Annotated in this window: 53 protein-coding genes (1 of these 53 only partly in view); 32 read left to right on the top strand and 21 right to left on the bottom strand. The window is 72.1% G+C overall.

The window, feature by feature from the left end:
- The 4 genes from ACYF6T_RS35195 to ACYF6T_RS35210 all read right to left on the bottom strand — a co-directional run.
- A partial coding sequence (locus ACYF6T_RS35195; RefSeq protein WP_461701646.1) for an alkaline phosphatase D family protein occupies nt 1–691 on the bottom strand: 691 nt, incomplete at its 3' end.
- A gap of 79 nt (nt 692–770) precedes the next feature.
- Complete coding sequence (locus ACYF6T_RS35200; RefSeq protein ID WP_461701647.1) at nt 771–1,613, bottom strand: thioredoxin domain-containing protein; 843 nt, start codon at nt 1,611–1,613, stop codon at nt 771–773.
- A 93-nt stretch (nt 1,614–1,706) separates the two neighbouring features.
- Nucleotides 1,707–2,399: a hypothetical protein gene (locus tag ACYF6T_RS35205; RefSeq protein ID WP_461701649.1), complete on the bottom strand. Its 693-nt coding sequence runs from the start codon at nt 2,397–2,399 to the stop codon at nt 1,707–1,709.
- A 67-nt stretch (nt 2,400–2,466) separates the two neighbouring features.
- On the bottom strand, nt 2,467–3,816 hold the full coding sequence (locus tag ACYF6T_RS35210) for a DUF2252 domain-containing protein (protein WP_461701651.1): 1,350 nt from the start codon (nt 3,814–3,816) through the stop codon (nt 2,467–2,469).
- 205 nt (nt 3,817–4,021) lie between these two features.
- On the opposite strand from ACYF6T_RS35210, the gene dnaE reads away from it, so the two are divergent.
- Entirely contained in the window at nt 4,022–7,561 is a 3,540-nt protein-coding gene (dnaE, locus tag ACYF6T_RS35215) for a DNA polymerase III subunit alpha (RefSeq protein WP_461701653.1), read from the top strand.
- Between the two features lie 94 nt (nt 7,562–7,655).
- Here the strand turns inward: dnaE and ACYF6T_RS35220 are convergent, their stop codons facing one another.
- On the bottom strand, nt 7,656–7,820 hold the full coding sequence (locus ACYF6T_RS35220) for a hypothetical protein (RefSeq protein WP_461701654.1): 165 nt from the start codon (nt 7,818–7,820) through the stop codon (nt 7,656–7,658).
- 236 nt (nt 7,821–8,056) lie between these two features.
- Here ACYF6T_RS35220 and ACYF6T_RS35225 point away from each other — a divergent pair, with 236 nt between their 5' ends.
- From ACYF6T_RS35225 to ACYF6T_RS35240, 4 genes are all read left to right on the top strand, one after another.
- Nucleotides 8,057–9,268, top strand: a complete 1,212-nt coding sequence (locus ACYF6T_RS35225) for an NYN domain-containing protein (protein WP_461701656.1) — start codon at nt 8,057–8,059, stop codon at nt 9,266–9,268.
- 122 nt (nt 9,269–9,390) lie between these two features.
- Nucleotides 9,391–10,365, top strand: a complete 975-nt coding sequence (locus tag ACYF6T_RS35230) for an ABC transporter ATP-binding protein (RefSeq protein ID WP_461701721.1) — start codon at nt 9,391–9,393, stop codon at nt 10,363–10,365.
- 64 nt (nt 10,366–10,429) lie between these two features.
- A complete protein-coding gene (locus ACYF6T_RS35235) occupies nt 10,430–11,251 on the top strand; it encodes an ABC transporter permease (protein WP_461701657.1) in 822 nt (273 codons plus the stop codon).
- 34 nt (nt 11,252–11,285) lie between these two features.
- Nucleotides 11,286–11,975, top strand: coding sequence for an AAA family ATPase (locus ACYF6T_RS35240; protein WP_461701658.1), 690 nt, complete (start codon nt 11,286–11,288; stop codon nt 11,973–11,975).
- Nucleotides 11,976–12,094: 119 nt separating this feature from the next.
- Here ACYF6T_RS35240 and ybaK read toward each other — a convergent pair whose 3' ends face one another.
- From ybaK to ACYF6T_RS35260, 4 genes are all read right to left on the bottom strand, one after another.
- Nucleotides 12,095–12,598: a Cys-tRNA(Pro) deacylase gene (ybaK, locus tag ACYF6T_RS35245; protein ID WP_461701659.1), complete on the bottom strand. Its 504-nt coding sequence runs from the start codon at nt 12,596–12,598 to the stop codon at nt 12,095–12,097.
- Between the two features lie 18 nt (nt 12,599–12,616).
- Nucleotides 12,617–13,357 carry an LON peptidase substrate-binding domain-containing protein gene (locus ACYF6T_RS35250; RefSeq protein WP_461701660.1) on the bottom strand — a complete coding sequence of 247 codons (741 nt, stop codon included), beginning with the start codon at nt 13,355–13,357 and terminating at the stop codon, nt 12,617–12,619.
- A gap of 11 nt (nt 13,358–13,368) precedes the next feature.
- Nucleotides 13,369–14,379, bottom strand: a complete 1,011-nt coding sequence (locus ACYF6T_RS35255) for a hypothetical protein (protein WP_461701661.1) — start codon at nt 14,377–14,379, stop codon at nt 13,369–13,371.
- 153 nt (nt 14,380–14,532) lie between these two features.
- Complete coding sequence (locus ACYF6T_RS35260; protein ID WP_461701662.1) at nt 14,533–16,110, bottom strand: oxidoreductase; 1,578 nt, start codon at nt 16,108–16,110, stop codon at nt 14,533–14,535.
- A gap of 157 nt (nt 16,111–16,267) precedes the next feature.
- Here ACYF6T_RS35260 and hisD point away from each other — a divergent pair, with 157 nt between their 5' ends.
- The 10 genes from hisD to ACYF6T_RS35310 all read left to right on the top strand — a co-directional run bounded on the left by hisD (nt 16,268) and on the right by ACYF6T_RS35310 (nt 24,322).
- Nucleotides 16,268–17,593: a histidinol dehydrogenase gene (gene hisD / locus ACYF6T_RS35265; RefSeq protein ID WP_461701664.1), complete on the top strand. Its 1,326-nt coding sequence runs from the start codon at nt 16,268–16,270 to the stop codon at nt 17,591–17,593.
- Complete coding sequence (locus ACYF6T_RS35270) at nt 17,569–18,696, top strand: histidinol-phosphate transaminase (protein WP_461701665.1); 1,128 nt, start codon at nt 17,569–17,571, stop codon at nt 18,694–18,696. Before hisD ends, ACYF6T_RS35270 begins: the two co-directional genes overlap by 25 nt.
- Nucleotides 18,693–19,286, top strand: a complete 594-nt coding sequence (hisB, locus tag ACYF6T_RS35275; RefSeq protein WP_108013415.1) for an imidazoleglycerol-phosphate dehydratase HisB — start codon at nt 18,693–18,695, stop codon at nt 19,284–19,286. Before ACYF6T_RS35270 ends, hisB begins: the two co-directional genes overlap by 4 nt.
- Nucleotides 19,283–19,447 (top strand): hypothetical protein, encoded by a 165-nt coding sequence (locus tag ACYF6T_RS35280; protein WP_461701667.1) that lies wholly within the window; start codon nt 19,283–19,285, stop codon nt 19,445–19,447. The genes hisB and ACYF6T_RS35280 overlap by 4 nt, the downstream gene beginning before the upstream one ends.
- Nucleotides 19,444–20,088 carry an imidazole glycerol phosphate synthase subunit HisH gene (gene hisH, locus ACYF6T_RS35285; RefSeq protein ID WP_461701668.1) on the top strand — a complete coding sequence of 215 codons (645 nt, stop codon included), beginning with the start codon at nt 19,444–19,446 and terminating at the stop codon, nt 20,086–20,088. The genes ACYF6T_RS35280 and hisH overlap by 4 nt, the downstream gene beginning before the upstream one ends.
- On the top strand, nt 20,085–20,810 hold the full coding sequence (priA, locus tag ACYF6T_RS35290) for a bifunctional 1-(5-phosphoribosyl)-5-((5-phosphoribosylamino)methylideneamino)imidazole-4-carboxamide isomerase/phosphoribosylanthranilate isomerase PriA (protein ID WP_461701669.1): 726 nt from the start codon (nt 20,085–20,087) through the stop codon (nt 20,808–20,810). The genes hisH and priA overlap by 4 nt, the downstream gene beginning before the upstream one ends.
- Nucleotides 20,807–21,208, top strand: coding sequence for a RidA family protein (locus ACYF6T_RS35295; protein ID WP_461701670.1), 402 nt, complete (start codon nt 20,807–20,809; stop codon nt 21,206–21,208). The genes priA and ACYF6T_RS35295 overlap by 4 nt, the downstream gene beginning before the upstream one ends.
- Nucleotides 21,205–21,960 (top strand): imidazole glycerol phosphate synthase subunit HisF, encoded by a 756-nt coding sequence (gene hisF, locus ACYF6T_RS35300; RefSeq protein WP_461701671.1) that lies wholly within the window; start codon nt 21,205–21,207, stop codon nt 21,958–21,960. Before ACYF6T_RS35295 ends, hisF begins: the two co-directional genes overlap by 4 nt.
- Nucleotides 21,961–22,033: 73 nt before the next feature.
- Entirely contained in the window at nt 22,034–22,624 is a 591-nt protein-coding gene (locus ACYF6T_RS35305) for an ArsR/SmtB family transcription factor (protein ID WP_461701672.1), read from the top strand.
- Between the two features lie 15 nt (nt 22,625–22,639).
- Nucleotides 22,640–24,322, top strand: coding sequence for an MFS transporter (locus tag ACYF6T_RS35310; RefSeq protein ID WP_461701673.1), 1,683 nt, complete (start codon nt 22,640–22,642; stop codon nt 24,320–24,322).
- A 3-nt stretch (nt 24,323–24,325) separates the two neighbouring features.
- Here the strand turns inward: ACYF6T_RS35310 and ACYF6T_RS35315 are convergent, their stop codons facing one another.
- Entirely contained in the window at nt 24,326–24,724 is a 399-nt protein-coding gene (locus ACYF6T_RS35315; protein ID WP_461701674.1) for a VOC family protein, read from the bottom strand.
- Between the two features lie 8 nt (nt 24,725–24,732).
- On the bottom strand, nt 24,733–25,368 hold the full coding sequence (locus ACYF6T_RS35320; protein ID WP_461701675.1) for a TIGR03085 family metal-binding protein: 636 nt from the start codon (nt 25,366–25,368) through the stop codon (nt 24,733–24,735).
- A gap of 83 nt (nt 25,369–25,451) precedes the next feature.
- Between ACYF6T_RS35320 and hisI the strand changes: the two genes are divergently transcribed.
- On the top strand, nt 25,452–25,847 hold the full coding sequence (hisI, locus tag ACYF6T_RS35325; protein WP_461701676.1) for a phosphoribosyl-AMP cyclohydrolase: 396 nt from the start codon (nt 25,452–25,454) through the stop codon (nt 25,845–25,847).
- 11 nt (nt 25,848–25,858) lie between these two features.
- Entirely contained in the window at nt 25,859–27,337 is a 1,479-nt protein-coding gene (locus ACYF6T_RS35330; RefSeq protein WP_461701678.1) for an anthranilate synthase component I, read from the top strand.
- Between the two features lie 6 nt (nt 27,338–27,343).
- Here ACYF6T_RS35330 and ACYF6T_RS35335 read toward each other — a convergent pair whose 3' ends face one another.
- Nucleotides 27,344–28,585: a S53 family peptidase gene (locus tag ACYF6T_RS35335; protein ID WP_461701679.1), complete on the bottom strand. Its 1,242-nt coding sequence runs from the start codon at nt 28,583–28,585 to the stop codon at nt 27,344–27,346.
- 228 nt (nt 28,586–28,813) lie between these two features.
- Here ACYF6T_RS35335 and ACYF6T_RS35340 point away from each other — a divergent pair, with 228 nt between their 5' ends.
- From ACYF6T_RS35340 to lgt, 9 genes are all read left to right on the top strand, one after another.
- The gene (locus ACYF6T_RS35340) at nt 28,814–29,452 is read left to right on the top strand and encodes a TIGR02234 family membrane protein (RefSeq protein ID WP_461701681.1); all 639 of its coding nucleotides are present in this window, start codon (nt 28,814–28,816) and stop codon (nt 29,450–29,452) included.
- A gap of 164 nt (nt 29,453–29,616) precedes the next feature.
- Nucleotides 29,617–29,871 (top strand): HGxxPAAW family protein, encoded by a 255-nt coding sequence (locus ACYF6T_RS35345; protein ID WP_461701683.1) that lies wholly within the window; start codon nt 29,617–29,619, stop codon nt 29,869–29,871.
- Between the two features lie 71 nt (nt 29,872–29,942).
- The gene (locus ACYF6T_RS35350) at nt 29,943–30,392 is read left to right on the top strand and encodes a DUF2752 domain-containing protein (RefSeq protein ID WP_461701685.1); all 450 of its coding nucleotides are present in this window, start codon (nt 29,943–29,945) and stop codon (nt 30,390–30,392) included.
- A gap of 155 nt (nt 30,393–30,547) precedes the next feature.
- Complete coding sequence (trpC, locus tag ACYF6T_RS35355; protein ID WP_461701687.1) at nt 30,548–31,357, top strand: indole-3-glycerol phosphate synthase TrpC; 810 nt, start codon at nt 30,548–30,550, stop codon at nt 31,355–31,357.
- A gap of 21 nt (nt 31,358–31,378) precedes the next feature.
- Nucleotides 31,379–31,546, top strand: a complete 168-nt coding sequence (gene trpM, locus ACYF6T_RS35360) for a tryptophan biosynthesis modulator TrpM (RefSeq protein WP_461701688.1) — start codon at nt 31,379–31,381, stop codon at nt 31,544–31,546.
- Between the two features lie 108 nt (nt 31,547–31,654).
- Nucleotides 31,655–32,938 carry a tryptophan synthase subunit beta gene (gene trpB / locus ACYF6T_RS35365; protein WP_461701689.1) on the top strand — a complete coding sequence of 428 codons (1,284 nt, stop codon included), beginning with the start codon at nt 31,655–31,657 and terminating at the stop codon, nt 32,936–32,938.
- On the top strand, nt 32,935–33,768 hold the full coding sequence (gene trpA / locus ACYF6T_RS35370; protein WP_461701690.1) for a tryptophan synthase subunit alpha: 834 nt from the start codon (nt 32,935–32,937) through the stop codon (nt 33,766–33,768). Before trpB ends, trpA begins: the two co-directional genes overlap by 4 nt.
- 110 nt (nt 33,769–33,878) lie before the next feature.
- Entirely contained in the window at nt 33,879–34,655 is a 777-nt protein-coding gene (locus tag ACYF6T_RS35375) for a DsbA family protein (protein WP_461701691.1), read from the top strand.
- Between the two features lie 102 nt (nt 34,656–34,757).
- Complete coding sequence (lgt, locus tag ACYF6T_RS35380; protein ID WP_461701692.1) at nt 34,758–35,717, top strand: prolipoprotein diacylglyceryl transferase; 960 nt, start codon at nt 34,758–34,760, stop codon at nt 35,715–35,717.
- Between the two features lie 33 nt (nt 35,718–35,750).
- Here lgt and ACYF6T_RS35385 read toward each other — a convergent pair whose 3' ends face one another.
- The 6 genes from ACYF6T_RS35385 to ACYF6T_RS35410 are packed head-to-tail and all read right to left on the bottom strand — an operon-like array spanning nt 35,751 to nt 42,710.
- The gene (locus tag ACYF6T_RS35385) at nt 35,751–36,575 is read right to left on the bottom strand and encodes an HpcH/HpaI aldolase/citrate lyase family protein (protein WP_461701693.1); all 825 of its coding nucleotides are present in this window, start codon (nt 36,573–36,575) and stop codon (nt 35,751–35,753) included.
- Nucleotides 36,572–37,762, bottom strand: coding sequence for a CaiB/BaiF CoA transferase family protein (locus tag ACYF6T_RS35390; RefSeq protein WP_461701695.1), 1,191 nt, complete (start codon nt 37,760–37,762; stop codon nt 36,572–36,574). The genes ACYF6T_RS35385 and ACYF6T_RS35390 overlap by 4 nt, the downstream gene beginning before the upstream one ends.
- A complete protein-coding gene (locus tag ACYF6T_RS35395; RefSeq protein WP_461701697.1) occupies nt 37,759–39,120 on the bottom strand; it encodes an ADP-ribosylglycohydrolase family protein in 1,362 nt (453 codons plus the stop codon). Before ACYF6T_RS35395 ends, ACYF6T_RS35390 begins: the two co-directional genes overlap by 4 nt.
- Nucleotides 39,108–40,277 carry an ADP-ribosylglycohydrolase family protein gene (locus ACYF6T_RS35400; protein ID WP_461701698.1) on the bottom strand — a complete coding sequence of 390 codons (1,170 nt, stop codon included), beginning with the start codon at nt 40,275–40,277 and terminating at the stop codon, nt 39,108–39,110. The genes ACYF6T_RS35395 and ACYF6T_RS35400 overlap by 13 nt, the downstream gene beginning before the upstream one ends.
- A 7-nt stretch (nt 40,278–40,284) precedes the next feature.
- Nucleotides 40,285–41,700: an ADP-ribosylglycohydrolase family protein gene (locus tag ACYF6T_RS35405; RefSeq protein ID WP_461701700.1), complete on the bottom strand. Its 1,416-nt coding sequence runs from the start codon at nt 41,698–41,700 to the stop codon at nt 40,285–40,287.
- The gene (locus ACYF6T_RS35410; RefSeq protein ID WP_461701701.1) at nt 41,697–42,710 is read right to left on the bottom strand and encodes an ADP-ribosylglycohydrolase family protein; all 1,014 of its coding nucleotides are present in this window, start codon (nt 42,708–42,710) and stop codon (nt 41,697–41,699) included. The genes ACYF6T_RS35405 and ACYF6T_RS35410 overlap by 4 nt, the downstream gene beginning before the upstream one ends.
- Before the next feature lie 262 nt (nt 42,711–42,972).
- On the opposite strand from ACYF6T_RS35410, the gene ACYF6T_RS35415 reads away from it, so the two are divergent.
- The 3 genes from ACYF6T_RS35415 to ACYF6T_RS35425 all read left to right on the top strand — a co-directional run bounded on the left by ACYF6T_RS35415 (nt 42,973) and on the right by ACYF6T_RS35425 (nt 50,122).
- Entirely contained in the window at nt 42,973–43,704 is a 732-nt protein-coding gene (locus tag ACYF6T_RS35415; RefSeq protein ID WP_461701702.1) for a VIT1/CCC1 transporter family protein, read from the top strand.
- 369 nt (nt 43,705–44,073) lie between these two features.
- A complete protein-coding gene (gene gltB, locus ACYF6T_RS35420) occupies nt 44,074–48,666 on the top strand; it encodes a glutamate synthase large subunit (protein WP_461701703.1) in 4,593 nt (1,530 codons plus the stop codon).
- The gene (locus ACYF6T_RS35425) at nt 48,659–50,122 is read left to right on the top strand and encodes a glutamate synthase subunit beta (protein WP_461701704.1); all 1,464 of its coding nucleotides are present in this window, start codon (nt 48,659–48,661) and stop codon (nt 50,120–50,122) included. The genes gltB and ACYF6T_RS35425 overlap by 8 nt, the downstream gene beginning before the upstream one ends.
- 119 nt (nt 50,123–50,241) lie before the next feature.
- On the opposite strand, the gene ACYF6T_RS35430 is transcribed toward ACYF6T_RS35425, so the two are convergent.
- From ACYF6T_RS35430 to ACYF6T_RS35440, 3 genes are read right to left on the bottom strand one after another with little or no spacing between them, the layout of a single operon-like run.
- Nucleotides 50,242–51,264, bottom strand: coding sequence for a TolB-like translocation protein (locus ACYF6T_RS35430; protein WP_461701705.1), 1,023 nt, complete (start codon nt 51,262–51,264; stop codon nt 50,242–50,244).
- Nucleotides 51,265–51,304: 40 nt separating this feature from the next.
- Nucleotides 51,305–52,597, bottom strand: a complete 1,293-nt coding sequence (locus ACYF6T_RS35435; protein WP_461701707.1) for an MFS transporter — start codon at nt 52,595–52,597, stop codon at nt 51,305–51,307.
- 23 nt (nt 52,598–52,620) lie between these two features.
- Nucleotides 52,621–53,469, bottom strand: a complete 849-nt coding sequence (locus tag ACYF6T_RS35440) for a glycosyltransferase family 2 protein (protein WP_461701708.1) — start codon at nt 53,467–53,469, stop codon at nt 52,621–52,623.
- A 284-nt stretch (nt 53,470–53,753) separates the two neighbouring features.
- On the opposite strand from ACYF6T_RS35440, the gene ACYF6T_RS35445 reads away from it, so the two are divergent.
- The 3 genes in view from ACYF6T_RS35445 to ACYF6T_RS35455 are tightly spaced (at most 24 nt apart) and all read left to right on the top strand, a layout consistent with a single transcriptional unit that may run on beyond the window.
- Nucleotides 53,754–55,193, top strand: a complete 1,440-nt coding sequence (locus ACYF6T_RS35445; protein ID WP_461701709.1) for an exopolysaccharide biosynthesis polyprenyl glycosylphosphotransferase — start codon at nt 53,754–53,756, stop codon at nt 55,191–55,193.
- The gene (locus ACYF6T_RS35450; RefSeq protein ID WP_461701711.1) at nt 55,193–56,260 is read left to right on the top strand and encodes a Gfo/Idh/MocA family protein; all 1,068 of its coding nucleotides are present in this window, start codon (nt 55,193–55,195) and stop codon (nt 56,258–56,260) included. The genes ACYF6T_RS35445 and ACYF6T_RS35450 overlap by 1 nt, the downstream gene beginning before the upstream one ends.
- A 24-nt stretch (nt 56,261–56,284) precedes the next feature.
- A protein-coding gene (locus tag ACYF6T_RS35455) for an SDR family NAD(P)-dependent oxidoreductase (RefSeq protein WP_461701713.1) crosses the window boundary here: on the top strand, nt 56,285–56,403 show its 5' portion. It continues 862 nt past the right edge of the window; only the first 119 of its 981 coding nucleotides appear in the window; it begins with the start codon at nt 56,285–56,287; its stop codon lies off the right edge, out of view.

The following is a 56,403-nucleotide window of genomic DNA, read 5'->3' on the forward strand; positions in this document are numbered from 1 at the left end:
TGCGGTAGTCGGCGAGGGTGATGATCTCGTTCGCGGGTGCGTGCGGGCGCACGACCGTGCCGCGGGCCGCGTACTCGCCGGACTTGTACTCGTAGACGTAGTCGCCGAGGTGCAGCCAGGCGTCCAGGTCGCCGCGGGACGCGAGATGGCGGTACGAGGCGAAGTAGCCGCCCTCCCAGTTGGCGCAGGAGACCACGCCGAAGCGCAGGCCGGTCACGGCCGCGTCCGCCGCCGGCGCGGTGCGGGTACGCGCCACCGGGGAGTCCGTGCCGCCCGCGGTGAAGCGGAACCAGTAGTCGGTCGCCGGCTCCAGGCCGCGTATGTCGGCCTTGACGGTGTGGTCGGAGGCGGCGGTCGCCGTGGTCGAGCCCTTGGCGACGACGGTCGTGAACGCCCTGTCCTTGGCGACGACCCAGCCGACCTCGGTGTCCGGGCCGAGCCCGGAGCCGGGGGTCGCCTCGGCGGTGGGCGTCACCCGGGTCCACAGCAGGATGCCGTCGGGCAGCGGGTCGCCGGAGGCGACGCCGTGCAGGAACTGCGGCGTCTCGGCGGCCGCCCGGGCGGGCAGCGCGGCGGCGAGCGGGCCGGCCAGAACGGCGGTGGCCGCGGCGGCCTTCACGACCGTACGGCGGCGGGGCGAGAGCGGGTCGGCGCTCTCCGCGGGCACGGATGATCTGTGTCGAGTGGTCACGACCGATCAGGTTACTGATCGGTATCAACGGAGCGGGCGAACTCGCGAAAAGTTCGCCCGCTCTTTCGCCGCCGGTCGCTCAGGCCTTCAGGGCCGCGTTCACCACCTGGTTGAACTGGGCAACCGTCATGGGCGGGTTGCCGTTGCTGTCGGCGGTGAGCATCTTGCCGTTCATGACGAAGCTCGGAGTGCCGGTGACGCCGTCCTTGTTGGTGTCGAAGGTCTTCGACATCGCGAGCGCCCAGGCGTCGTACTTGCCGCTCCTCACGTCGGCCTGGAAGGTCTTGTTGTCCTTCAGGGCCGGCACGGTCTGGGCGACCTTGATGAGGTAGTCGTCGCTCTTGAACTTGTCCGTCGACTCGTCCGGGTGCCACTTCTTGGAGTACAGCGCGGTCTTGTACTCCAGGAACGCCTCGTCGCTGACGTTCAGCGCGGCGCCCATGGCGCTCATCGCGTTCTTGGAGCCCTCGCCGCGCGAGCCGATCGTGCCCTTGCCGAGCGAGTCGCCGTCGAGGAACGTGCCGCCGATGTACTGGATCTTGAACTTGCCGTCGTCGATGTCCTTCTTCACGGTCGAACCGACGGTCTGCTCGAACTGGGCGCAGATCGGGCAGCGCGGGTCCTCGTAGACCTTGAGGGTCTTCTTGGCGCTCGCCTTGCCGATCACGACGGTCGTGCCGTTGGTGCCCGTGGTGTGGGCCGGCGCGACGACCTTGTCGTCCTTGACGGACTCCCAGTGGCTGGGCTTGTTCGCCTGGACGACGGCGTAGCCGATGCCGCCGGCCGCGGCGAGCACGGCGACGACCGAACAGGCCACGATGACCTGGCGCTTGACCTTGGCCCGCTTGGCCTGGCGCTCGCGCTCCTGACGCAGCCGCTCACGGGCCGCCATCTTGGCCGCCTGGCTGTTCCGCTTGCTCATGTTGGTGATCTCCATGTGGGACGCGCACAGGGCGTGCGCGGGATACGTGTGGGGGAAGGGGTCGTGCTCGGTGCTGTGTCGCAGGCGCGTGCGTCAGACGGACGCGAGGGAGCACGGCGGTCCCCGCCGTCCCAGGGAGTGCGCGAGCAGCAGGTCGCGGACGGCGGCCGGACGGCGGCCGGGGCGCCGTACGCCGCGCGTCGCCTTGGCCGGGCGGACGGCCACCGCGGCCACCGCCAGCAGCAGCGGCCGGAACGTCGTCGCCGCCACCGCCCGCAGCAGCTGGGCCAGCGCCCGCTCGCCGCGGCGCAGCCAGGTGGCGGCGAGCAGGCCGACGCCGACGTGGGCGGCCAGCAGCAGCCAGGCCGTGGCCGGGTCGGCGTGGGCGAGCAGGACGGTGAGGCGGTCGGTGTCGGTGCCGGTGACCCGGGCCAGGGGCGTGGCGACCTGGGTGCCGGAGCCGCACAGCAGATCCCAGCCGACGGAGCGCAGCGGGCCGGCGACGGGGCCGCCCGCGCGGCCGTAGCAGACGTGCTGGCCGGTGGTGAAGACCGTGTCGGCGGCCAGCTCCAGGGGGATCAGCAGGGCGGCGATGCGCACGAAGCCGCGCTCGCGGCCGGCCAGCGCGTAGGCGACCGCGAACACGGCGGCGGCGACCGCGGCCACCGTGTTCAGCGGCAGCGGGACCCGGGACAGCAGCACGTGCGACGCGGTGCTGAGCGTCACGACGAGTGCCGTGAACAGCGCCGCGCGCAGCGCTCTGAGCCGGGTCCCGGATATGTCCATAGCGTGGAGAGTGTGTCACGTGCTCCGGTAAGGGACCACTAAGAGGTCCCTGTGAGAGGACGGACCGTTAGAGACCCGGAATCCGGCCGTTGCGGAACAGGTCCACGAAGATCTGGTGGTCGGCACGCGCGCGTGCGCCGTAGTCGTGCGCGAAGTCGACCAGGAGCTCCGCGAAGCCCTCCTCGTCGGCCGCGATCGCCGCGTCGATGGCCCGCTCGGTGGAGAACGGCACCAGGGACTCGCCGGAGGTGTCGTCCGCCGCCGCGTGCATGGTGGCCGTGGCCCGGCCCAGGTCGGCGACGACGCCCGCGATCTCCTCCGGGTCGTCGATGTCGCCCCAGTCCAGGTCCACCGCGTACGGCGAGACCTCGGCGACCAGCTGGCCCGCGCCGTCCAGCTCGGTCCAGCCCAGCCACGGGTCGGCGTGCTGCTGCAGGGCGCGCTGGGAGAGGACCGTGCGGTGGCCCTCGTGCTGGAAGTAGTCGCGGATCGCCGGGTCGGTGATGTGCCGGGAGACCGCCGGGGTCTGGGCCTGCTTGATGTAGATCACGACGTCGTTCTCCAGGGCGTCGGTGTGCCCCTCCAGCAGGATGTTGTACGACGGCAGCCCGGCCGAGCCGATGCCGATGCCGCGGCGGCCGACGACGTCCTTGACGCGGTAGGAGTCCGGGCGGGCCAGGGAGGCCTCCGGCAGGGTCTCCAGGTAGCCGTCGAAGGCCGCCAGCACCTTGTAGCGGGTGGCGGCGTCCAGCTCGATGGAGCCGCCGCCGGGCGCGAAGCGGCGCTCGAAGTCGCGGATCTCCGTCATCGACTCCAGCAGTCCGAACCGGGTCAGCGCGCGGGCGTCGCGCAGCGCGTCCAGCAGCGGGCCCTGGGCGGTGTCCAGGGTGAACGGCGGCACCTCGTCGCTCTTGGCGCCGGTGGCCAGCGCGTGGATCCGTTCGCGGTAGGCGCCCGCGTACACCCGCACCAGCTCGGTGATCTGCTCGTCGCTGAGCGCCTTGGCGTACCCGATGAGGGCGATGGAGGCGGAGAAGCGCTTGAGGTCCCAGGTGAAGGGGCCGACGTATGCCTCGTCGAAGTCGTTGACGTTGAAGATCAGCCGGCCGTTGGCGTCCATGTACGTGCCGAAGTTCTCCGCGTGCAGGTCGCCGTGGATCCACACGCGCGAGGTGCGCTCGTCCAGGTACGGGCCGCGGAGTATCCGCCCGCCGTCCCGCCCGGCGTGCTCGGCGTCCAGGTCGTGGTAGAAGAGGCACGCCGTACCCCGGTAGAACGCGAACGCCGAGGCCGCCATCTTCCGGAACTTCACGCGGAACGCGGCCGGGTCGGCGGCCAGGAGCTCGCCGAAGGCGGTGTCGAAGACGGCGAGGATCTCGTCGCCGCGCTGCTCGTCGCTGAGCTGGGGGACCGACATCGCGGGGTGCCTCCTGGTGCAGGTACGTGTACGACAGCGTTTCTGTCGTCTCCAACGGACGAGGGTGCGCGGAAGTGCCCGCGACTCTCGCTGTGAAGGTACGCGGGGGAGCCGCTCCGGTGTCAGTCTCGGGGCATAGACTTCGACGCTGACCCCAAGACTGTCCGCCAGCCCGTCGCCGACTGTTTCCTCTGGAGGCTCCACCGTGTCAAAGCCGCCGTTCACGCACCTGCACGTCCACACCCAGTACTCGCTGCTGGACGGTGCCGCGCGGCTCAAGGACATGTTCAACGCGTGCAACGAGATGGGCATGACCCATATCGCCATGTCCGACCACGGCAACCTCCACGGGGCGTACGACTTCTTCCACTCCGCGAAGAAGGCCGGAATCACCCCGATCATCGGGATCGAGGCGTATGTCGCGCCCGAGTCCCGGCGCAACAAGCGCAAGATCCAGTGGGGCCAGCCGCACCAGAAGAAGGACGACGTCTCCGGTTCCGGCGGTTACACCCACAAGACGATGTGGGCGGTGGACAAGACGGGCCTGCACAACCTCTTCCGCCTCTCCTCGGACGCGTACGCCGAGGGCTGGCTGCAGAAGTGGCCCCGGATGGACAAGGAGACGATCTCCCAGTGGTCCGAGGGGATCGTCGCCTCCACCGGCTGTCCCTCCGGCGAGGTCCAGACCCGGCTCCGGCTCGGCCAGGAGGAGGAAGCCCTCAAGGCGGCCGCCGACTACCAGGACATCTTCGGCAAGGACCGCTACTTCCTGGAGCTGATGGACCACGGCATCGAGATCGAACACCGGGTCCGCCAGGGCCTGCTCGACATCGGCAGGAAGCTCGGCATCCCGCCCCTGGTCACCAACGACTCGCACTACACGTACGCGCACGAGGCCGGCGCCCACGACGCCCTGCTGTGCATCCAGACCGGCAAGAACCTCTCCGACCCCGACCGCTTCAAGTTCGACGGCACCGGCTACTACCTGAAGTCCACGGACGAGATGTACGCCATCGACTCCTCGGACGCCTGGCAGGAGGGCTGCCGCAACACGCTCCTCGTCGCCGAGATGGTCGACACCACCGGCATGTTCGAGAAGCGCGACCTGATGCCCAAGTTCGACATCCCCGAGGGCTACACCGAGGTCACCTGGTTCAAGGAGGAGGTCCGCCGCGGCATGGAGCGCCGCTACCCGGGCGGCATCCCCGAGGACCGCCAGAAGCAGGCCGACTACGAGATGGACGTCATCATCTCGATGGGCTTCCCCGGCTACTTCCTCGTCGTCGCCGACTTCATCATGTGGGCCAAGAACAACGGCATCGCGGTCGGCCCCGGCCGAGGCTCCGCGGCCGGCTCGATCGTCGCCTACGCCATGGGCATCACCGACCTCGACCCCATCCCGCACGGCCTGATCTTCGAGCGGTTCCTCAACCCCGAGCGCATCTCCATGCCCGACGTCGACATCGACTTCGACGAGCGCCGGCGCGTGGAGGTCATCCGGTACGTGACGGAGAAGTACGGCGCCGACAAGGTCGCCATGATCGGCACCTACGGCACCATCAAGGCCAAGAACGCCATCAAGGACTCCGCGCGCGTGCTGGGCTACCCGTACGCGATGGGCGACCGCATCACCAAGGCCATGCCCGCCGACGTCCTCGGCAAGGGCATCCCCCTGTCCGGCATCACCGACCCCAGCCACCCGCGCTACAGCGAGGCCGGCGAGGTCCGCGCGATGTACGAGAACGAACCGGACGTGAAGAAGGTCATCGACACCGCCAAGGGCGTCGAGGGCCTGGTGCGGCAGATGGGCGTGCACGCCGCCGGCGTGATCATGTCCAGCGAGACCATCACCGAGCACGTCCCGGTCTGGGTCAGGCACACCGACGGCGTCACCATCACCCAGTGGGACTACCCGAGCTGCGAGTCGCTCGGCCTGCTGAAGATGGACTTCCTCGGCCTGCGCAACCTGACGATCATGGACGACGCCGTCAAGATGGTGAAGTCCAACAAGGGGATCGACATCGATCTCCTCGCCCTCCCGCTGGACGACCCCAAGACCTTCGAACTGCTCCAGCGCGGCGACACCCTCGGCGTCTTCCAGTTCGACGGCGGACCCATGCGCTCCCTGCTGCGCCTGATGAAGCCGGACAACTTCGAAGACATCTCCGCCGTCTCGGCCCTGTACCGCCCGGGCCCGATGGGCATGAACTCCCACACGAACTACGCGCTGCGCAAGAACAAGCAGCAGGAGATCACGCCGATCCACCCCGAGCTGGAGGAGCCGCTGCGGGAGGTCCTGGACGTCACCTACGGCCTGATCGTCTACCAGGAGCAGGTGCAGAAGGCCGCCCAGATCATCGCCGGCTACTCGCTCGGCGAGGCCGACATCCTGCGCCGCGTGATGGGCAAGAAGAAGCCGGAGGAGCTGGAGAAGAACTTCGTCATCTTCCAGGCCGGCGCCCGCAAGAACGGCTACAGCGACGAGGCCATCCAGGCCCTGTGGGACGTGCTGGTTCCGTTCGCCGGCTACGCCTTCAACAAGGCCCACTCGGCCGCGTACGGCCTGGTCTCGTACTGGACCGCGTACCTGAAGGCGAACCACCCCGCCGAGTACATGGCGGCCCTGCTGACCTCCGTCAAGGACGACAAGGACAAGTCGGCGGTCTACCTCAACGAGTGCCGGCGCATGGGCATCAAGGTGCTCCCGCCGAACGTCAACGAGTCGGTGCACAACTTCGCCGCCCAGGGTGACGACGTGATCCTCTTCGGCCTGGAGGCCGTGCGCAACGTCGGCACCGGCGTCGTCGACTCGATCATCAAGGCGCGCAAGGCGAAGGGGAAGTTCGCCTCCTTCCCCGACTACCTCGACAAGATCGACGCCGCCGCCTGCAACAAGCGGACCACGGAATCGCTGATCAAGGCGGGCGCCTTCGACTCGCTGGGCCACACCCGCAAGGGCCTGACCGCCCAGTACGAGCCGATGATCGACAACGTGGTCGCGGTCAAGCGCAAGGAGGCCGAGGGACAGTTCGACCTCTTCGGCGGCATGGGCGAGGAGACCAGCAGCGAGCCCGGCTTCGGCCTCGACGTGGAGTTCACCACCGAGGAGTGGGACAAGACCTACCTGCTCGCCCAGGAACGCGAGATGCTCGGTCTGTACGTCTCCGACCACCCGCTCTTCGGCCTGGAGCACGTGCTGTCCGACAAGGCCGACGCGGGCATCGCCCAGCTCACCGGCGGCGAGCACGCGGACGGCGCGGTCGTCACCATCGGCGGCATCATCTCCGGCCTGCAGCGCAAGATGACCAAGCAGGGCAACGCCTGGGCGATCGCCACCGTCGAGGACCTCGCCGGCTCCATCGAGTGCATGTTCTTCCCGGCCACCTACCAGCTGGTGTCGACGCAGCTCGTCGAGGACGCGGTCGTGTTCGTCAAGGGCCGCCTCGACAAGCGCGAGGACGTGCCGCGGCTGGTGGCGATGGAGCTCCAGGTGCCGGACCTGTCCAACGCGGGCACCAACGCGCCCGTGATCCTCACCATCCCGGCGGTGAAGGTGACCCCGCCGATGGTCAGCCGCCTCGGCGAGATCCTCACCCACCACAAGGGCGACAGCGAGGTCCGCATCAAGCTCCAGGGCCCGACCAAGACGACGGTCCTGCGCCTGGACCGGCACCGGGTCAAGCCCGACCCGGCGCTCTTCGGCGACCTGAAGGTGCTGCTCGGCCCGTCCTGCCTGGCGGGCTGACGGCCGCACGGCCGACCGTACGACCGAGGGGCGCATCCCGTACGGGGTGCGCCCCTCGGCTGTGCATGGGTCTCGGCAACCCTTAACGCAGAGGTCAGTTGTGACCGAAGCTCTTCTGCCGCCCCTTGCGGGCCATGTCGCCCGGGGTGACCTGCGGGAGGTGCTGCTCGGCCGGCGCCTCCAGCGAGGTCTGCGGGGCCTGCTGGGCCCGCTCGGCCTGCGGCTGCTGCTTACGGTTCTGCTTCTTGTTCTTGGCCATGGTGATCTGCCTCCTGTGGGGGATCTAGGGGCCAGGGCCGGGACCAGATTCACATAAGCTGACAACAGGCGCATGTCGGATCATTACCGTCCGTGACGGGTCTTGTCGGGGAGCGAGGGCACGGGCCGCACTCCGAAACGCCACGCCGAAGATCGAGTTCGGACCGTTAACCCCCGCACAGTCGGGCAGACTCGAAGGAAGCCCGAAGCAAACCTCCCGGGAAGAGGGTGAGTCGCGTGGACCGCTGCATCGTCCTGGTGGACGCCGGGTATCTGCTGGGAGCGGCCGCCAGCCTCCTCGCCGGAGAGCCCTCCCGGTCCCGCATCACCGTCGATCACGCCGCCCTCATCCAGGGCCTGCGCGAGCGCGCCGAGACCGAGACGGAACGGCCGCTGCTGCGCATCTACTGGTTCGACGGCGCCCCCGACCGCGTCCCGCAACCGGAGCACCGCCGGCTGCGCGTGATGCCCCGGGTGACCGTCCGGCTCGGCGCCCTGACCCGCAGCGACGGACGCTGGGCGCAGAAGGGCGTGGACGCCGCGATGCACGCAGAGCTGACCGAGCTGGCCCGCAACCGCGCCTGCTCCGACATCGTCCTGGTCACCGGCGACGGCGACCTGCTGCCGGGCATGATGGCCGCCAAGGAGCACGGCGTCGCCGTGCACCTGTGGGCCGTGCAGGCCGCCGACGGGGACTACAACCAGTCGGAGGACCTGGTCGCCGAGGCGGACGAGCGACGCGTGCTGGACCGTGCCTGGATCACCAAGGCCGTACGCCCCAAGGAGCTCGGCGGGATCTGCGCCCCGCCGCCCGCGCCGCGCCCCGAGATCGCCGCGATCCTCTCCGCGCCGCTGCCGGACTCCGCGCTCACCGCGCCCGAGCGGTCGGCCGGCGAGACCGAGCACGCCCCGGCGGCCGCCGTCTCGGACAACGGCACGCAGGAGCGGGTGCCCGCGCCCAAGGGCGTGCCGACCCCGAAGGACCTGGCCGCGCTGCGCTCCCCCGGCGTCCAGCCCGCCCCGCACCCGGCGACCGCCACCCTGCGCTGGTCCTCCGACAAAGGGTGGGTCGACCGGCCGCCCGCCGAGTCGCCCGAGGCCGCCTCGATGCCCACGCTCGCGCAGCTGACGACCGCGGAGCAGCGGTGGGCCGACCGGGAGGAGGACATCACGGCCGTCGGCGGCGACCCGTACGAGGTCGGGCAGGTGTTCGCCCGGCGGTGGATGGAGCGGCTGGGCGACCAGAGCCATCTGCAGCGGCTGTCGGGGATGTACCCGCGCATCCCGCACCGCATCGACGGCGAACTGCTGCGGTACGCGGCCCGCTTCGGGCTGCTCGCGCACAAGGACGACCAGATCGACGAACACGACCGGTACGCCATCCGGGCGGGCTTCTGGCGGGAGATCGACGTACGGACGGCCGCGGAGCACGCATCCGCAGGTGAGTAGTTCTTTACCGGTGGATGTGCCGTTATGGACCAACCCGGGAGCGGGCAGGCGTTCGCGACCCCGTACCCTCGTCCTTTGTGAGTACGCGCGCGGCACAGGCACTTCGGCACGGCGGGGACGTCGTGTGCGCGGTGCGCGGGCTGACGAAGACGTATCCGGCCGTGCGCGCTCGGCGCGGGGCTCCCGGGACGCCCGCGGTGCGGGCCACCGACGAGGTGCGGCTGGACATCCGGCGCGGTGAGATCTTCGGGCTGCTCGGGCCGAACGGCGCCGGCAAGTCCACCCTCGTACGCCAGCTGACCGGGCTGATGCGGCCCGACGCGGGCAGCGTCGAGATCCTCGGCCACGACATCGTGCGCCACCCGGAGCGGGCCGCGCGGATCCTCGCCTACCTCGGGCAGGAGTCCAGCGCCCTGGACGAGCTGACCGTGTCGCTCGCCGCCGAGACGACCGGGCGGCTGCGCGGCCTGGAGGCGCGGCGGGCGCGGGCCGAGCGGGACGCCGTACTGGAGGAGCTGGGGCTCACGCCGATCGCCGGGCGGCCGCTGAAGAAGCTGTCCGGCGGGCAGCGGCGGCTGGCCTGTTTCGCCGCCGCGCTGGTCGGGGAGCGGCCGCTGCTCGTGCTCGACGAGCCGACCACCGGGATGGACCCCGTGGCCCGGCGCGCCGTGTGGTCCGCGGTGGACCGGCGGCGGGCGGAGCGCGGGACGACGGTGCTGCTGGTCACCCACAACGTCATCGAGGCCGAGACGGTGCTGGACCGGGTCGCCGTTCTGGACCGCGGGCGGGTCATCGCCTGCGACACCCCGGCCGGGCTCAAGGAACAGGTCGCCGGGGAGGTCCGGGTCGAGCTGGTGTGGCGCGAGGCGGCGCCGCTGCACGTGCCCGAGGTCGCCGTGCTGCGCGAGCGGGCCGTGGAGGCGGGACGCCGCTGGACGCTGCGGCTCGCGCCCGAGGAGGCCCGCGCGGCCGTCGCCACCGTCACCGGCGGAGCCGCCTTCGCCGCCCTGGACGACTTCACGCTGGCCACGCCCAGCCTGGAGGACGTCTACCTGGCGCTGGGCGGGGCCGCGCAGCAGGGGTTGGTGAAGGCGTGAGCGGGCGAGCGGTCGTATGCGTATGGGACAGGACGACTGTCGGAGCGAGAAGGAGCAGCTCGACGTGAGTGTCGTATCCGCCGACGTCCTGCCGGGAAGCGCGCTGCCCGCCGGGGAGGGGAGCTCGGCCGCGGCCGAGCTGGGGCCGCGGGCGCGGATGTGGCCGTCGCTGGTCGCGGTCTACCGGGCGCAGCTGTCCAGGGCCCGGGTGGCGCGCATCCCGCTGCTGTTCGTGGCGACCTTCCAGTCGATCGGGATCATGATCCTGATGCGCGGGGTCGTGGACGGCGGCGGCGAGGCCGAGTCCGTCGTGGCCGGCTCCTCCGTGCTGGTCGTCGCCTTCGTCGCGCTGAACCTGCTCGCCCAGTACTTCGGCCAGTTGCGGGCCAGCGGCGGCCTCGACCACTACGCGACGCTGCCGGTGCCGCCGGCCGCCGTGGTGCTGGGGGCGGCGGGGGCGTACGCCTCGTTCACCGTGCCCGGGACCGTGGTGACCGCGGTCTTCGGGTGCGTGCTGTTCGGGCTGCCGCTCGCGCATCTGTGGGTGCTGGCGGCGGTCATCCCGCTCGCCGGCGCCGCCCTGGCCGGCCTCGGCGCCGCGCTCGGCCTGCTCGCCCCGCGGCCGGAGCTCGCGACCCTGCTCGGCCAGCTGGGCATGTCCGCGGCCCTGCTGCTCGGGGTGCTGCCCGCCGACCGGATGCCGGAGATCGTACGGCTGGCCCGCGACCTGCTGCCCTCGACGTACGGCGTCGAGGCCTTCGCCCGCACCTTCGGCACCCGCCCCGACTGGGCCTTCGTCCTCGGCGACCTCGCCGTCTGCGCGGCCGTCGGCGTCGTCTCGCTGGCCGTGGCCACCTGGGCATACCGCAGGGCGGCCGTCCGGTGACGCGCCGCACAGACGCGCCTGGCACGATGTCAGGGTGACCGCACCGTTGACTCCGCCTCCGCCGCCGCATGAACACTCCCCGCACAGCGCGTGGCAGCCCCCTGCCGACGGGCCCCTGGCTCCCGCGCCCCACGAGGTGGGCTACGGCACGTACGGACAGGACGGCCCTGGTATGAAGACCGAACTGCGGGAGGCCGCCGTCGTCACCCTCGCCGTGGCGATCGCCGGTGTGCTGCTCGGGCTGCTGTGGCTGTGGCTGGCGCCGCACGTGCCGCTGGTCGGCGACGTGGTCGACAAGAACTGGGTGGTCTACCTCAAGGACAGCGAGGGCGAGCAGGCGATCGGCGTGGACGGAACGTTCACGCTGCTCGGGCTGGCCTTCGGCGCGGTCAGCGCGGCGGCGGCCTTCCTGTGGCGGCGGCGCGGGGGAGTGCCGCTGGTCGTGGCGCTCGGGCTGGGCGGGCTGCTCGGCTCGCTGCTGGCCTGGCGGCTCGGCGTGTGGCTGGGTCCCGAGCACGACGTGCTCGCCCACGCCAAGGAGGTCGGCAAGAACGTCACCTTCTCCGCCCCGCTCAAGCTCGGCACCAAGGGCGCCCTGCTGGCCTGGCCGCTGGCGGCCCTGGTGGTCCACCTCGGCCTGACGGCCCTGTTCGGCCCCCGTGACCCGGAGCCGTACCAGCAGGGTCCCGCCCAGACGGATCCGTACGGGGCCCCGCCGGCGTGAGGGTCACGCGGGCCGGTGTCCGTGGTTGGAACGGCCCTTCTTGACGCGCCACTTGCGTTTCCGCGTTTTCTTCGACATGTCCCTCGTACTTAACCGAGGACGGGGCCCGCGTCGAGAGGTCACGCACGCCCGATGGGCGCCACGACCGCTTGCGTGAGGGTGGCCAGGTCCTCCGGGGACAGTTCGACCTCCAGGCCGCGGCGGCCCGCCGAGACGCAGATCGTGGCGTGGCCGGAGGCGGAGGCGTCGAGGACCGTGGGGAGCCGCTTGCGCTGCCCCAGCGGGGAGATGCCGCCGCGGACGTAGCCCGTGGTGCGCTCCGCCAGGGCCGGATCGGCCATCGCGGCCCGCTTGCCGCCGACCGCCGCGGCCAGCGCCTTCAGGTCCAGCTGGCCCGCCACGGGCACGACGGCGACCGTGAGGTGCCCGTCGACGTCCGCGACCAGTGTCTTGAACACCCGCTCCGGCGAGACGCCCATCGCCTCGGCCGCCTCCTCGCCGTAGGAGGGGTGGGCGGGATCGTGCTCGTAGGAGTGCACCGTGAACGGCACCCCCGCGGAGGTCAGGGCCACCGTCGCGGGCGTGCCCCCGGACTGCTGCTGCTTCTTGGACTTCTTCGCCATCTGCCTTTCCCGGTGACGTCAGTTGAGGCTGGTCGGGCCGCGGGTCAGCTCCGACGCCGGCAGTGACGGCAGACTACGGATGATGGACGTCTCGGTGCGCAGGAGTTTCAGCTCGTCGCGCAGCCGGGACGCGGTGTCGGGGGCCTGGAGCAGACGCTGCTTGGTGGGGGTGTCCAGCATCATCGCCGCCGCCACCAGGTAGGAGACGACCGACGGCTCGTCCGGCAGGTCGGCCCCCGTCGACAGCGACCGCTCCCGCGCCCCCGCCAGCCGCTTCTGGTACTGCCGGAAGGCCCGCAGCACCCCCTCGGCCAGCGCCCCCGCCTCGTCCCCGGGCTCCTCGGGCAGCTCCTCCAGCTCCGCCGTCAGATACGGCCCCGACGCGTCGACCGACAGCAGCCGCACCCGGACCGTGCCCGTCGCCAGCACCTCGAAGGTGCCGTCGGCCCGCTCCCGCACGGTCGCCGCGTCCGCCACACAGCCGACGGCGTGGAAGGACTTCGCCGGTTCGGTGCCGAAGCCCGCCGCCGGGCCCCGCTCGGGCAGGGCCGTCGGATCGGGCATCCCGGGCGCGCTCGGCGCCACCTCGTGGCCGTCGCGGATCGCGACGACGGCGAAGCGGCGCGGTTCGTCCTCGGGTGTCTTGAGCAGCTCGCGCATCATGGCGCGATAGCGCTCCTCGAAGACGTTCAGAGGCAGCACCAGCCCCGGGAACAACACGGAGTTCAGGGGGAAGAGCGGAAGCCGGACGGTGGTCACGCCGCAAAAGCCTAATGGTCGCCGGAGCGGACGCGTCCGCCGCGCTCCCCGACGGGGTGCGCGCGGACCTCCTCGCGCGTCCTGAGGAACAGCGCCAGCGGGTCGTCCGAGAGGCGTTCCCAGGGGAAGGACGTGGCGTACGGGCCGATCAGGCGCAGCTGCTCGCGGGCGTCCGCCCAGCGTTCCAGGCCGACCAGCACGTACAGCAGCTTGTTGCGGATCTGGGCCGGCCAGGGGTCGGCGGGCGCGAAGCGGGCGGAGAGCGCGATCGCCCGGTCGGCCGCCGCCTCCAGCCGCTCCCGGCCCACCTCCGTACCCGTGCCGTCCATCAGGCAGGCCAGGGCCGCCCGGGCGGGCAGCGCCTGGATCAGCGAGTCCTCCGGGGCGTCCTGGGCGGCCAGGTCGGCGAAGTCGAAGCACTCGCGGTACGAGCCCCGCCAGGACTCGGCCAGGTAGCACAGGGCGGCCACATGGCAGCCGTAGTGCAGCGGGGCGCGGCGCAGGGCCGCCTCCCACAGCTCCTCGAAGTACTTGTGGCCGGCCTGCGAGCCACGGGCGTGGTCCAGCGCGATCCGCCACGGCACCGGGTCGCGGTCCTCCCCGCGGGCGGCGGCCGTGATCAGCGGACTCACCTCGCGCAGCAGCTCCGCCCGGGCCGGCGAGTCCCAGACGCGGTCCACCGCCAGCTGCGCCCCGACGAGCAGGCCGTCCGCGTCGTGCGGGGCCTCGGCGCGCCACGCGTCGAACCACTCGGTGCGCGAGCGCGCGAACGCGGCGAGCCGGCGCGCGTACCGGTCGCGGTTCTCCCAGTCGCGTCCGGTGCGGGTGGCGGCGAGCAGCTCGGCGGCGGGCCCGAACTCGCCGCGCCCCGCCGCGACCAGCGCGGGGGCGAGCCGGTCGTCGGGCACGTCGAGCAGCACCTCGTCGTCGTCGGCGGTCGGCGTGACGACGGGGCGGGGCGGATTCCGGTGCATCCGGGAGGCGCGGATGAACGGGGGCAGCAGAGCCATGGTGCTGACCATTGAAAGACCGCAGGTCAGCCTGGCGCCAGTGGCGCAGGGCAAGTCATGGAAAGTTGTAGGGCGGTAGGTCAAGGGAGGGTAAAAGGTGAGTGTTCAACAAATGTTCGAACGGTGAGGAATGCGTGAGGACCGCCCGGGGGGCGCATCAGTGCGTCAGTTCCGCCTCAGCAGCCGCGTCGCCCCCGCCGCCACCGTCGTCGCCAGCACCCACCCCAGCAACACCAGCACCGCGGCCAGCCACTGCCAGCCCCCGCGCAGCTGCCACACCCCGACCTGGCCCAGGTCGATGACCGGCAGCAGCAGGTCGAGGGCGAACAGCGCCGGGTTCCACGGCGGATGCTGCCCGGGCTGCACCGGCGGATGGCTCGCGTGCGCGAACGCCAGCGACCCCGCCGCCCACAGCACCGCCATCCACACCGCGGCCCGCCCCGGCCGGTATCCGTAGGCCACCGTCCAGTCCTGCGCGTACCCCCACAGCTTCGCCGCCGGCGGCAGCGTCTCGCGGCGCCGGCGCTGCTTGGCCAGCAGCACCTCGCGCGCGTCCTCGTCCTCGCCGCCGGCCCGCAGCACCGAGGCCAGCCGCTCGTACGGCTCCGGGTTGTACTCGGCGGTCGCCGCGGACACCCACTCCAGCCGCTCCTCCAGCGGGAACGGGCCCGTCGGCACCAGGTTCTCGTACTGGAAGCCGCCCATGTGCAGACTGCCCGGGCCCGGCCACGCGCTCGCCCGGTCGACCAGGTTGACCACCCGCGCGCCCGAGAGCACGACCTTGCCGCGCTGCGGCCGCTCCCCGAGGAAGCGCAGTTCGGGCGTCTGCACCCGGCGCAGTGACAGCTCCTGGTCGTCGGTGAAGGCGAACCGGGCCCGCTCGAAGTCGACCGCGTCCCCGAACCGCCCGTCGTCCAGCCGCACCCCGCCCTGGCACTCGAAACGCTGCACCCGCGTCCCGCGCGCCGGTGTCGCACCGCTCGGCGTCACGGCGCCGACGCCCGCCGGGGTCAGGTACAGGGTGCGCTCGACGGTCAGCTGGGGGGCGTTCAGCGCCAGCCGGAAGTACGGGTTGGCGAGCTTCGCGCCGCGCAGGCTCAGCGAGACGCCGATGGTGGCGCTGCGCAGGCTCAGCTCGCCGTGCGACTCCAGCAGCTCGGCCTGGAGGTCCTGGCCCACGGTCAGGCCGTCGGCGGCGATCGAACGGCCGGTGCGGTCGGGGTGGACGACGGCCTGGTTGAGCATCAGGTCCGTGCCGATGTGCGCGTCGGTCAGCCGTACGCCGCCCGGGAACCGGCACCGGGGCAGGTGCAGATCTCCCTCCGTGTGTACGCGGGCCGCCTCCAGACGCGGCACCGAGCAGTCGATCAGCCGGACGGTGGTGAAGTGGGCCTCCGGCAGCAGCACCTCCCGCTCGAAACGGCAGCCGCGCAGCTCGACGTAGGGCACCACCCGGCCGCCGGCGACGTCCAGGCTGCCGCTGATCATCACCCCGCGCAGCTTCAGCGACGAGACCCGGCCGGCCAGCGCGGGCGGGCCGTCCAGCAGCAGCCAGCACACGATGCGCGCCCGCACCGTCCGCTCGGGCCCCCACGGATGCCCGCCGTGCGGATCGTCGACGGTGGCGTCCCCGCTGCTCAGGTCGTACACGCTGCCGTTGCGGAAGGCCTGCCACATGCCGGCCTCGGCGGCGGTCAGATCGTCCGGCAGGTCCCCGGCCCGGATGCCGGCACCCTCGGTCACTGCTCCTCCCCTCCTGGGTTCGCACACCTGTTCATGCCCGCTGCGTCACACCCGAAGCACAGGACGTGAGGAGGATCTTCCGGGTTCCGTGGACATCCCGTATCAGCCACTGGAACGCGCCGACGGCCCCCGACCGGGGTCTGAGAGAATTGGGCACGTGATCTCCCGAATCGATCTGCGCGGCGACGCCCTTCCCGAGGGCCCCGCCCTGCGCGACCTGCTGCCCCGAGCCGACTTCGACGTTCAGGCCGCCCTGGAGAAGGTGCGTCCGATCTGCGAGGCCGTGCATCATCGGGGCGACGCGGCGCTGATCGACTTCGCCGAGAAGTTCGACGGGGTGCGCCTGGAGTCCGTGCGGGTCCCGGCCGAGGCGCTCACCAAGGCCCTCGCCGAGCTGGACCCGGCCGTGCGCGCGGCCCTGGAGGAGTCCATCCGCCGCGCCCGGCTCGTCCACCGCGAGCAGCGCCGTACGACGCACACCACGCAGGTCGTGCCGGGCGGCTCCGTCACCGAGAAGTGGGTGCCGGTGGAGCGCGTCGGGCTGTACGCCCCCGGCGGCCGCTCGGTCTACCCGTCCTCCGTGGTCATGAACGTCGTCCCGGCCCAGGAGGCCGGCGTCGAGTCCATCGCCCTCGCCTCCCCGGCGCAGAAGGAGTTCGGCGGCCTGCCGCACCCCACGATCCTCGCCGCGTGCGCGCTGCTCGGCGTCGACGAGGTGTACGCCGCCGGCGGCGCCACGGCCGTCGCGATGTTCGCGTACGGCACCGAGTCCTGCCCGCCCGCGAACATGGTCACCGGCCCCGGCAACATCTGGGTCGCCGCCGCCAAGCGCTACTTCACCGGCAAGATCGGCATCGACGCCGAGGCGGGCCCGACCGAGATCGCCATCCTGGCGGACGAGACGGCCGACCCGGTGCACGTCGCCTCCGACCTGATCAGCCAGGCCGAGCACGACCCGCTGGCCGCCGCCGTCCTGGTCACCGACTCCCTCGCGCTCGCGGACGCGGTCGAGAAGGAGCTGGAGCCGCAGGTCGCGGCCAGCAAGCACATCGAGGACCGCATCCGCCCGGCGCTCGCCGGCAAGCAGTCCGCGATCGTCCTGGTCGACGGCGTCGACGAGGGCCTCAGGGTCGTCGACGCGTACGGCGCCGAGCACCTGGAGATCCAGACGGCGGACGCCGCCGCCGTGGCCGACCGGGTGCGCAACGCGGGCGCGGTCTTCATCGGCCCCTGGGCCCCGGTCTCGCTCGGCGACTACGCGGCCGGCTCCAACCACGTGCTGCCCACCGGCGGCTGCGCCTGCCACTCCTCGGGCCTGTCCGTGCAGTCCTTCCTGCGCGGCATCCACATCGTCGACTACACCGAGGACGCGCTGGCCGAGGTCGCGCACCACGTGGTCACGCTGGCCGAGGCGGAGGACCTGCCGGCGCACGGCGCGGCGATCAAGGCGCGGTTCGGATGGAAGGTTCCCCAGAGCAAGTGACCGGCATCGACGACCTCCCCGTACGGGACGAGCTGCGCGGCAAGTCCCCTTACGGCGCGCCCCAGTTGGACGTCCCCGTACGGCTGAACACCAACGAGAACCCCTACCCGCTGCCCGAGCCGCTGGTCGAGCGCATCACCGAGCGCGTCCGCGAGGCGGCCCGCCACCTCAACCGCTACCCCGACCGGGACGCCGTGGAGCTGCGCACACGGCTCGCGACGTACCTGACGGACACCTCCGGGTACGAGGTCGGCCTCGCCAACGTCTGGGCGGCCAACGGCTCCAACGAGGTCATCCAGCAACTGCTGCAGACCTTCGGCGGGCCGGGCCGTACGGCCATCGGCTTCGAGCCGTCGTACTCGATGCACGCGCTCATCGCGCGCGGCACCGGCACCGGCTGGATCTCCGGTCCCCGCGACGAGGACTTCACCATCGACCTCGCGGCGGCCGAGAAGGCCATCGCCGAACACCGGCCGGACGTCGTCTTCGTCACCACCCCCAACAACCCCACCGGCAACGCGGTCCCGCCCGAGACGGTCCTCGCGCTGTACGAGGCCGCGCAGGCGGCCAGGCCGTCCATGGTGATCGTGGACGAGGCGTACATCGAGTTCAGCCACGGCGACTCCCTGCTCCCGCTCATCGAGGGCCGGCCGAACCTGGTCGTCTCCCGGACGATGTCCAAGGCGTTCGGGGCCGCGGGGCTGCGCCTCGGCTATCTCGCCGCGCACCCGGCCGTCGTCGACGCCGTCCAGCTCGTACGGCTGCCCTACCACCTCTCCGCGGTCACCCAGGCGACCGCGCTGGCCGCCCTGGAGCACACCGACACGCTGCTGAAGTACGTCGAGCAGCTCAAGTCGGAGCGGGACCGGCTGGTGAGCGAGCTCAGGGCGGCGGGCTACGAGGTCGTCGAGTCCGACGCCAACTTCGTGCAGTTCGGGCGGTTCGAGGACTCCCACACGGCCTGGCGGGCGATCCTCGACCGGGGCGTCCTGGTCCGCGACAACGGCATCCCGGGGTGGCTGCGGGTGTCCGCCGGAACCCCGGAGGAGAACGACGCGTTCCTCGACGCGGTACGTGAACTGAAGAAGGAGCAGAGCGCATGAGCCGCGTAGGACGCGTGGAGCGGGTCACCAAGGAGACGTCGGTGCTCGTCGAGATCGATCTCGACGGCAGCGGCAAGGTCGACGTGTCGACAGGCGTCGGCTTCTACGACCACATGCTCGACCAGCTCGGCCGGCACGGTCTGTTCGACCTCACCGTGAAGACCGAGGGCGACCTGCACATCGACTCCCACCACACCATCGAGGACACCGCCCTCGCCCTCGGCGCCGCCTTCAAGCAGGCCCTCGGCGACAAGGTGGGCATCTACCGCTTCGGGAACTGCACGGTCCCGCTGGACGAGTCCCTCGCCCAGGTCACCGTCGACCTCTCCGGCCGCCCCTACCTCGTGCACACCGAGCCCGAGAACATGGCGCCGATGATCGGCGAGTACGACACCACGATGACCCGGCACATCCTGGAGTCCTTCGTCGCCCAGGCCCGGATCGCGCTGCACGTGCACGTGCCCTACGGCCGCAACGCGCACCACATCGTCGAGTGCCAGTTCAAGGCCCTGGCGCGGGCTCTGCGCTACGCCTCCGAGCGCGACCCGCGCGCGGCCGGCATCCTCCCCTCCACGAAGGGCGCGCTGTGAACGGTCTGTCCACCGTCCTGATCGTCGTCGGCCTCTTCCTGGTCGGCGGCATCATCTCCTTCGTCAAGCAGAAGATGCCCAAGCAGCTCATCGTGCTGCTGTCGATCGGCGCCGCGATGTGCCTGGTCGCCGGGATCATGAGGCTGGAGGTGTGGAATTGAGCACCCCTTCGAAGAAGGTCGTCGTCTTCGACTACGGCTTCGGCAACGTCCGCTCCGCCGAGCGTGCCCTCGCGCGCGCGGGCGCCGACGTCGAGATAACGCGCGACTTCGACCGGGCCATGAACGCCGACGGCCTGCTGGTGCCGGGCGTCGGCGCCTTCGCCGCCTGCATGAAGGGCCTGAAGGAGGCGCGCGGCGACTGGATCATCGACCGGCGGCTGTCCGGCGGGCGTCCGGTGATGGGCATCTGCGTCGGCATGCAGATCCTCTTCGCGCGCGGCATCGAGCACGGCGTGGAGACCGAGGGCCTCGACGAGTGGCCCGGCTCCGTGGAGCCGCTGCAGGCCGAGATCGTGCCGCACATGGGCTGGAACACCGTCGAGGCACCGGCCGGCTCCCAGCTGTTCGCCGGCCTGGACACGGACGCCCGCTTCTACTTCGTGCACTCCTACGCCGTCCACGACTGGTCCCTGGAGACGCACAACCCGACCATGCACGCCCCGAAGGTCACCTGGTCCACGCACGGCAAGCCCTTCGTGGCCGCCGTCGAGAACGGCGCCCTGTGGGCCACGCAGTTCCACCCCGAGAAGTCCGGCGACGCCGGCGCCCAGCTCCTCACCAACTGGATCGGAACACTGTGAGCAAGCTCGAACTCCTCCCCGCCGTCGACGTCCGCGACGGCCAGGCCGTCCGTCTCGTCCACGGCGAGTCCGGCACGGAGACCTCCTACGGCTCCCCGCTGGAGGCCGCCTTCGCCTGGCAGAGCTCGGGCGCCGAGTGGCTGCACCTGGTCGACCTGGACGCCGCGTTCGGCACCGGCGACAACCGCGCGCTGATCGCCGAGGTGACGAAGGCGATGGACATCAAGGTGGAGCTGTCCGGCGGCATCCGCGACGACGACACCCTCGCCGCCGCCCTCGCCACCGGCTGCACCCGGGTGAACCTCGGCACGGCCGCCCTGGAGACCCCCGAGTGGGTCGCCAAGGTCATCGCCGAGCACGGCGACAAGATCGCGGTGGGCCTCGACGTACGCGGCACCACCCTGCGCGGCCGCGGCTGGACCCGCGACGGCGGCGACCTCTACGAGACGCTGGAGCGCCTCAACAAGGAGGGCTGCGCCCGGTACGTGGTGACGGACATCGCCAAGGACGGCACGCTCCAGGGCCCGAACCTGGAGCTCCTGAAGAACGTCTGCGCGGCCACGGACCGCCCGGTCGTGGCCTCGGGCGGCGTGTCCTCGCTCGACGACCTGCGCGCCATCGCCGAACTGGTGCCCCTCGGTGTCGAGGGCTCGATCGTCGGGAAGGCCCTGTACGCGAAGGCGTTCACCCTGGAAGAGGCCTTGGAGGCTGTGTCGTCATGAGCGGTGCCGTACGGCGGGTGCAGAGCGGAAGTCCCTGGGAAGAGTCCTTCGGTTTCGCACGCGCCGTCGCGGCGGGCGACCGGGTGCTGGTGGCGGGCACGACCTCCTTCAAGGGGGATGTGCTGTACGGGGAGGGCGACCCGTACGAGCAGGCCAAGGTGGCCTTCACCACCGCCGTCGAGGCGATCGGCGAGTTCGGGCTCGGCGTCGACTCCGTGATCCGGACACGGATGTACCTGACCCACGCGCGGGACGTGGACGACGTCGGCCGCGCGCACAAGGAGCTCTTCGACGCGGTGCGGCCGGTGTCGACCCTGCTGGTCGTGCAGGGCTTCGTCGACCCGCGCATCCTGGTCGAGGTGGAACTAGAGGCATACAGAGGAGCCGTGGATTCATGACCCTGGCGGTCCGAGTCATCCCCTGCCTGGACGTGGACAACGGCCGGGTCGTCAAGGGCGTCAACTTCCAGAACCTGCGCGACGCGGGCGACCCCGTCGAAATGGCCAAGGTGTACGACGCCGAGGGCGCCGACGAGCTGACGTTCCTGGACATCACCGCGTCCTCGGGCAACCGCGAGACGACGTACGACGTGGTGCGCCGCACCGCCGAGCAGGTGTTCATCCCGCTCACCGTCGGCGGCGGCGTCCGCACCGCCGAGGACGTGGACCGGCTGCTGCGGGCCGGGGCCGACAAGGTGGGCGTCAACACCGCCGCGATCGCCCGGCCGGACCTGATCCGCGAGATCGCCGAGCGCTTCGGCCGCCAGGTGCTGGTGCTGTCGGTGGACGCGCGGCGGACGCCGACCGGAGGCTTCGAGGTGACGACCCACGGCGGCCGCAAGGGCACCGGGATCGACGCGGTCGAGTGGGCGCACCGGGCGGCCGAGCTCGGAGCGGGCGAGATCCTGCTCAACTCGATGGACGCGGACGGCACCAAGGACGGCTACGACCTGGAGATGATCGCCGCGGTCCGCAAGCACGTGACGGTCCCGGTCATCGCCTCCGGCGGCGCGGGCCGGCTCGCCGACTTCCCGCCGGCGATCGAGGCGGGCGCGGACGCGGTCCTGGCCGCCTCGGTGTTCCACTTCGGCGACCTGCGCATCGGCGACGTGAAGGAGACGCTGCGGGCGGCGGGGCACCCCGTCCGCTGAGAACCCCCTGATACGAAAGGGAAGTTGCGCAAGAAGTATTGTGCAACTTTTCTTTCGTATCTACGGTGGGGGCATGGCAGGCAGGGAGCGCAACCGTCCGATCACCGACCTCGGCACCCTCAAGGCGCTGGCCCACCCCTTGCGGATGCGGCTGTACCGCCTGCTGGTCGTGGCCCGCACGGCCACCGCCTCGCACCTCGCCGACCAGGTCGACGAGGCCGTCTCGCTGGTCAGCTACCACCTGCGCAAGCTCGCCGAACACGGGCTGATCGAGGAGGCCGAGCCGCAGAGCGGGGACGGGCGGGAGCGGTGGTGGCGGCCCTCGTCGGAGGGCGTGAGCATCCGCGACAAGGACTTCCGGGACGCGCCCGAGCGGGCCGCCGCGCACCTGGCGGCGACCCGGCTCTTCCACGAGCAGCGCGTCGACATGTACCGCCGCTACCTCGACGAGCGCCCCACCTGGAGCGCCGAGTGGAACGCCGCCGCTCCGGACAGCGAGGCGCTGCTGCGGCTGACCCCGGCCGAACTGGACGAGCTGCGCCGGGAGTTGGAGGCGCTCACCAGGAAGTACGAGGAGAAGGGGCGGGCCGCCGAGGCCGCCGGCGACACCGAGGGGCGTGAGCACGTCGCCCTGCACCTGTACGGATTCCCGTTCCGCGTCTGAAGGGGCCGCCCTCCCGTGACCGCTGTGACCAGGGCGCCCGCGGCCCCCGCCGACGCCGCCGGCCGCCCCGCCCACCGCGACGGCAACGTCCTGCGCTGGCTCGCCGCCTACACCTGCTCGATGGTCGGCGACAACGTCTACTACCTCGCCCTGTCCTGGGCCGCCGTCCAGGCCGGCACGCCCGCACAGGCCGGGCTCGTCATGTCGGTGAGCGCGCTGCCGAGGGCGCTGCTGATGCTGGGCGGGGGAGTGGTCGCCGACCGGTTCGGGCCGCGTCGCGTGGTCATCGCCAGTGACGCGGTGCGCTGCGCGGCGGTGCTGGCGGTGGCGGGACTGCTGCTGCTCGCCAGCCCGGGGCTGTGGCCGCTGGCCGCGCTGGCGCTGGTCTTCGGCGCCGTCGACGCCGTGTTCATGCCGGCCGTCGGCGCCCTGCCCGCGCGCGTGACCGGCCGCGGCCAGTTCGCCCGCGTCCAGGGCATGCGGGGCCTCGCCATCCGGTTCGCGAACGTCGTCGGCGCACCGCTCGGCGGCCTCGGCGTGGCCCTCGCCGGCGCGCCGACGGCCTTCGCACTCGCCGGCCTGCTCATAGCGGCGTCCATACCGCTGCTGCTCGGCGTACGGGTGGGGAAGCCACAGACGGACGACACGCAGGAACTCGGGGGCCGGGCGTCTACGGGAATGCGGGCGGGAGAGCCGCCGACGGCTGACACACGGGTGGGCACGGGCCAGACACCTGGCGGCGAGCTGCCCGCGGATGACGCTCAGGTGGGCTCGGGCTCGGCGTCTGTGGGTGTGGGGGCGCGGGGGCTGGTGGTGGATGACGGGCAGGGGGTCGGGGGGCGGACGTCTGTGGGGGAGCTGCCGGTGGAGGACGCTCGCGGGGGTTCGGGCTATGTGGGTGTGCGCGCGGGAGAGCTGCCGGCGGAGGACGCTCAGGGAGGTACGGGCCCAGCGTCTGTGGGTGTGCTGGGAGGGGAGCCACCGGCGGACGAGGCGCAGGGGATCCGGGGGCAGACGCCCGTGGACGACACATACGGGGGCTCGGGCTCGGCGTCTGTGGGTGTGCTGGGAGGGGAGCCGGTGGAGCGGGCGGCGTGGTGGGATCTGGTGAGTGGGCTGCGCTACATCCGGCGGCACCGTGTCCTCGCCCCGCTGGTGGTCGCGATCGCCCTCGGTGACCTCGGCTTCGTCGGGCCGCTCAACGTGGGGCTGACGCTGCTGGCCGGTGAACGCGGCTGGGGCGCCTCCGGCATGGGCGGGGTGCTGGCCGGGTTCGGCGTGGGGGCCGGGATCGCCTCGCTGCTGCTGACCGTGCTCGGCCGGCTGCCCCGGGCCGGGCTCGTCGCCGCCCACGCCGTCCTCGCGGGGTCGGTCGCCATCGGCGCCCTCGCCTACGCGCCCACCCTCGCCGCCGCCGTCGGCGTCGCGCTGGCCATCGGCCTGCTCGCCGGGCTCAGCGGCGCCCTGTGCGCTGCGCTGCTGCAGACCCAGGGCGACCCGGCGTACCTGGGCCGGGTCACCGCCGTCGCCGGCCTGGTCAGCCTCGGTCTCGCCCCGCTGAGCATGCCGCTGTCCGCCGCCGCGATCGGCGCCTGGGGCACCGGCCCGGTCTTCGTCGTCAGCGCGCTGGTGTGCGGGCTGGGCGGGGCCGTCATGCTGGGCGTACGCGACCTGCGCCGCGCCGAACTGCCCCGCTGACGGTCAGTCCCTGGGCTGCGCGAGCTGGACCAGGTTGCCGACCGTGTCGTCCAGGACGGCCGTGAGCACCGGCCCCTGCTCCTGCGGGGGCTGCGTGAAGTGGACGCCGAGGGACCGCAGCCGCTCGTACTCGGCCTCGACGTCGTCCACCGAGAAGACGATGCACGGCAGGCCCGCCTCGCGCACCGCCCTGCGGTAGGGCTCTGCGATGGGTCCCTGGCCCGGCTCCAGGAGGAGCTGGAGGTCCTGCTGGGCACCCTCGGCGGCGCCCACGGTGACGAACAGGGTGCCGTCGCCCAGGTCCATGTGGGTGCGGGTCTCGAAGCCCAGCACGTCCGTGTAGAACGCGTGGGCCTTGGTGACGTCGTCGACGTACACGCTGGTCATGGCGACCTTGATCACGACGGCTCCTAGATCCCCAGCTGCCTGGTCTCGGACAGCCGGGCGACCGCTTCCTTGTCGCCGTCCACCTCGACCTTGGCGGCGCTCTGCCGGCCGTAGGAGAACAGCAGCAGCTCGGACGGTTCGCCGGTCACCGTGACCACGGGCGTGCCGCGGTGGGCGACCGCCGTCTGGCCGTCGGGGCGGCGCAGCACCAGGCCCGTGGGGACGCCGCGGCCCATCAGACGGGCCGTGCGCTCCAGGCGCGACCACAGGGCGTCCTGGAAGACCGGGTCGAGCTCGCGGGGCGTCCAGTCGGGCTGGGCGCGGCGGACGTCCTCGGTGTGGACGTAGAACTCGACCGTGTTCGACATCTCGTCGACCTGCTTGAGCGAGAAGGGCGAGAAGCGCGGCGGGCCGGTGCGGATGAGCTGGAGCAGCTCCTCGTACGGCTTGTCCGCGAACTCCGCCATCACCCGCTCCAGGCGCGGCGCGAGCTGCTTGATCAGGATGCCGCCGGCGGCGTCGGGGCGGCGCTCGCGCACCACCACGTGCGCGGCGAGGTCACGGGTCGTCCATCCCTCGCAGAGGGTGGGGGCGTCCGGGCCCGCGGTTTCCAAGAGGTCGGCGAAGAGGAGCCGTTCACGCTTGGCGAAGGTCGACATGCAGTCAGCCTACGACCGCGTACGAAGTCCGCCCAGTGGACGCCCTCCGGTCACTGTCCGTCGCGCGCGGCACAATGGCACCCATGACCAGCGCTCCCCAGTCCAGCAGCCTCGACCCCGAGATCGCCGCGCGCCTCAAGCGCAGCGCCGACGGGCTCCTGCCCGCCATCGCCCAGCAGTACGACACCGGAGAGGTGCTGATGCTCGGCTGGATGGACGACGAGGCGCTGCACCGCACGCTGACCACCGGACGGTGCACCTACTGGTCGCGCAGCCGGCAGGAGTACTGGGTCAAGGGCGACACCTCCGGCCACGTCCAGTGGGTCAGGTCCGTCGCCCTCGACTGCGACGCCGACACCGTGCTGGTCAAGGTCGACCAGGTCGGCGCCGCCTGCCACACCGGCGCCCGGACCTGCTTCGACGCGGACGTGCTGCTGAAGGACGGCGTCGGTTCCCGCGCCGCCGCGCCGGATCAGTAAGGTCAGCGGCCATGGACCTCGACACCTTCCGCAAGCTCGCCACCGACCGGCGGGTCATCCCGGTCACGCGCAAGCTCCTCGCCGACGGCGACACCCCGGTCGCGCTCTACCGCAAGCTCGCCGCCGAACGCCCCGGCACCTTCCTGCTGGAGTCCGCGGAGAACGGCCGCTCGTGGTCCCGGTACTCCTTCGTGGGCGTGCGCTCCGCGGCCACCCTCACCGCCCGTGACGGCCAGGCGCACTGGCTCGGCGTGCCGCCCGTGGGCGTCCCCGTCGACGGCGACCCGCTGGCCGCCCTGCGCGCCACCATCGAGGCCCTGCACACCCCCCACCAGGAGGGCCTGCCGCCCTTCACCGGCGGCATGGTCGGCTACCTCGGCTACGACATCGTGCGCCGCCTGGAGAAGATCGGCCCGGGCGAGCGCGACGACCTGAAGCTGCCCGAGCTGACCATGCTGCTCACCAGTGACCTGGCCGTCATGGACCACTGGGAGGGCTCGGTCCTGCTGATCGCCAACGCGATCAACCACAACGACCTCGACACGGGCGTGGACGAGGCCCATGCCGACGCGGTGGCCCGGCTCGACGCCATGGAGGCCGACCTCTCGCGCCCGGTCGCCCAGCCCCCGGCCCATCTGCCGCCCTCCGAGCTGCCCGAGTACACGGCGCTGTGGGGCGGCCCCGACTTCCGGCGGGCCGTCGAGGACGTCAAGGAGCGCATCCGGGCCGGCGAGGCCTTCCAGGTCGTCCCCTCCCAGCGCTTCGAAACGCCGTGCACGGCCAGCGCGCTGGACGTGTACCGGGTCCTCAGGGCGACCAACCCGTCGCCGTACATGTACCTGTTCCGCTTCGAGGGCTTCGACGTCGTCGGCTCCTCGCCGGAGGCGCTGGTCAAGGTCGAGGACGGACGGGCCATGGTCCACCCCATCGCCGGCACCCGGCACCGCGGGGCCACCCCGCAGGAGGACCAGGCCCTCGCCGACGAGCTGCTGGCCGACCCCAAGGAGCGCGCCGAGCACCTGATGCTGGTCGACCTGGGGCGCAACGACCTGGGGCGGGTCTGCGAGCCGGGCTCGGTGGAGGTCGTCGACTTCATGTCCATCGAGCGGTACTCGCACGTGATGCACATCGTCTCGACGGTCACCGGCAGGGTCGCGGAAGGCCGCACCGCCTTCGACGTCCTGACGGCCTGCTTCCCGGCCGGCACCCTCTCCGGGGCGCCCAAGCCGCGCGCGATGCAGATCATCGACGAACTGGAGCCGTCCCGGCGCGGGCTGTACGGCGGCTGTGTCGGCTACCTCGACTTCGCGGGCGACTCCGACACGGCCATCGCCATCCGCACCGCCCTGCTGCGGGACGGCACGGCGTACGTGCAGGCCGGAGCCGGCATCGTCGCCGACTCCGACCCGGTCGCGGAGGACCAGGAGTGCCGCAACAAGGCGGCGGCGGTCCTCCGCGCGGTGCACACCGCGAACAGGCTCAGTTCATAGGGGTGTTCAGCCGGTGAAGGCCGCCGTCCCGTTCGGCACGCCGAGGCCGGACGGGCCGTCGTACCCGGCGGTGCCGGTGCACAGGTAGCTCCCGCCGCAGCTGCCGTTGGAGCCGCTGGTGACGTCGTACAGCGCCGAGGTGTGGGCGTAGGGGAACGACGCCGGGTACGAGCCGGAGGACGGGGCGCCCGCCAGCGCGTAGGTCGCCGCGATCAGCGGGGCCGAGGCGCTGGTGCCGCCGAAGACCATCCAGCCGGTGGCCTGCCGGTAGCTGTCGTACACCGCGACGCCGGTGTTGGGGTCGGCGACCGCGGAGACGTCGGCGACGGTCCGCCTGGCGCAGCCGCCGTCGGTCTGCCAGGCCGGCTTGGCGTCGTAGCCGGAGCAGCCGGAGCCGGCCCCGCTCCACACCGTGTCGCTCCAGCCGCGGGAGGTCGACGCGGTCTTCAGGGACGTACCGCCCACCGCCGTCACGTACTTGGAGGCGGCCGGGTACTCCACGCCGTAGCCGTTGTCGCCGGAGGAGACGGTGATGGCGACGCCGGGGTGGTTGAAGTAGCTGGAGTCGTACGTCGCGTCGCTGGAGGACTCGGAGCCGCCGTAGCTGTTGGAGACGAACTTGGCGCCGAGCCGCACCGCGGTGTTCACGGCCGTGCCCAGGTTGGCCATGGACGCCGAACTGGCCTCCACCAGCAGGATCTTGCAGTTCGGGCAGGCCGCGCTGACCATGTCGAGGTCAAGGGAGATCTCCTCGGCCCAGCCGGAGTCGCCGCGCGGGTAGCTGGTGCCGCCGCTCTGGTTGACCTTGGTGAAGCAGCCGTTGGCCGTGGTGCAGGCCGAAAGGCCGTACTGCGCGCGGTAGGTGGCGAGGTCGGCCTCGGCGTTGGGGTCGTCGTAGGCGTCGACGATCGCCACCGTCTGGCCCGAACCGCCCGTCGCGGAGGGCAGGTTGTACGCCGCCTGCAGCGACGCGGGGCCGTAGCCGGAGGGCGCGGCGGCGGCCGTCAGGTCGCTCTCCGCGTGCGCGGACTTCGGGGTGCCCGCCGTGACCTTGAGGGCGTTGCAGGCCATGACGTTCTTCTGGGTGGGGGTCGCACACGAGTGGGCGACGGTGACGCCGTGGGACGCCGGGGTCGCGGCCAGGCCGGTGGGGGCGGCCAGCGCGAGCGCGGTGGTGGACAGTGCGGCCACGACCGCCGAGGAAACGGTTCTGCGCAACGTACTTCCTCCGAGAGGCTGGTGAACCATGGGGAGACATGCGGGTACGCCGATCGGTCCGGCCGCGGGGTGCGCGAGCGGGCCGCGCAGAACGTAGGCGTGACCGGATCACGTCAACAAGAAGATCGTTGAAGCTGTGACCTTGCTTTGCCGTTCCTGGGGGAACCGTGTGATGTCCCTGAGGTGTTCATGACGGAACGATGGTGTGGCCATGGGTTGACAGCCCCGGGTGACGCTTCCGGGCGCGGACAAGCGATAGTGGAGGGCGTGACTGCCGTACCTCACCCCCGTTCCGAAGCCGCGGAGCCCGCCCGGGCCGGCCGCCTGAGCCTCGCGCTGGCCCTGCTGTGCGGTGCGCTCGGCGCGGCCGTGGCGCTGCTGTCGACCCGGCAGCGCTGGTCGGAGGGCACCGCCCTGGTGGCCGGTGGCTCCTTCCCGCTCACCGCCAAGGGCAGCGACGTCACGGGCGTGCCCGCGGCGCTCGCCATAGTGGGCCTCGCCGCGCTCGTCGCCGTCTTCGCCGTCCGCCGCTCCGGACGCCTGCTGGTGTCGGCCCTCCTCGCGCTCAGCGGCGCCGGGACGGTGGCCGCGGCGCTGCTCGGCGCCTCGGACAGCTCGGCGCTGGACGAGAAGGCCGCGCAGGCCGCCGGGGACACGACGGCCACGGTGGACGCGCTCAGTCACACCATCTGGCCGTACATCGCGGCGGGCGGCGGGGGGTTGATCCTGGTCGCCGGGCTGCTCGCGCTGCGCTACGGGCGGCTGTGGCCGGCGATGTCGGGGCGGTACGAGCGCGACGGCACGCCGCGGCCCCGGCGGGCGGCGACGGTGGACCCCGACCGGCCCGAGGACATCTGGAAGGCGCTGGACCGGGGCGAGGACCCGACCGGCGCGTAGCAGGCCCGCCAACCCCTCCCGCCGCGCCCCGCGGCCCCGAGCCGGCCGCCGGCGCGGCCGGGTCGACATGCTGGGGCCACCCCCGAGCGGCGCGCCCGGGTCCGTACGGGACAATGGCGTCGAGCATCCGGCTCAGACACGTACACAGCAACGAGGAGCAAGTCATGGCGGGCAGCAGCCACGGTCACACCCCGGCCGCCTGGACCGGTGTCACCATCGCCTTCATCGGTTTCTGCGTCGCGGGTGCCTTCATGGTGATGGCCCAGCCCGCGGGCTTCTGGGCCGGCATGGCGATCGTGGTCATCGGCGGCGTGGTCGGCTGGATCATGAGCGCCATGGGCATGGGCCAGCCGAAGGACGCGCACAAGACGTTCCAGGACGAGCTGGCCAAGAGCGAGGCGGCGCACGCCAACGGCTGACCGCGTACGACGCGAGGGGCGATCCGGCACCGGACCGCCCCTCAAACGTTCTCCGGGGGGAGAATGCGCGTGTGAACACCGAGAGCCGGTCCACGCCGGCAGCGCCCGCCGCGTCCTCCACCGCGTCCGCCGCGGCGCGGCTGGCCGTCCCCGCCGGGATCCTCGCGGCCGTCGCCGGGGCCTTCGCCTACGTCGGCGCCGTCGACCCCAACCAGCCCGGCCACTACCCCGTCTGCCCCCTGTACCGCCTCACCGGCCTCTACTGCCCCGGCTGCGGCGGACTGCGCAGCGCGCACGCCTTCGTCCACGGGGACCTGCTGACCGCGCTGCGGGACAACGCGCCGGCCGTGCTGGGCTGTCTGGGCTTCGCCGTGCTGTGGACCGTATGGGTGGTCCGCGCCGCCCGCGGCCGCCGGCTGCGGATCGAGCCCGGCCCCGCGCACCTGTGGACGCTCGGCGTGTTGCTGCTGGTCTTCACCGTTGTCCGGAACCTGCCCTTCGGTGGCTGGCTGCACCCTTGATCAACAGGGGGACGTCCAGGTAGTGGGACCGGCGTCAACCGGATGCGAGGGCTTCGCCCTCCTCCGGATACCATCGCAGTGACCATCGGTTTTCCCACTCGGTCAACCACGGTCAACCGCTTGAACTGTCAACCGTCTGGAAGGGGGCCGCTCGCGTGAGTGTGCTCGACGAGATCATCGACGGAGTCCGTGCCGACCTCGCGGAGCGGCAGGCGCGCGTCAGCCTCGACGAGCTCAAGGAGCGCGCGGCGAAGGCTCCCGCGGCCAAGGACGGGCTCGCCGCCCTCAAGGGCGACGGCGTCAAGGTGATCTGCGAGGTCAAGCGCTCCAGCCCCTCCAAGGGCGCGCTGGCCGCGATCGCCGACCCGGCCGGACTCGCCGCGGACTACGAGGCGGGCGGCGCGGCCGTCATCTCCGTCCTCACCGAACAGCGGCGCTTCGGCGGCTCGCTGGCCGACCTGGAGGCGGTCCGCGCGCGCGTGGACATCCCGGTCCTGCGCAAGGACTTCATCGTCACGTCGTACCAGCTGTGGGAGGCCCGCGCGTACGGCGCCGACCTCGCGCTGCTCATCGTCGCCGCCCTGGACCAGCCCGCCCTGGAGTCCCTCATCGAGCGCGCCGTCTCCATCGGCCTGACCCCGCTCGTCGAGGTGCACGACGAGGACGAGGTCGAGCGGGCCGTGGACGCGGGCGCCAAGGTCATCGGCGTCAACGCGCGCAACCTCAAGACCCTCGAAGTCGACCGCTCCACCTTCGAGCGCGTCGCCCCCGAGATCCCCGACGGCCTCGTCAAGATCGCCGAGTCCGGCGTCCGCGGCCCCCACGACCTCATCGCCTACGCCAACGCCGGCGCCGACGCCGTCCTGGTCGGCGAGTCGCTGGTCACCGGCAAGGACCCGAAGACGGCGGTGTCGGACCTGGTGGCGGCCGGTGAGCATCCGGCTCTGCGGCACGGGCGCAGTTGATCTTTCGGTAGGCTGACCCCGATGACTCTCACTGCGACGACCCTGGACCGGTACGCCCGCCTCGCGCGCGGCTGCCGCCCCCGGGGCTGCCGTGCGCCCGCCCGCAGGGTGCACGGCCGTCGAGTGCGCTACGTCATCGGAGACGAACCCGGGCAGGTCAACGGCCGCCGATGGCACCGCGCCCTCTAGGGGCGCGGGGAACTGCGCGATCGGCCACTGACGGCCCGCAGACCACACACCACCCTTCGCCCCACGGCGCTCAGTGTCATCACCACGCACTCACCGTGAGGTATCCACATGCCCAGCGAGTTCTTCATCCCTGACCCGGAGGGTCACGTCCCCACCGCCGACGGCTACTTCGGCGACTTCGGCGGCAAGTTCATCCCGGAGGCCCTCGTCGCCGCCGTCGACGAGGTCGCCGTCGAGTACGACAAGGCCAAGCACGACCCCGAGTTCGCCCGCGAACTCGACGACCTGCTGGTCAACTACACCGGGCGCCCGTCGGCGCTGACCGAGGTGCCGAGGTTCGCCGAGCACGCCGGCGGCGCGAGGATCTTCCTGAAGCGCGAAGACCTCAACCACACCGGCTCCCACAAGATCAACAACGTCCTCGGCCAGGCCCTGCTCACCAAGCGCATGGGCAAGACCCGGGTCATCGCGGAGACCGGCGCCGGCCAGCACGGCGTCGCCACCGCCACCGCCTGCGCGCTCTTCGGCCTGGAGTGCACGATCTACATGGGCGAGATCGACACCAGGCGCCAGGCGCTCAACGTGGCCCGCATGCGCATGCTCGGCGCCGAGGTCATCGCCGTGAAGTCGGGCTCGCGCACCCTCAAGGACGCCATCAACGAGGCCTTCCGCGACTGGGTCGCCAACGTCGACCACACCCACTACCTCTTCGGTACGGTCGCCGGCCCGCACCCCTTCCCGGCCATGGTCCGCGACTTCCACCGGGTCATCGGCGTCGAGGCCCGCCGCCAGCTCCTGGAGCGCGCCGGCCGCCTCCCGGACGCGGCGATCGCCTGCGTCGGCGGCGGCTCCAACGCCATCGGCCTCTTCCACGCCTTCATCCCGGACTCCTCGGTCCGGCTCATCGGTTGCGAACCGGCCGGCCACGGCGTGGAGACCGGAGAGCACGCGGCCACCCTCACCGCCGGCGAGCCCGGCATCCTGCACGGCTCCCGGTCCTACGTCCTGCAGGACGAGGAGGGCCAGATCACCGAGCCGTACTCGATCTCGGCCGGCCTGGACTACCCCGGCATCGGCCCGGAGCACTCCTACCTCAAGGACTCCGGTCGCGGCGAGTACCGCGCGATCACCGACGACGTGGCGATGCAGGCCCTGCGCCTGCTCTCGCGCACCGAGGGCATCATCCCGGCGATCGAGAGCGCGCACGCCCTCGCGGGCGCCCTGGAGGTCGGCGGGGAGCTGGGCCCGGACGGCCTGATCGTCGTCAACCTCTCCGGCCGCGGCGACAAGGACATGGACACCGCCGCGCGCTACTTCGGCCTGTACGACACCGACGCCGAGGTCGCGGCCGACGAGGCCGACCTCGCGGAGATCGAGGGGGACGCCAAGTGAGCGGGAACATCCAGCTGCTGTCGGACACCCTCGCCGGCGCCAAGGCCGAGGGCCGCTCGGCGCTCATCGCCTACCTCCCGGCCGGGTTCCCGACCGTGGACGGCGGCATCGAGGCGGTCAAGGCCGCTCTGGAGGGCGGAGCGGACGTCATGGAGGTGGGCCTGCCGCACAGCGACCCCGTCCTCGACGGTCCCGTCATCCAGACCGCCGACGACATCGCCCTGCGCGGCGGCGTCAAGATCGCGCACGTCATGCGGACGGTCAAGGAGGCCTACGAGGCCACCGGAAAGCCGATCCTCGTCATGACGTACTGGAACCCCATCGACCGCTACGGCGTCGAGCGCTTCACCGCCGAGCTCGCGGAGGCGGGCGGCGCCGGGTGCATCCTGCCCGACCTGCCGGTGCAGGAGGCGGCGCTGTGGCGGGAGCACGCCCGGAAGCACGGGCTGGCCACGGTCTTCGTGGTCGCGCCCAGCAGCAAGGACGCGCGGCTCGCCGAGATCACCGCGGCGGGCAGCGGGTTCGTGTACGCCGCCTCGCTGATGGGCGTCACCGGCACCCGTGAGTCGGTGGGCGCGCAGGCCCAGGACCTGGTCGAGCGGACCCGGGCCACCGGCACCGACCTGCCGGTCTGCGTCGGGCTCGGGGTCTCCAACGCCGAGCAGGCCGCCGAGGTGGCCGGGTTCGCCGACGGGGTGATCGTCGGCTCGGCCTTCGTCAAGCGGATGCTGGACGCGCCGGACCACGCGGCCGGGATCGAGGCGGTGCGTGCGCTGGCCGGCGAGCTGGCGAAGGGCGTGCGCGCGAAGGGCGTGCCCGGACAGGCGTAGTCCGGCGACGTCCGGGATCGCCTTCGGACACTTCGGAACATTCGGTCACTCGAACGGGTGGACCTGGGACAGGGGAGGCGCGCTGCGTCTCCCCGGTTCGTTCTGGGGGTGTGAGCGAGAAGAACCGTGACGGAAAGCGCACCGCCCGCGAGCGGCTGGCGGTCGAGCGTGAGAAGCAGAAGGCCGCGGAGAAGCGGCGGCGGACCCTGATCGTGGGCGCGAGCGTCGTCTGCGTCTTGGGCCTCGCGGCCGTGATCGGCGTGGTCGCGGCGAACGCGGGCAAGGACGACGACCAGTCGGCGGCCGGACCGGTCGCGGCCCCCTCCGGGGCACAGGGCAAGGACAGCCTGGCGATCCCGGTCGGCACGGCGGGCGCCAAGGCCAAGCTCACCGTCTGGGAGGACTTCCGCTGCCCGGCCTGCAAGGCCTTCGAGGCGGCGTACCGGCCCACCCTCCACGAACTGACCGACGCCGGACAGCTCCAGGTCGAGTACCACCTGGTCCGGCTCATCGACGGCAACCTCGGCGGCACCGGCTCCCTCCGCGCGGGCAACGCCGCGGCGTGCGCGCAGGACGCCGGCAGGTTCCGCGACTACCACGACGTGCTCTACACGAACCAGCCCGAGGAGACCGACGACGCCTACGCGAGCAACAGCAAGCTGATCGAGCTGGCCGGCAAGGTGAAGGGTCTCGACACCCCGGCCTTCCGCACCTGCGTGAACAAGGGCACGCACGACAGCTGGATGGACAAGTCGCACGCCGCCTTCAAGTCGAGCGGCTTCACCGGCACGCCGACCGTGCTGCTCGACGGCAAGAACATCTACCAGGACCAGTCCATGACGCCCGCCAAGCTGAAGCAGCTGGTGCAGCAGGCGAACAAGGGGTGACCGGCCGGGCGGGGGTAAGGCGCGTTCACACCCGCCCGTTATGGAGCCGTAGCCGGGCCGCCCGCCGGATGCCCGGTCCGGCACGGTAGCGTCGACCCTGCCATGGAACTTGCCTACATTCCCAGCCCGTCGCGCGGGGTGCTGCACCTCGGCCCCATTCCGCTGCGCGGCTACGCGTTCTGCATCATCATCGGCGTCTTCGTCGCGGTCTGGCTCGGCAACAAGCGCTGGATCGCCCGCGGCGGACGCGCCGGCACGGTGGCCGACATCGCGGTCTGGGCCGTGCCCTTCGGCCTCGTCGGCGGCCGGCTGTACCACGTGATCACGGACTACGAGCTGTACTTCAGCGAGGGCCGTGACTGGGTGGACGCGTTCAAGGTGTGGCAGGGCGGTCTCGGCATCTGGGGCGCGATCGCGCTCGGCGCGCTGGGGGCGTGGATCGGTGCGCGGCGCCGGGGCATCCCGATGCCCGCGTACGCCGACGCCGTCGCACCCGGCATCGCCTTCGCGCAGGCGATCGGCCGCTGGGGCAACTGGTTCAACCAGGAGCTGTACGGCAAGGAGACGCACGTCCCCTGGGCGCTGCACATCACCTCGTCGACGGACGGCCGCGTGCCGGGGTACTACCACCCGACCTTCCTGTACGAGTCCCTGTGGTGCATCGGCGTCGGCCTGCTGGTCATCTGGGCCGACCGGCGCTTCCGGATGGGACACGGGCGGGCGTTCGCGCTGTACGTCGCCGCGTACTGCGTGGGGCGGGCGTGGATCGAGTACATGCGGGTCGACGACGCGCACCACATCCTGGGGCTGCGGCTGAACGACTGGACCGCGTTGGTCGTGTTCCTGCTGGCGGTGACGTACATCGTGGTGTCGGCGAGGAAGCGGCCGGGCAGGGAGGCCGTGGTCGAGCCGGGGGTGACCGACGAGGTGGCCGGTGATGCCGCCGACGCGGAGGGCGACGCCGGGGGCGATGAGGCCGAGGCCGAGGACGAGGCCCCCGCGGATGAGGTGGAGGCCGACGCCGAGGCGAAGGACGGGGCCGAGTCGGCCAAGAAGAGCTGACGGTTCGGCGCCGACAAGGTGACTGTCGGCCGGCTAACGGCGGTGGGCCAGGGTCAGGGTTCGGTGGGCCGCCGTTACTGCCGCCGCGTCGATGAAGGTGCCGTTGGACAGGGCCTGGGCGCCCTGGTTCCGGGCGGCCGCCTTGATGATCGTTTCCGCCTCCTCGATCTCCCGGGCGGTGGGGAGGTAGGCCCGTTCGATGATCGGGAGCTGCCGCGGGTGGATCGCGGCGCGGCCCAGGAAGCCCAGGGCGCGGCCGCGGGCGCAGCTGGTGGCGAGGCCCTCCAGGTCCCGGGTGTCCGGGTGGACCGACTGGGGTGGTGGGGCCAGGCCCGCCGCCCGCGCGGCCACGACGACGCGGGAGCGGGACCAGTCGAGGCCCGCGTCCTCCCGTACGCCCAGGTCGGCCCGTAGGTCCGTCTCGCCGAGGGCGATGCCGCGCAGGGTGGGGGCGGCGGAGGCGATGGCGTACGCGTGCTCGATGGCCAGGGCCGTTTCCAGGAGGGCGTAGAGGGGGGTGGGCGTGGTCTGCGCGACACGGGTGATCCGGGTGGGGGACGTCACCTTCGGCAGGCGCAGGCCGGCCAGGCCGGGAAGGGGAGGGAAGGCGGTCAGCGCGGTCAGATCCTCGGCGGCCAGCGGGGTGCCGGGGGCGTTGACGCGGACGTGGACCGGGACCGGCTGGGGGTCGGTGAGCAGGTCGGCGGTGGCCTCGCGGGCGTAGGCCTTGCGGTCCGGGGCGACCGCGTCCTCCAGGTCGACGATGACGACGTCGGCGCCCGAGCGCAGGGCCTTGGCGACGACGTGCGGGCGGTCTCCCGGGGCGTAGAGCCAGGTGAGGGGCGGGTCGGCCGTCATACCGCGCCCTCTTCCCGCAGCGCCTTCACCTCGGTGCCGCTCAGGCCCAGTTCGGTCAGGACCTGCTCCGTGTCCGCGCCGTGCGGGCGACCCGCCCAGCGGATGGCGCCAGGGGTGGCGGAGAGACGGAAGAGGACGTTCTGCATGCGCAGGGGGCCGAGGTCGGGGTCGTCGACGGTGGTGATCGTGTCCAGGGCCGCGTACTGCGGGTCGGCCAGCACGTCCCGTACGTCCTGGACGGGGGCGATCGCCGCCTCCGCCTTCTCGAAGGCAGCCAGCACCTCGGTGCGGGTGCGGGCGGCGATCCAGGTGCCGACCGCCTCGTCGAGGACGTCGGCGTGCGCGGCGCGGCCGGCGCCCGTGGCGAACCACGGCTCGTCGATCAGCTCGGGCCTGCCCACCAGGTGCATCAGCCGTTCCGCGACCGACTGGGCCGACGTCGAGACGGCGACCCACGTGCCGTCGGCCGTGCGGTAGGCGTTGCGCGGGGCGTTGTTGGCGGACCGGTTGCCGGTGCGGGGCTGGACGTAACCGAGCTGGTCGTACCAGGTGGGCTGCGGGCCGAGGACGGCGAGGATCGGTTCGATGAGGGCCATGTCCACCACCTGGCCCTCGCCGGTGCGGTCGCGGGCCGCGAGCGCCGTCATGACCGCGTACGCCGTCGCCAGGCCCGCGATCGAGTCGGCGAGGCCGAACGGCGGCAGCGTCGGGGGCGCGTCCGGTTCGCCGGTGAGCGCGGCGAAGCCGCTCATCGCCTCGGCGAGGGTGCCGAAGCCGGGGCGGTGGGCGTAGGGGCCGAACTGACCGAAGCCGGTGACCCGGGTGAGGATCAACCGGGGGTTGGCCGCGCACAGTTCGGACCAGCCGAGGTCCCACTTCTCCAGGGTGCCGGGGCGGAAGTTCTCGATCAGCACGTCCGCGGTGGCGGCCAGGCGCAGGAGGGTGGCGCGGCCACCCGGTCGGGAGAGGTCGAGGGTGATCGTGCGCTTGTTGCGGCCGAGGAGCTTCCACCACAGGCCGACGCCGTTCTTCGACGGGCCGTGGCCTCGGGAGGGGTCGGGTTTCGCGGGGTGTTCGACCTTGACGACCTCCGCGCCGAAGTCGCCCAGCATCGTGGCGGCGAGCGGGCCGGCGAAGAGGGTGGCCAGGTCGAGGACGCGCAGGCCGGTCAGCGGGGCCTCGGTCATGGGCGGGACGCCTCCTGGTGGGTGAGGTGGGCCAGGGTGTCGAAGCCGACGCCGTCGAAGGCGCCGACGGAGGTGGCGAGTCGGTTCTTGAGCGGGGTGGTCCAGTGGTCGGGGAGGGCGGCGGGGCTGCCGGCGAGCAGGGCGGCGATGCCGCCGGCCGTGGCGCCGTTGGAGTCGGTGTCCCAACCGCCGCCCACCGCACGGCTGATGGAGCCGGTGAAGTCGCCGTCGGCGTGGGTGAGGGCGGCGGCCACGAGCGCGGTGTTGGGGATGGCGTGCACCCAGTGGTGGGTGTCGCCGTAGGCGGCGTGGAGTTCGTCCACGACGGTGTCGAAGTCGGCGTGCGCGTGGGCGAGTCGAAGGGCGTGCCGGATCGCCCGGGCGAGCCGGGAGTGCGGCGGGACGACCCTCAGTCCGGTGCGCAGGCAGGCGTGGACGTCGTGGGCGGCGGTCGCCGCGGTGGCGATGACGGCCGCGGTGAACATCGCCGCGTAGACGCCGTTGGCGGTGTGGGTGAGGGTGGCGTCGGCGTGGGCCTGTTCGGCCGCGGCGGCCGGGTCGCCGGGGTTGGTCCAGCCGTGCACGTCGGCGCGGATCGACGCGCCGATCCATTCGCGGAAGGGGTTGCGGTGGCGGGCCGTGTGCGGGGGTTCGAGGCCGCCGAGGAGGTTGCGGTAGGCGATGCGCTCGGCGGTGAAGGTGCGGCCCGCCGGGAGTTCGTCCAGCCAGAGGGCGGCCACGTCGGCGGGGGTGAAGCGGCGGCCGTGGCGTTGCAGCAGGAGGAGGTTGAGGAGGGGGTAGTCGAGGTCGTCGTCCTCGGGCATCCCGTCGATGTTCTCGGCGAGGGAGGTGGCGGCGGAGCGGCGGTTCCAGGGGTGGGCGGCGAGGAGGTCCGCGGGGACGCCCGCGGCGGTGAAGTAGGTGCGGAGGGGCCAGTTGCCCGTTGACCGGGCGAGGTCGCGGATGGCGGTGAGGGGGAGCTTCTCGACCGGCTTGCCGAGGAGGCAGCCGACGGCACGGCCCAGCCAGGCCGCTTCGAAGCGTGCCCGCGTGGGGGGTGCGGTGCGGGTACGGGAGGGCCAGTCCGGGCAGGTGGCCTTGATCTCCGTGAGGCTCGTCGGCTCCGCCTCCGTGAGTGTGCTGGGCAGGTCGGCCAGTTCGTCGAGCAGGTCCTCGGCCAGTTGGCGCAGGTAACGCGAGGCGCGTCGCGGTGACGCCCCGGCCCGTGCGGGAGCGTCGGCACCACCCGCCCTCCGCCAGCGCGCGGCGATCGCCGACGGCTCGCGGCCGTCCAGTCGCGCCTGGCGCAGTTCGTGGCCGAGCAGGTCCTCCGGCTGCACCCAGGTCAGTCGGAGCATCCGGGGCCTCCGAGTTCCGCGAAGGCCGACTCGTGGGCACGGCGGCGGCGTACGTCCCGGGCGAAGACCTCGCGGGTCACCTCGGTGAGGGTGCGGGCCGGTTGCCACAGGTCCAGACGGCTCGCCTCGGCCACCGTCTTGGACCAGTCGTCCGGGACCGGGGAGCCGAGGGCGCCGGCCAGGGCGCCCGCCATCGTGGCGATGGAGTCGCAGTCACGGCCGTAGTTCACCGCGCCGAGGACCGCGTGGCGGAAGTCGCCGCCGGAGACCAGCAGCATGCCCAGGGCGACGGGGAGTTCCTCGATGGAGTGCAGGCGGGAGGGGCGGCGGGCGCCGAGGGAGGGGGCCCGGTAGTCGGGGCCCACGGTGTCGTACGGGCTGACCGCCTCGCGCAGCGGCAGCAGTGCCGACTCGAAGTCCGTGTGGCGCGACGCCACTTCGCAGACCCGCTCGATCGCCTCGCGGGTGCCGTCCCTGGCGAGGGACAAGGCGGTCGAGACGACCGAGTCCGGGGTGGCCGCGGGGGTGCAGGCCGCTGCCACCGCCGCCGCGAGGACGCCCGCCGCCTCCCTGCCGTACGACGACTGGTGGGCGCCCGCGATGTCCAGGGCCTCGGCGTAGGCGGCCGGCGGATGGGCCGCGTTGACCAGGCCGACCGGGGCCGTGTACATCGCGGCACCGCAGTTGACGATGTTGCCGACGCCGGCCTCACGGGGGTCGGCGTGGGCGTAGTGCAGGCGGGTGACCAGCCATTTCTCGGCCAGGAAGACACGGTGGAGGGGGAGGGCCTCGGATTCGAGCTCCGGAATCCAGCGGGGGGTGGTCATCAGGTCCGGGACCAGGTGGTCGGCGATGGCGTAGGCGTCCAGGTGGTCGCGGACACGGGCGTAGACCCGGATCAGGGCGTGCGTCATCAAGGTGTCGTCGGTGACGTGGCCGTCGCCCTTGTGGTACGGCGCGAGGGGGCGGGCCGTGCGCCAGGCGTCGCCGTTCCAGGGGCCGACGATGCCGTGGACGCGGCCGCCGTGGCGTTCGAGGATCTGCGCGGGGGAGTATCCCTCGACCGGGCCGCCCAGCGCGTCGCCGACCGCCGCGCCCACGAGGGCGCCGGTGATCCGGTCCTCCAGGCTGACTGCTTGTGGTTTTTGGGGTGCCATGCCCGAATCATCCTCCCGGTGGGGGTGGTTGCGTGGCTTCGAGGAGTCCGGCGAGTTCCACCAGGTCGGTGGCGGTGAGGCGGGGGAGGGCGCAGCCGGAGAGGGTGCGGCAGGCGTCCCGCCAGGTGGCGGGGATCGCCGCGCCGCCGCCGAGCGCGCCGGTGAGGGCGCCGACCAGGGCGGGGGCGGAGTCGGCGACCCGGGAGAGGCAGGCCGCCGCCGGGACCGCCTCGGCGATGCGGCCGTGGGCGGCGGTGGTCAGGGCGAGGGCGACCGGGACGGTTTCGGCGGCGGCGATGCCGTAGCTGTAGACGTGGTCGACGATCTGGTGTTCCAGGAGGGGGACGAGGGCGAAGGCGGATTCGGACTGCCGGGTCAGGTGCAGGGCGTGGCGGGCGTTGCGGCCGATCTCGGTGGACTCGGGGAGTTCGGTGAGTGCGGCGGTCACGCAGGTGTGCACGTCCGCACCGGTGAGGGCGAGGGAGACGGCCGCGGCCATGGCGCGGGCGCCCAGGACGCCGTCGCCGTCCTGGGTGTAGCGGGCGTCGAACTCGGCGAGGGCGGCGGCGAGTTCGGGGTTGCCGGGGTGGGCGAGGGCGAGGACGCAGGCGCGGATGCAGGCGGCGTCGTCGAAGTAGTGCGGGTTGTCGTGGCCGGTGGCGGGCGGGCGGAGGCCGGCGGCGAGGTTGCCGAGGCCGGCGTGGACGGAGATGCGGGCGCGGAGGGGGAGGACGGCGGATTCGATCTCCGGGGCGCGGTGGGCTGCGGCGGCGACTTCGGTGGCGAGGGCGTTCCAGGTGAGGTCGATGGCGGCGCGGGTACGGCGGTGGCGGCTGAGGTCGGCGAGGGTGGTGTCGTTGCCGGCGAGGAGGAGGGCCTCGGCGGTGAAGGCCGCCCATTCGGTGTCGTCGGAGGGGCCGAGGAGGAGGGGGTCGGGGGGTTGGTTGAGGGCGAGGGGGACGGGAAGGGTGGTGGTCGCGTTGTGTTCGGCGAAGGTGTCGAGTTCGCGGGTGAGGCGGCGGGTCCAGTCGGGCATGCGAGTGGCTCTGTGCCGGGCGGCGGGCCAGCCGGCGGCGTCGCCTGCGGCGAGGCCCAGGAGGAGACCGACGGTTCTGGACGCCTCGGGGGCCTCCTGCGGGATCTGTGGCCCGTCACCCGCCTCGGCTTCGCCTTCGGCGGGTTCGTTCCCACCCGCAGCACCCGTGTGGCTTTCGTGGTCGGGTGTGAGTGTTTTCAGCGGGCTGGACTCGTCGTCGGTGACCGTGGTTCCGGCAGTACTCGTGTGGCTTTCGTGGTCGGGTGCGAGTGGCCCCAGCGGGCCGAACTCGCCGTCGGCGACCGCAGGTTCGAGCGGCTTCACCCCAGGGGGCGCCTGGTCGAGTAGTTCTGTCGGGGTTTCGTCCCAGGGGGCCGGTGGGGTCATGTGGGTGTGCCTCTCGCGGGCTCGGTGAGGAGGTCCGCCACCTCCAGGACGTGGTGGCCCGCCATCGACGGGAGGCAGGTGCCCCGGGCCGGGGTGATGGCCGCGGCCCAGTCCGCGGGGATGCAGGAGACGCCCTGTGTCGCGCCGGCGAGCGCGCCCGCCACCGCCGCCGTCGTGTCCGCGTCGCGGCCCATGTTGACCGCCGTGAGGACCGCGTCGCGGAAGTCGCCGTCGGCTGCCGCGTAGGCGCCGAAGGCGAGGGCGACGGCTTCCGGGGCCAGGTCCGTCCAGGGGTAGCCGCCGATGACGACCGCCGAGCGGACCGCTCGTTCGCCCTGGTGGGCCACCGCGACGGCCCGGCGCAGGGAACGGGCCGTCCAGGAGTCGTCCGGGACGACCGCCAGGGCGGAGGCGATCACGGCGGCGGGGGCGGCGCCCGCCATCGCCGCCGCCGCACCCGCCGCGACCGCCTGGCCGCCGTAGATGCCCTCCCCCTCGTGACTGATGGAGCCGTCGATCGCCGCCAGCCTCGCCGCCTCGGCGGGGCGGCCCGCGGCGAAGACCCCGAAGGGTGCCGCACGCATCGCGAGTCCGTCGCTCCAGGCGTGGCGGTGCTGGGCGGAGATCGGGGCGGCGAGGCCGCGGCGCAGGTTCTCCAGCGTGCCGCGTTCGCTGAAGCCCGCGCCCCGGAAGGGGCCCTCGGCCCGGTCCGCGATCCACTCGTGCCAGGCCGCCTCGACGTGCGCCGGGGTGAGGGACGAGCCGTGGCGGGCGAGGAGCAGCCCGGAGAAGATCGCGTACTCCGTGTCGTCCGTGCCGGCGGGGTGGTCGGTGACGTAACCGGTGATACGGCCCCAGCGGGCGCGGATCTCCGAGGGCTTCATGTTCTCCGCGGGCGCTCCCAGGGCGTCGCCGACCGCCAGGCCCAGCAGTGCGCCGCGGGCCCGTTCGCGCGGCGCGGCGGCGGTGCCGGGAGACGGGACCGAGGGGATGCGGGCGGTCGATGCCATACGCGGCCTCTTCGGGACGGGGGTTCGCACAGGGCGCGGAACCTCTGCGGATGTGTCCCACCGTCGGCGGTTGACCTGAGCTTCGGGCCGCCTCCTGTCACCCGGTCGACCGGCAGAAAATCCGGGCGCCCGGCACGAAACCGCAGGTTAGCCGAGCCTTTCCTTGCTGGCGGGGCGGGAATTCCGGGCGTAGATTCGGGGTTGTCGAAGAGTAGAACTTGTCCAAAGTTAGCTTTGGCTTAGCTTCCCTGGGGGCTCCGGAATGGCGATCATCGAGACCGAGGCCGCGCTGCACGAGGCGCACCGCGACAACCACACCCACCGCGACGTCAACGGTGGATGGCTGCGGCCGGCCGTGTTCGGGGCCATGGACGGTCTCGTCTCCAACCTGGCGCTGATGACCGGTGTCGCCGGCAGCGCCGTGAGCCCGCACACCCTGGTCCTGACCGGGCTCGCCGGCCTCGCCGCCGGCGCCTTCTCCATGGCCGCCGGCGAGTACACCTCCGTCGCCTCGCAGCGCGAGCTCGTCGAGGCCGAGCTGGACGTGGAGCGCCGGGAGCTGCGCAGGCACCCGATGGACGAGGAACTGGAGCTCGCCGCGCTGTACGAGTCGCGGGGCGTCGAGCCTGGGCTGGCCCGCGAGGTCGCCCGGCAGCTGTCGAAGGACCCCGAGCAGGCGCTGGAGATCCACGCCCGGGAGGAGCTCGGCATCGACCCCGGGGACCTGCCCTCGCCGCTCGTCGCCGCCGTGTCCAGCTTCGGCTCCTTCGCGCTGGGCGCGCTGCTGCCCGTACTGCCGTATCTGCTCGGTGCGACCGCGCTGTGGCCGGCGCTGCTGCTCGCGCTGTTCGGGCTCTTCGCCTGCGGGGCGGTCGTGGCGCGGGTGACGGCGCGCAGCTGGTGGTTCAGCGGGCTGCGGCAGCTCGCCCTGGGTGGCGCGGCGGCCGGTGTGACGTACGCCCTGGGCAGCTTGTTCGGAACGGCCGTAGGATAGGTCGGCTGGTACTTATGCGTTGGGCCGCATAAGTAGCCGTTACCCGCTGGTTTCGGATGCTTAACCACCGGGCATGAGCCGTAAGCGCTGTGGGCAATGAGGCCTGCCGTGCACCCCCGGGAAGGGCGACGCGGCCCCTCCCGTTCTCGGGTCGACGGACACCGATCTGTCCCGCTCGGCCCCCATAGCTTCCATCGCAGGGCGCGGTACCCGCACCGCAGCCGCGCGATGTCCGCATGTTGGAACGGATTATCCCGGTTCCCGAGAACCGCTCCATCATGTAACCTGCACGAAATTTTGCACTCAGCAGAGGGCCAACGTCGTCCCTCGGCAATATGCATGCCACTTGAGACGACGACGGGAGAGCCGATGCGTACGCCGCGCCAGCCGTCCCAGCATTCCGCGAATGGCCAGAACTGGTCCTTCATGGATGCTCGCCCTGCTGCGCAGGGTATGTACGACCCCCGCTTCGAGCGCGACGCGTGCGGCGTCGGCTTTGTGGCCACCCTCACCGGCGAGGCGTCCCACACCCTGGTCGAACAGGCCCTCACGGTCCTGCGCAACCTCGAACACCGCGGCGCCACCGGCTCCGAGCCCGACTCCGGCGACGGCGCCGGAATCCTCTCCCAGGTGCCGGACGCCTTCTTCCGCGACGTGGCCGGATTCGAGCTGCCCGAGGCGGGCTCCTACGCCGTCGGCATCGCCTTCCTGCCCGAGGACGGCACCGAGACCGCCGTCTCACAGATCGAGACGATCGCCGCGGACGAGGGCCTCACGGTGCTCGGCTGGCGCGAGGTTCCCGTCGCCCCCGAACTGCTGGGCGCCACGGCCCGCTCGACCATGCCCGCCTTCCGGCAGCTCTTCGTCGCGGACGGCGCCTCGCGGGGCATCGACCTCGACCGCAAGGCCTTCGCGCTGCGCAAGCGCGCCGAGCGCGAGGCCGGTGTCTACTTCCCGTCGCTCTCCGCGCGCACCATCGTCTACAAGGGCATGCTGACCACCGGCCAGCTGGAGCCCTTCTTCCCGGACCTGTCCGACCGCCGGTTCGCGTCGGCCATCGCGCTGGTCCACTCGCGCTTCTCCACGAACACCTTCCCGTCGTGGCCGCTCGCCCACCCCTACCGCTTCGTCGCGCACAACGGTGAGATCAACACCGTCATGGGCAACCGCAACTGGATGCGGGCGCGCGAGTCGCAGCTGGTCTCCGACCTGTTCGGCGACAAGGGCCTGGAGCGGATCTTCCCGGTCTGCACGCCGGACGCCTCCGACTCCGCCTCCTTCGACGAGGTGCTCGAACTCCTGCACCTGGGCGGCCGTTCGCTGCCGCACTCCGTGCTGATGATGATCCCGGAGGCCTGGGAGAACCACGACTCCATGGACCCGGCCCGGCGCGCCTTCTACCAGTTCCACTCCACGCTGATGGAGCCCTGGGACGGCCCGGCCTGTGTCACCTTCACCGACGGCACCCAGGTCGGCGCGGTCCTCGACCGCAACGGCCTGCGCCCCGGCCGCTACTGGGTCACCGACGACGGCCTCGTCGTCCTCGGCTCCGAGGTCGGCGTCCTCGACATCGACCCGGCCAAGGTCGTCCGCAAGGGCCGCCTCCAGCCCGGCCGCATGTTCCTCGTCGACACCGCCGAGCACCGCATCATCGAGGACGACGAGATCAAGGCGACTCTCGCCGCCGAGCAGCCCTACGCCGAGTGGCTGGAGGCCGGCGAGATCGAGCTGGGCGACCTGCCCGAGCGCGAGCACATCGTCCACACCCACGCCTCGGTCACCCGCCGCCAGCAGACCTTCGGCTACACCGAGGAAGAGCTGCGCGTCATCCTCGCGCCGATGGCCAAGACCGGCGCCGAGCCGATCGGCTCGATGGGCACGGACTCCCCGATCGCCGCGCTCTCCGAGCGCCCGCGGCTGCTGTTCGACTACTTCACCCAGCTGTTCGCGCAGGTCACCAACCCGCCGCTGGACGCCATCCGCGAGGAGCTCGTCACCTCGCTGCGCAGCTCGCTGGGCCCGCAGGGCAACCTGCTGGAGCCGACCGCCGCCTCCTGCCGGTCCGTCGTGCTGCCCTTCCCGGTCATCGACAACGACGAGCTGGCCAAGCTCATCCACATCAACGCCGACGGCGACATGCCCGGCTTCAAGGCCGCGACCCTCTCCGGTCTGTTCCGGGTCTCCGGCGGCGGCGAGGCCCTCGCCGCCCGCATCGACGAGATCTGCGCCGAGGCCGACGCCGCCATCGACAACGGCGCCCGGCTGATCGTCCTGTCGGACCGCCACTCCGACGCCGAGCACGCGCCGATCCCCTCGCTGCTGCTGACCGCGGCCGTCCACCACCACCTCATCCGCACCAAGCAGCGCACCCAGGTGGGCCTGCTGGTCGAGGCCGGCGACGTCCGCGAGGTCCACCACGTCGCCCTGCTCATCGGCTACGGCGCCGCCGCCGTCAACCCGTACCTGGCGATGGAGTCGGTCGAGGACCTGCTGCGCGCCGGCACCTTCATCAACGGCATCGACCCCGAGAAGGCCATCAAGAACCTGATCTACGCCCTCGGCAAGGGCGTGCTGAAGGTCATGTCCAAGATGGGCATCTCGACCGTCGCCTCCTACCGCGGCGCCCAGGTCTTCGAGGCCGTCGGCCTCGACGAGTCCTTCGTCGCGAAGTACTTCAGCGGTACGACCACCAAGATCGGCGGCGTCGGCATCGACGTCATCGCCAAGGAGGTCGCCGCCCGCCACGCCAAGGCGTACCCGGCGAGCGGCATCGCGCCCGCGCACCGGGCCCTGGAGATAGGCGGCGAGTACCAGTGGCGCCGCGAGGGCGAGCCGCACCTGTTCGACCCGGAGACGGTCTTCCGCCTCCAGCACTCCACGCGCACCGGCCGCTACGACATCTTCAAGAAGTACACCGAGCGCGTGAACGAGCAGTCCGAGCGCCTGATGACGCTGCGCGGCCTGTTCGGCTTCAAGTCCGACCGCCCCTCGATCCCGATCGAGGAGGTCGAGCCGGCCAGCGAGATCGTCAAGCGCTTCTCCACCGGCGCCATGTCGTACGGCTCCATCTCCAAGGAGGCGCACGAGACCCTCGCCATCGCCATGAACCAACTGGGCGGCAAGTCCAACACCGGTGAGGGCGGCGAGGACCCGGAGCGCCTGTACGACCCGGCCCGCCGGTCCGCCATCAAGCAGGTCGCCTCCGGCCGCTTCGGCGTGACCTCGGAGTACCTGGTCAACGCGGACGACATCCAGATCAAGATGGCCCAGGGCGCCAAGCCCGGCGAGGGCGGCCAGCTGCCCGGCCACAAGGTCTACCCGTGGGTGGCGAAGACCCGGCACTCGACCCCGGGCGTCGGCCTGATCTCCCCGCCGCCGCACCACGACATCTACTCCATCGAGGACCTGGCCCAGCTGATCCACGACCTGAAGAACGCGAACCCGCAGGCGCGGATTCACGTCAAGCTGGTCTCCGAGGTCGGCGTCGGCACGGTCGCGGCGGGTGTGTCCAAGGCGCACGCGGACGTCGTGCTGATCTCCGGCCACGACGGCGGCACCGGTGCCTCCCCGCTCACCTCGCTCAAGCACGCGGGCGGCCCCTGGGAGCTCGGCCTCGCCGAGACCCAGCAGACGCTGCTGCTCAACGGCCTGCGCGACCGCATCGTCGTGCAGACCGACGGCCAGCTCAAGACCGGCCGCGACGTCGTCATCGCCGCGCTGCTGGGCGCCGAGGAGTTCGGTTTCGCGACCGCGCCGCTCGTCGTCTCCGGCTGCGTCATGATGCGCGTCTGCCACCTGGACACCTGTCCGGTCGGCATCGCCACCCAGAACCCGGTGCTGCGCGACCGGTTCTCCGGCAAGGCCGAGTACGTGGTCAACTTCTTCCAGTTCATCGCCGAAGAGGTCCGCGAGCTCCTGGCCGAGCTGGGCTTCCGCTCCATCGAGGAGGCCGTCGGTCACGCCGAGGCGCTCGACGTGACCCGCGCGGTCGACCACTGGAAGGCGCAGGGCCTGAACCTGGAGCCGCTGTTCCACGTGCCGTCGCTGCCCGAGGGGGCGGTGCGCCACCAGGTCATCGCCCAGGACCACGGCCTGGAGAAGGCGCTCGACAACGAGCTGATCAAGCTCGCCGCCGACGCCCTGGCCGCCGACTCGGCGACCGAGGCCCAGCCGGTGCGCGCCCAGGTCTCCATCCGCAACATCAACCGCACGGTCGGCACCATGCTCGGCCACGAGGTGACGAAGAAGTTCGGTGGCGCGGGCCTGCCCGACGACACCATCGACATCACCTTCACCGGCTCCGCCGGCCAGTCCTTCGGCGCCTTCCTGCCGCGCGGTGTCACGCTGCGCCTGGAGGGCGACGCCAACGACTACGTCGGCAAGGGCCTCTCCGGCGGCCGCGTGATCGTCCGTCCCGACCGGGGCGCCGACCACCTCGCCGAGTACTCGACGATCGCGGGCAACACCATCGCCTACGGCGCCACCGGCGGCGAGCTGTTCCTGCGCGGCCGTACGGGCGAGCGGTTCTGTGTCCGCAACTCCGGTGCCACGGTCGTCTCCGAGGGCGTGGGCGACCACGGCTGCGAGTACATGACCGGCGGTCGCGCGGTGGTGCTCGGCCCGACCGGCCGCAACTTCGCGGCCGGCATGTCCGGCGGCATCGCCTACGTGATCGACCTCGACCGCGACAACGTCAACGTCGGCAACCTCGGCTCCGTCGAGGCGCTCGACGACACCGACAAGCAGTGGCTGCACGACGTGGTGCGCCGGCACCAGGAGGAGACCGGCTCCACGGTCGCCGAGAAGCTGCTGGCCGAGTGGGACACCGCCGTGGACCGCTTCAGCAAGATCATCCCCAGCACGTACAAGGCAGTGCTCGCCGCCAAGGACGCCGCCGAGCGAGCCGGTCTGTCCGAGACCGAGATCACCGAGAAGATGATGGAGGCGGCGATCAATGGCTGACCCGAAGGGCTTCCTGAACCACGGCCGTGAGGTCGCCAAGTCCCGTCCCGTCGAGGAGCGCGTCAAGGACTGGAACGAGGTCTACGTCCCCGGCTCCCTGCTGCCGATCATCAGCAAGCAGGCCGGCCGGTGCATGGACTGCGGCATCCCGTTCTGCCACAACGGCTGTCCGCTGGGGAACCTGATCCCCGAGTGGAACGACTACGCCTACCGCGAGGACTGGACCGCCGCCTCCGAGCGCCTGCACGCGACCAACAACTTCCCGGAGTTCACCGGTCGCCTCTGCCCCGCTCCCTGCGAGTCGGCGTGCGTGCTCGGCATCAACCAGCCGCCGGTCACCATCAAGAACGTCGAGGTCTCGATCATCGACAAGGCGTGGGACGCCGGCACCGTCGCCCCGCAGATCCCCGAGCGCCTGTCGGGCAAGACGGTCGCCGTCATCGGCTCGGGCCCGGCCGGTCTGGCCGCCGCCCAGCAGCTGACCCGGGCCGGCCACACCGTCGCCGTCTACGAGCGCGCCGACCGCATCGGCGGCCTGCTGCGGTACGGCATCCCCGAGTTCAAGATGGAGAAGCGGCACATCAACCGCCGTATCGAGCAGATGCGCGCGGAGGGCACCCGCTTCCGCACCGGCATCGAGATCGGCCGTGACCTCAAGGCGACCGACCTGAAGAAGCGGTACGACGCGATCGTCATCGCCGCCGGTGCCACGACCGCCCGTGACCTCCCCGTCCCCGGGCGGGAGCTGAAGGGCATCCACCAGGCGATGGAGTACCTGCCGCTGTCCAACAAGGTCCAGGAGGGCGACTACGTCGTGTCGCCCATCTCGGCCGAGGGCAAGCACGTCGTGGTCATCGGCGGCGGCGACACCGGCGCCGACTGCGTGGGCACCGCCCACCGCCAGGGCGCGGCCTCCGTCACGCAGCTGGAGATCATGCCCCGCCCGAACGACGAGCGGAACCCGGTCAGCCAGCCCTGGCCGACCTTCCCGATGCTGTACAAGGTCACCTCCGCGCACGAGGAGGGCGGCGAGCGGGTCTACTCCGTCTCCACCACCCACTTCGAGGGCGACGAGGACGGCAACGTCCAGTGGCTGCACCTGACCGAGGTGGAGTTCGTCGACGGCAAGCTGACCCCGAAGCCGGGCACGGAGCGCAAGATCCCCGCCCAGCTGGTCACCCTCGCCATGGGCTTCACCGGCACCGACCAGGAGAACGGTCTGGTCGAGCAGTTCGGCCTGGAGCTCGACGCGCGCGGCAACATCGCCCGCGACGCCGACTTCCAGACCAACGTCCCCGGTGTCTTCGTCGCCGGTGACGCGGGCCGCGGCCAGTCGCTCATCGTGTGGGCGATCGCCGAGGGCCGCTCGGCCGCGCGGGGCGTGGACCGGTTCCTGACCGGCGCCAGCGACCTGCCGGCGCCGATCCGCCCGACGGACCGCGCGCTGACGGTCTGACGGTGCCCCCGAGGGCCTGACGGTCCGTCAACAGACGTCCCGTACAAAGGCGTACGGAACACCAGGCGGCGCCTGCCCCAGTCCCCGACCGGACGATGGGCAGGCGCCGTCGCCTGTGTCTACAGCGGCGCCGGGGAGGACGCGCCCGCGATCAGCAGACGCGGCTTGCCGGTGCCGTCGGCGGGGACGCTCCACAGGTCGCTGCTGCCGACCCGGCCGTTCGCGGGCAGGGCGTAGGCGACGGTGTGGTCGTCGAGCCAGGTGGCCTGGTCGTCGACGCTGTGCCGCTCGGCGAGCGGTGTCTCGCGCAGGGTGCGCAGGTCGAGGACGTACTCGTGCCACAGGTCGGTGCGGGAGAGCACCCGCTTCTTGAAGGCGACGCGGGTCCCGTCGGGGGAGAGCGAGGGGCACTCCACGTTCTCGACGAGGGTGGTCACCGTGCGCCGGGAGAGCGAACCGCGCACCAGGTAGGTCTTGTTGGCGGTGTTGAGGGTGGCGTAGAAGGTGTCGTCGTCGGCGGAGAAGGTGACGCCCCAGAAGTTGACGTCGGCGGCCTTGTAGGGCTTGCCGTCCTTGACGATGGAGAACGTCTCCAGGCTGGGCGTCAGCTTCATGGTGCGGGTGTCCAGGACCGAGGTGCGGGTGGAGAAGAACGCGGAGGCGTAGGACTCGCCGGAGACGAAGACGGTCCAGGCGACGAAGCGGCCGCTGGGCGAGACCCGGGCCCGGCTGGGGGTGCCCGCGAGCGGGTACGTGCGCCTGGTGCGCAGGCCGGCGTCGAGGAGCAGGGCGCGGTTGCTCTGCTTGAGGACGCCGGGGTTGGACTGCAGGCAGACGCCGGTGCCGGCCGCCGCGTAGAAGCGCGCGCACTTCAGGCCGGAGGCGGTGCGTCCGCCGCCGGGGTCGGCGGAGGGGACCGAGGCGACCGCGGTGCGGTGCGGGCCGGCCGCGCCGTTGAGGAACAGCAGGCGGTCCTTCTGGCCGAGTGTCAGCTTGCCGGCGCTGACCGTGGGGTCGCCCGACTGCGGCCGGTTCGCCCGGTCCGCGCGGGCGGCGGCGTGCAGGACCACGCCGGTGCCGACGCCGGCGAGGACCAGGACCGCCGCTATGAGTATGAGCAGGCGGCGGCGCATCGATGTCATGTCGTTCCCTGTGGTTCGTGTCGCCTGGGTGGTCTACGGGTCATCGGGTCGTGTCGGCCGGTCGCAGCACCATGCCCGCGACGGCGGCGCAGCACAGCAGGCCGACCGCCGAACCGGCCAGCGCCGGGCCGTCTCCCCACAGGGTCCAGGCGGCGCCGAAGGCCAGTGAGCAGCAGAACCGGGCCAGTGCCTGGCTGGTGCCGACGATGGCCAGCCCGCTGGCGCGCAGGTGCTCGGGCACGAGGGCGGCGAGCGCGGCGGGGAGCACCCCGTCGGTGGCCGCGTAGAACGTGCCGTGCAGGGCGAGGACGAGGGGGGCCAGCAGCAAGGTGTCCGGGGCCCACAGCAGCAGGGCGTAGGCGGTGAGCAGGACGGCGTGGCCGGCGAGGAAGACGGTGCGCCGGCCGATCCGGTCGGCCAGCGCGCCCAGGGGCACGGCCAGCAGCAGGAACACGACGGCGGTGCCCAGCGGCAGCAGCGTGAACCACTCCTCGCCGACGCCCGCCCGCCGCTGCAGCAGCAGATACACGAAGGCGTCGCTGACGGTGGTCAGCCCGAGCAACGCGGCACACCCGGCCAGCGCCCGCAGCCGCGCCACCCGCAGCAGACCCACCGCTTCGCGGATGCGTACGGGCGGTTTGCGGTCGGGTGCCTCGCCCTCGGCGGTCTTCGGCCCGGACTGCGGGGCGCGCCGCCTGCCCGGCACGAACAGCACCAGGACCAGCACCCCGAGGGCCGCGACGCAGGCGCTCACGCCGAACACCGCGTCGTAGCCGTCGGCTGCCGCACGCAGGATGAGGAAGGCGGCCAGGGGGCCGAGCATCGCGCCGGTGGTGTCCATCGCGCGGTGTACGCCGAAGGCGCGGCCCTGGCGGTCGGCCGGCGTGGACAGGGAGATCATCGCGTCGCGCGGAGCGGTGCGCAGCCCCTTGCCGGTCCGCTCCAGGGCGAGCACCGTGCCGAGCGTGCCGATGGTGCCGGCGAGCAGCAGCAGCGGCTTGCACAGCGCCGACAGCCCGTAGCCGAGGCCGGCCAGGAGTTTGTGGTTGCGAACGCGGTCGGCGAGGTGGCCGCCGGTGAGCTGGACCAGCGCGCTGACGCCGTTGTAGACGCCGTCGAGGGTGCCGAAGCCCAGCGGGCTGAAGCCGAGGGTGCTGACGAGGTACAGCGGCAGGACCGCGGTGACCATCTCCGAGGAGATGTCGGTGATCAGGCTGACCGTGCCCAGGACGAACACGACGGGCGCGATGCGGGGCCCCGGTCCGCGTCTTCGGCCGCTTCGGCCCTGGTCGGTGCCCGCCCTGACGGGCGCGGAACGGTCGGTGAGGTACAAGGCAAGCCCCCCGTGCGCTGCGATCAGTTCTGCCGGCTGCTCTCGTCGCGTAGCCAGGTGCCGAAGTCCTGTGCCCGGATGGCCTTCCCGGCCCCCCGCCGGGCGGCGAGCGCCGCCGCGACGAAGACTACGACACCCGCGAGAAGCCGCGGCTCCGCGCGCAGCAGGGCTTTCAGGTCCGCCGTGCTGGTGCGCGCCGAGGCCCCTTCCGGCCCCTGCCGCTGTTCGACCTGGGCGGTGGAGACCGCCGCCCGGATCCGCCGCTTGATCAAGTCCCGCCAGGTGCGCGGCGGCTGGATCACGACCCGGGCCGCCTCGACCACCCGCCGCTCCCCGGGCGCGAAGGCCAGCGACGCGGCCAGGTCGTCGGCCATCAGCGGGGGCAGCGCGGCGATCCGGGCGTGCCCGGCCTTGGAGACCGCGATGACGCCCCGGCCGAACAGCCCCTCGCGCACGGCGGGCAGCCGCTGCCAGACACGGTAGTAGGCCCGCACCCGCCAGGCGCAGGCGGCGAGCGGAATGCGCCGTTCTGGCGCGGTGGCCAGAACGCCCGAGGACTCGTCGGCCAACGGCTCGGTCAGCGCCCGCACATCGGCGCCGGAGAGCACGACGTCGGCGTCCACGTACAGCCGCGGGAAGCTCCGCGCGTGGTCGTCGCCGGCCCGCAGCGCGGCATGCTTGGAGGGCACGGGGATCTCCACCACCCGTACCGGCGGACCGTAAGCGGTCGCGATCCGGGCGGTGTCGTCCGTGCAACCGTTGCACACGACGACGATGTCGGTCTCGTCCTGACCGGAATCGGCCAAAAGCGAGTCCAGGAGCCGGCCGATGACTTGCGCCTCGTTGTGGGCCGGGATCACGATGCTGGTCACGTGGGCAGTATGCAGTCGATGTCGCTATTGCGACATGTGTTTCGTCCAACTGTTCCCGAGACTGCGCCCCGTGGTCTAGATTGATGAGCGCCGGACCGGTTTGGGTGGGGAACTTGTTCTTGACTGCAGTTCGCGGCCCGGTTGTTGAACGCTTCTGAACAGTCACTACGTACCAACATGCTGAGGGCATGAGGCGGTTGGGGAACCGCCGAAGCCTTCTCGCTTTCCGGTGCCGCTGTGTGGAGGGCACGTCGGTCAGGGGTAGCCGCGCATGTGGGGGGGGCATGACCATTGAGGTCACGCATGACCAACGGGTTGTGGAACGCAGGAGTCCGCAACAACGCCGAAGACGTTGGGAACAGAGGTACCGGATCGTTCTGCTGGTCGCGGACGGCTGCGCAGCCGCTGCCGCGGCCTTCCTGATCCATGCGGCCTACGGCCGCTGGGCGGTGGCCCTGGTGCTGCCCCCCACGTGGATCGTGGCCATGTTCGCGCACCGCACCTACGACCGCAGCGCGCTGGGTCTGGGCACCGAGGAGTACCGACGGGTACTGCGCGGCGCCGTCGCCCTGCCGGCGCTGGCACTGCTCGCGTACTGGTTGTTCACCCGCGATTCCGGGCTCCTTCATGACATGGCCATGGCCGCGGTGCCGGCCGCCGCGATCGCCGTGCCGGTCCGCTACGTGCTGCGCCGCCGGCTGCACCGGCGCTGGGCGCGGGACCGGGACCGCAGCGCCACGCTGCTGGTCGGGCCCTCGCGCGGCATCGTGGAGCTGGTCGCGGTGCTGCGCCGCGGCGGCGCCCAGGAGCTCCAGGTCGCCGGCGTCTGTCTGAGCGACCCCGAACACGCCGCGCAGGTCCGCAAGTTGGGCCTCCCCGTGCTCGGCGGCATGGGCGACATGAACGACGTCGTACGGGCGCTCGGCATCACCACCGTGGTGGCGCTGCCGGTCCCGGGGGCCGACTCCTCCGTGCTGCGCCGGCTGTCGTGGACGGCGGCCGCGCAGGGCGTCGACTTCCTGCTGGCCCCCGTGCTGGCCGACGTCTCCGCCGCCCGGCTCGCGGTACGGCCCACCAACGGGGTGCCGCTGCTGCGCATCCAGGCGCCGAACCTCTCCCGGGCCTCCCGGCTGCCGAAGGAACTGCTGGATCGTTCCCTCGCGGCTGCGCTGCTGCTCCTCCTGGCGCTGCCCATGCTGCTGATCGCCCTGATCGTCCGGCTGGACAGCTCCGGCCCGGCCTTCTTCCGGCAGCAGCGGGTCGGCCGCTACGGCGACCACTTCACCATGCTGAAGTTCCGCACCATGCGGCAGGACTCCGAGTCCCTCCGGGCGGAACTCGCGCACCTCAACCAGAACAGCGACGGCCTGCTGTTCAAGGTGAAGGAGGACCCGCGCATCACCCGCGTCGGCTCCTTCCTGCGCCGCAGCTCGCTCGACGAACTGCCGCAGCTGATCAACGTCGTACGGGGCCAGATGTCGCTCGTCGGACCCCGGCCGCCGCTGCCCGAGGAGGTCGAGGAGTACACGGCGGACATCAAGCGCCGCCTGCTCGTCAAACCCGGGCTCACCGGACTGTGGCAGGTCAGCGGCCGCTCCGACCTGCCCTGGGACGAGGCGGTCCGGCTCGATCTCGGATACGTGGACAACTGGTCGATGGGCCTCGACCTGTCGATCCTGGTGCGCACCGGGTCCGCGGTGGTGCGCGGAACGGGGGCTTACTGATGGAGCAGAGCAAGAACGGGACGGCGCAGCCGCTCGGGGTCGCGGTCGTCGGGGCCGGCTACTGGGGCCCCAACCTGGTCCGCAACTTCCAGGCCAGCGACCGCTTCCGGCTGCGCTGGCTGTGCGACCTCGACGTGGACCGGGCCCAGCGGGTGCTCGGCGGCTACTCCACGGTGCAGGCCACCGCGGACTACGCGGCCGTCCTCGCCGACCCGACGGTGGACGCGGTCGCCGTGGCCACGCCCGCCGGCACCCATCTCGACATCGCCCTCGCCGCGCTGCGCGCCGGCAAGCACGTCCTCGTCGAGAAGCCGCTCGCGGCGACCTACGCCGACGGGATGCGCCTGGTCACCGAGGCCGAGGAGCGCGGCCTGACCCTGATGTGCGACCACACCTACTGCTACACGCCCGCCGTGGGCCGCATCCGCGAGATGGTCCGCTCCGGCGAGCTCGGCGAGATCCACTTCGTCGACTCCGTCCGCATCAACCTCGGGCTCGTCCAGAAGGACATCGACGTGCTGTGGGACCTCGCCCCGCACGACCTGTCCATCCTGGACTTCATCCTCCCCGAGAACGTCGAGCCGGTCGCCGTCGCCGCCCACGGCGCCGACCCGATCGGCGCCGGACAGGCCTGCGTGGCCTATCTGACGCTCCAGCTCAACACCGGCGCCATCGCCCACGTACACGTCAACTGGCTGTCGCCGACCAAGGTGCGCACCACCATGGTGGGCGGCTCCAAGCGCACCCTGCTCTGGGACGACCTCAACCCGCTGCAACGGGTGTCCGTCTACGACCGGGGCGTGGACATGGCCGCACCGCAGGAGATCGGCGCCGACGAGCGCCGGGAGATGCTCATCTCGTACCGCTCCGGGGACATGGTCGCGCCCGCCATCGGCGAGAAGGAGGCGCTGCGCGGCATGGTCGACGAGTTCGCCGAGGCGATCCGGGGGCGCCGGGCGCCGCTGACCGACGGCCGGGCGGGCCTCAGGGTGCTGGACATCCTGGAGGCGGCCTCCCGCAGCCTGGCGTTCAAGGGCGCGGTCGTCGGCCTGCGCGCCGGGCGTTGACAGATCCAATTCGCTGAAGGGTAAGTGCAGTTGAGCAGCGTACGCGGCAAGAAGATCCTGGTCACCGGGGGCGCGGGCACCATCGGCTCCAACCTCGTCGACCTGCTGGCCGAGGGGGGCGCCCGCGAGATCGTCGTCCTCGA

The organism is Streptomyces sp. 7R007, assembly GCF_054850255.1.

What these genes read in the sequence shown, in the direction of transcription:
- trpB (WP_461701689.1), top strand. Translation starts at nt 31,655, where the DNA reads ATGCCCAGCGAGTTCTTCATCCCTGACCCGGAGGGTCACGTCCCCACC.
- ACYF6T_RS35255 (WP_461701661.1), bottom strand. Translation starts at nt 14,379, where the DNA reads ATGGTCAGCACCATGGCTCTGCTGCCCCCGTTCATCCGCGCCTCCCGG.
- ACYF6T_RS35395 (WP_461701697.1), bottom strand. Translation starts at nt 39,120, where the DNA reads ATGCTCCGACTGACCTGGGTGCAGCCGGAGGACCTGCTCGGCCACGAA.
- ACYF6T_RS35210 (WP_461701651.1), bottom strand. Translation starts at nt 3,816, where the DNA reads ATGTCGGTCCCCCAGCTCAGCGACGAGCAGCGCGGCGACGAGATCCTC.
- ACYF6T_RS35445 (WP_461701709.1), top strand. Translation starts at nt 53,754, where the DNA reads ATGACCATTGAGGTCACGCATGACCAACGGGTTGTGGAACGCAGGAGT.
- ACYF6T_RS35295 (WP_461701670.1), top strand. Translation starts at nt 20,807, where the DNA reads ATGAGCGGTGCCGTACGGCGGGTGCAGAGCGGAAGTCCCTGGGAAGAG.
- ACYF6T_RS35415 (WP_461701702.1), top strand. Translation starts at nt 42,973, where the DNA reads ATGGCGATCATCGAGACCGAGGCCGCGCTGCACGAGGCGCACCGCGAC.
- ACYF6T_RS35330 (WP_461701678.1), top strand. Translation starts at nt 25,859, where the DNA reads ATGGACCTCGACACCTTCCGCAAGCTCGCCACCGACCGGCGGGTCATC.
- ACYF6T_RS35450 (WP_461701711.1), top strand. Translation starts at nt 55,193, where the DNA reads ATGGAGCAGAGCAAGAACGGGACGGCGCAGCCGCTCGGGGTCGCGGTC.
- ACYF6T_RS35200 (WP_461701647.1), bottom strand. Translation starts at nt 1,613, where the DNA reads ATGAGCAAGCGGAACAGCCAGGCGGCCAAGATGGCGGCCCGTGAGCGG.
- ACYF6T_RS35405 (WP_461701700.1), bottom strand. Translation starts at nt 41,700, where the DNA reads ATGACCCCACCGGCCCCCTGGGACGAAACCCCGACAGAACTACTCGAC.
- ACYF6T_RS35270 (WP_461701665.1), top strand. Translation starts at nt 17,569, where the DNA reads ATGGAAGGTTCCCCAGAGCAAGTGACCGGCATCGACGACCTCCCCGTA.
- gltB (WP_461701703.1), top strand. Translation starts at nt 44,074, where the DNA reads ATGCGTACGCCGCGCCAGCCGTCCCAGCATTCCGCGAATGGCCAGAAC.
- ACYF6T_RS35430 (WP_461701705.1), bottom strand. Translation starts at nt 51,264, where the DNA reads ATGACATCGATGCGCCGCCGCCTGCTCATACTCATAGCGGCGGTCCTG.
- ACYF6T_RS35385 (WP_461701693.1), bottom strand. Translation starts at nt 36,575, where the DNA reads ATGACGGCCGACCCGCCCCTCACCTGGCTCTACGCCCCGGGAGACCGC.
- lgt (WP_461701692.1), top strand. Translation starts at nt 34,758, where the DNA reads ATGGAACTTGCCTACATTCCCAGCCCGTCGCGCGGGGTGCTGCACCTC.
- ACYF6T_RS35410 (WP_461701701.1), bottom strand. Translation starts at nt 42,710, where the DNA reads ATGGCATCGACCGCCCGCATCCCCTCGGTCCCGTCTCCCGGCACCGCC.
- ACYF6T_RS35335 (WP_461701679.1), bottom strand. Translation starts at nt 28,585, where the DNA reads ATGGTTCACCAGCCTCTCGGAGGAAGTACGTTGCGCAGAACCGTTTCC.
- ACYF6T_RS35220 (WP_461701654.1), bottom strand. Translation starts at nt 7,820, where the DNA reads ATGGCCAAGAACAAGAAGCAGAACCGTAAGCAGCAGCCGCAGGCCGAG.
- ACYF6T_RS35390 (WP_461701695.1), bottom strand. Translation starts at nt 37,762, where the DNA reads ATGACCGAGGCCCCGCTGACCGGCCTGCGCGTCCTCGACCTGGCCACC.
- trpM (WP_461701688.1), top strand. Translation starts at nt 31,379, where the DNA reads ATGACTCTCACTGCGACGACCCTGGACCGGTACGCCCGCCTCGCGCGC.
- ACYF6T_RS35345 (WP_461701683.1), top strand. Translation starts at nt 29,617, where the DNA reads ATGGCGGGCAGCAGCCACGGTCACACCCCGGCCGCCTGGACCGGTGTC.
- ACYF6T_RS35320 (WP_461701675.1), bottom strand. Translation starts at nt 25,368, where the DNA reads ATGTCGACCTTCGCCAAGCGTGAACGGCTCCTCTTCGCCGACCTCTTG.
- ACYF6T_RS35425 (WP_461701704.1), top strand. Translation starts at nt 48,659, where the DNA reads ATGGCTGACCCGAAGGGCTTCCTGAACCACGGCCGTGAGGTCGCCAAG.
- ACYF6T_RS35305 (WP_461701672.1), top strand. Translation starts at nt 22,034, where the DNA reads ATGGCAGGCAGGGAGCGCAACCGTCCGATCACCGACCTCGGCACCCTC.
- hisI (WP_461701676.1), top strand. Translation starts at nt 25,452, where the DNA reads ATGACCAGCGCTCCCCAGTCCAGCAGCCTCGACCCCGAGATCGCCGCG.
- ACYF6T_RS35205 (WP_461701649.1), bottom strand. Translation starts at nt 2,399, where the DNA reads ATGGACATATCCGGGACCCGGCTCAGAGCGCTGCGCGCGGCGCTGTTC.
- hisF (WP_461701671.1), top strand. Translation starts at nt 21,205, where the DNA reads ATGACCCTGGCGGTCCGAGTCATCCCCTGCCTGGACGTGGACAACGGC.
- ybaK (WP_461701659.1), bottom strand. Translation starts at nt 12,598, where the DNA reads ATGGCGAAGAAGTCCAAGAAGCAGCAGCAGTCCGGGGGCACGCCCGCG.
- hisB (WP_108013415.1), top strand. Translation starts at nt 18,693, where the DNA reads ATGAGCCGCGTAGGACGCGTGGAGCGGGTCACCAAGGAGACGTCGGTG.
- ACYF6T_RS35400 (WP_461701698.1), bottom strand. Translation starts at nt 40,277, where the DNA reads ATGGCACCCCAAAAACCACAAGCAGTCAGCCTGGAGGACCGGATCACC.